At 43.1% G+C, this 57671-nt stretch carries 49 protein-coding genes and 1 pseudogene (1 of these 50 running past the window's edge); 6 read left to right on the top strand and 44 right to left on the bottom strand.

The genetic code is table 11. From position 1 onward, the window contains the following. The 6 genes from AB4114_RS23740 to AB4114_RS23715 all read right to left on the bottom strand — a co-directional run. On the bottom strand, positions 1 to 595 hold the 5' portion of the coding sequence (locus AB4114_RS23740; RefSeq protein WP_441990657.1) for an acyl-CoA dehydrogenase family protein. It extends 599 nt beyond the left edge of the window; the window shows 595 of its 1194 coding nt (coding positions 1-595); the start codon lies at positions 593 to 595; its stop codon lies beyond the left edge, outside the window. A 29-nt stretch (positions 596 to 624) separates the two neighbouring features. Continuing rightward, positions 625 to 2121, bottom strand: coding sequence for an FAD-dependent tricarballylate dehydrogenase TcuA (gene tcuA / locus AB4114_RS23735; protein ID WP_441990735.1), 1497 nt, complete (start codon positions 2119 to 2121; stop codon positions 625 to 627). 26 nt (positions 2122 to 2147) lie between these two features. Beyond that, positions 2148 to 3101 carry a VOC family protein gene (locus AB4114_RS23730; RefSeq protein WP_441990656.1) on the bottom strand — a complete coding sequence of 318 codons (954 nt, stop codon included), beginning with the start codon at positions 3099 to 3101 and terminating at the stop codon, positions 2148 to 2150. Between the two features lie 25 nt (positions 3102 to 3126). Next, the gene (locus AB4114_RS23725; RefSeq protein WP_441990655.1) at positions 3127 to 3966 is read right to left on the bottom strand and encodes an alpha/beta fold hydrolase; all 840 of its coding nucleotides are present in this window, start codon (positions 3964 to 3966) and stop codon (positions 3127 to 3129) included. Between the two features lie 122 nt (positions 3967 to 4088). Beyond that, complete coding sequence (locus tag AB4114_RS23720) at positions 4089 to 5894, bottom strand: V4R domain-containing protein (protein ID WP_441990734.1); 1806 nt, start codon at positions 5892 to 5894, stop codon at positions 4089 to 4091. Between the two features lie 155 nt (positions 5895 to 6049). Then, positions 6050 to 7237: an MFS transporter gene (locus AB4114_RS23715; protein WP_441990654.1), complete on the bottom strand. Its 1188-nt coding sequence runs from the start codon at positions 7235 to 7237 to the stop codon at positions 6050 to 6052. A 536-nt stretch (positions 7238 to 7773) separates the two neighbouring features. On the opposite strand from AB4114_RS23715, the gene AB4114_RS23710 reads away from it, so the two are divergent. Further along, positions 7774 to 8385 carry a TetR/AcrR family transcriptional regulator gene (locus AB4114_RS23710; protein WP_441990733.1) on the top strand — a complete coding sequence of 204 codons (612 nt, stop codon included), beginning with the start codon at positions 7774 to 7776 and terminating at the stop codon, positions 8383 to 8385. Positions 8386 to 8594: 209 nt separating this feature from the next. Here AB4114_RS23710 and AB4114_RS23705 read toward each other — a convergent pair whose 3' ends face one another. The 9 genes from AB4114_RS23705 to kynU form a co-directional block, all read right to left on the bottom strand. Beyond that, on the bottom strand, positions 8595 to 9497 hold the full coding sequence (locus AB4114_RS23705) for an ABC transporter ATP-binding protein (RefSeq protein WP_441990653.1): 903 nt from the start codon (positions 9495 to 9497) through the stop codon (positions 8595 to 8597). Between the two features lie 60 nt (positions 9498 to 9557). Continuing rightward, positions 9558 to 10577 (bottom strand): ABC transporter ATP-binding protein, encoded by a 1020-nt coding sequence (locus AB4114_RS23700; protein WP_441990652.1) that lies wholly within the window; start codon positions 10575 to 10577, stop codon positions 9558 to 9560. A gap of 59 nt (positions 10578 to 10636) precedes the next feature. Beyond that, positions 10637 to 11548: an ABC transporter permease gene (locus tag AB4114_RS23695; protein ID WP_441990651.1), complete on the bottom strand. Its 912-nt coding sequence runs from the start codon at positions 11546 to 11548 to the stop codon at positions 10637 to 10639. 14 nt (positions 11549 to 11562) lie between these two features. Further along, positions 11563 to 12513 carry an ABC transporter permease gene (locus AB4114_RS23690; protein WP_441990650.1) on the bottom strand — a complete coding sequence of 317 codons (951 nt, stop codon included), beginning with the start codon at positions 12511 to 12513 and terminating at the stop codon, positions 11563 to 11565. 102 nt (positions 12514 to 12615) lie between these two features. Continuing rightward, the gene (locus AB4114_RS23685; RefSeq protein WP_441990649.1) at positions 12616 to 14172 is read right to left on the bottom strand and encodes an ABC transporter substrate-binding protein; all 1557 of its coding nucleotides are present in this window, start codon (positions 14170 to 14172) and stop codon (positions 12616 to 12618) included. A gap of 192 nt (positions 14173 to 14364) precedes the next feature. Next, complete coding sequence (locus tag AB4114_RS23680) at positions 14365 to 15597, bottom strand: amidohydrolase (protein WP_441990732.1); 1233 nt, start codon at positions 15595 to 15597, stop codon at positions 14365 to 14367. Positions 15598 to 15791: 194 nt separating this feature from the next. After that, complete coding sequence (gene ald, locus AB4114_RS23675; protein WP_441990648.1) at positions 15792 to 16922, bottom strand: alanine dehydrogenase; 1131 nt, start codon at positions 16920 to 16922, stop codon at positions 15792 to 15794. A 30-nt stretch (positions 16923 to 16952) separates the two neighbouring features. After that, positions 16953 to 18314 carry an amino acid permease gene (locus tag AB4114_RS23670; RefSeq protein WP_441990647.1) on the bottom strand — a complete coding sequence of 454 codons (1362 nt, stop codon included), beginning with the start codon at positions 18312 to 18314 and terminating at the stop codon, positions 16953 to 16955. A 93-nt stretch (positions 18315 to 18407) separates the two neighbouring features. Then, complete coding sequence (gene kynU / locus AB4114_RS23665) at positions 18408 to 19694, bottom strand: kynureninase (protein WP_441990731.1); 1287 nt, start codon at positions 19692 to 19694, stop codon at positions 18408 to 18410. A gap of 208 nt (positions 19695 to 19902) precedes the next feature. Between kynU and AB4114_RS23660 the strand changes: the two genes are divergently transcribed. Beyond that, complete coding sequence (locus AB4114_RS23660) at positions 19903 to 20517, top strand: TetR/AcrR family transcriptional regulator (protein WP_441990646.1); 615 nt, start codon at positions 19903 to 19905, stop codon at positions 20515 to 20517. A 61-nt stretch (positions 20518 to 20578) separates the two neighbouring features. Here AB4114_RS23660 and AB4114_RS23655 read toward each other — a convergent pair whose 3' ends face one another. From AB4114_RS23655 to AB4114_RS23600, 12 genes are read right to left on the bottom strand one after another with little or no spacing between them, the layout of a single operon-like run. Next, a complete protein-coding gene (locus AB4114_RS23655) occupies positions 20579 to 21364 on the bottom strand; it encodes a 2-keto-4-pentenoate hydratase (protein WP_441990645.1) in 786 nt (261 codons plus the stop codon). Then, a complete protein-coding gene (gene dmpG / locus AB4114_RS23650; RefSeq protein WP_441990644.1) occupies positions 21354 to 22391 on the bottom strand; it encodes a 4-hydroxy-2-oxovalerate aldolase in 1038 nt (345 codons plus the stop codon). The genes AB4114_RS23655 and dmpG overlap by 11 nt, the downstream gene beginning before the upstream one ends. Before the next feature lie 21 nt (positions 22392 to 22412). Continuing rightward, complete coding sequence (locus tag AB4114_RS23645) at positions 22413 to 23297, bottom strand: acetaldehyde dehydrogenase (acetylating) (RefSeq protein ID WP_441990643.1); 885 nt, start codon at positions 23295 to 23297, stop codon at positions 22413 to 22415. A gap of 24 nt (positions 23298 to 23321) precedes the next feature. Further along, entirely contained in the window at positions 23322 to 24107 is a 786-nt protein-coding gene (locus AB4114_RS23640) for a 2-keto-4-pentenoate hydratase (protein ID WP_441990642.1), read from the bottom strand. A gap of 31 nt (positions 24108 to 24138) precedes the next feature. Next, positions 24139 to 25608, bottom strand: coding sequence for an aldehyde dehydrogenase (locus AB4114_RS23635; protein ID WP_441990641.1), 1470 nt, complete (start codon positions 25606 to 25608; stop codon positions 24139 to 24141). 10 nt (positions 25609 to 25618) lie between these two features. Continuing rightward, positions 25619 to 26080: a RidA family protein gene (locus tag AB4114_RS23630; protein ID WP_441990640.1), complete on the bottom strand. Its 462-nt coding sequence runs from the start codon at positions 26078 to 26080 to the stop codon at positions 25619 to 25621. A gap of 14 nt (positions 26081 to 26094) precedes the next feature. Beyond that, positions 26095 to 27090: an amidohydrolase family protein gene (locus AB4114_RS23625; RefSeq protein WP_441990639.1), complete on the bottom strand. Its 996-nt coding sequence runs from the start codon at positions 27088 to 27090 to the stop codon at positions 26095 to 26097. Continuing rightward, on the bottom strand, positions 27075 to 27605 hold the full coding sequence (locus AB4114_RS23620; protein WP_441990638.1) for a 3-hydroxyanthranilate 3,4-dioxygenase: 531 nt from the start codon (positions 27603 to 27605) through the stop codon (positions 27075 to 27077). The genes AB4114_RS23625 and AB4114_RS23620 overlap by 16 nt, the downstream gene beginning before the upstream one ends. A gap of 45 nt (positions 27606 to 27650) precedes the next feature. After that, positions 27651 to 27842: a tautomerase family protein gene (locus AB4114_RS23615; protein ID WP_441990637.1), complete on the bottom strand. Its 192-nt coding sequence runs from the start codon at positions 27840 to 27842 to the stop codon at positions 27651 to 27653. Further along, a complete protein-coding gene (locus tag AB4114_RS23610) occupies positions 27843 to 28391 on the bottom strand; it encodes an NADPH-dependent FMN reductase (RefSeq protein WP_441990636.1) in 549 nt (182 codons plus the stop codon). It lies immediately after the preceding gene. A 13-nt stretch (positions 28392 to 28404) separates the two neighbouring features. Further along, positions 28405 to 28953 (bottom strand): FAD synthetase, encoded by a 549-nt coding sequence (locus AB4114_RS23605; RefSeq protein ID WP_441990635.1) that lies wholly within the window; start codon positions 28951 to 28953, stop codon positions 28405 to 28407. A gap of 40 nt (positions 28954 to 28993) precedes the next feature. Further along, the gene (locus tag AB4114_RS23600) at positions 28994 to 30472 is read right to left on the bottom strand and encodes a 4-hydroxyphenylacetate 3-hydroxylase family protein (RefSeq protein ID WP_441990634.1); all 1479 of its coding nucleotides are present in this window, start codon (positions 30470 to 30472) and stop codon (positions 28994 to 28996) included. A 309-nt stretch (positions 30473 to 30781) separates the two neighbouring features. Here AB4114_RS23600 and AB4114_RS23595 point away from each other — a divergent pair, with 309 nt between their 5' ends. Together AB4114_RS23595 and AB4114_RS23590 are read left to right on the top strand one after the other, a co-directional pair. Continuing rightward, on the top strand, positions 30782 to 31414 hold the full coding sequence (locus tag AB4114_RS23595) for a Crp/Fnr family transcriptional regulator (RefSeq protein ID WP_441990730.1): 633 nt from the start codon (positions 30782 to 30784) through the stop codon (positions 31412 to 31414). 29 nt (positions 31415 to 31443) lie between these two features. Further along, on the top strand, positions 31444 to 32076 hold the full coding sequence (locus tag AB4114_RS23590; protein ID WP_441990633.1) for a Crp/Fnr family transcriptional regulator: 633 nt from the start codon (positions 31444 to 31446) through the stop codon (positions 32074 to 32076). A gap of 126 nt (positions 32077 to 32202) precedes the next feature. On the opposite strand, the gene AB4114_RS23585 is transcribed toward AB4114_RS23590, so the two are convergent. The 13 genes and pseudogenes from AB4114_RS23585 to AB4114_RS23525 all read right to left on the bottom strand — a co-directional run bounded on the left by AB4114_RS23585 (position 32203) and on the right by AB4114_RS23525 (position 51603). Beyond that, positions 32203 to 33528, bottom strand: coding sequence for a uracil/xanthine transporter (locus tag AB4114_RS23585; RefSeq protein WP_441990632.1), 1326 nt, complete (start codon positions 33526 to 33528; stop codon positions 32203 to 32205). Positions 33529 to 33730: 202 nt separating this feature from the next. Then, positions 33731 to 35068, bottom strand: coding sequence for an MFS transporter (locus AB4114_RS23580; protein ID WP_441990729.1), 1338 nt, complete (start codon positions 35066 to 35068; stop codon positions 33731 to 33733). A gap of 33 nt (positions 35069 to 35101) precedes the next feature. Next, on the bottom strand, positions 35102 to 36322 hold the full coding sequence (locus AB4114_RS23575) for an amidohydrolase (RefSeq protein WP_441990631.1): 1221 nt from the start codon (positions 36320 to 36322) through the stop codon (positions 35102 to 35104). 248 nt (positions 36323 to 36570) lie between these two features. After that, complete coding sequence (locus AB4114_RS23570; RefSeq protein ID WP_441990630.1) at positions 36571 to 37428, bottom strand: methyl-accepting chemotaxis protein; 858 nt, start codon at positions 37426 to 37428, stop codon at positions 36571 to 36573. Positions 37429 to 37557: 129 nt separating this feature from the next. Continuing rightward, positions 37558 to 38358 carry a pyruvate, water dikinase regulatory protein gene (locus AB4114_RS23565; protein WP_441990629.1) on the bottom strand — a complete coding sequence of 267 codons (801 nt, stop codon included), beginning with the start codon at positions 38356 to 38358 and terminating at the stop codon, positions 37558 to 37560. Between the two features lie 29 nt (positions 38359 to 38387). Then, positions 38388 to 41069: a pyruvate, phosphate dikinase gene (gene ppdK, locus AB4114_RS23560; protein ID WP_441990728.1), complete on the bottom strand. Its 2682-nt coding sequence runs from the start codon at positions 41067 to 41069 to the stop codon at positions 38388 to 38390. 110 nt (positions 41070 to 41179) lie between these two features. Then, positions 41180 to 42682, bottom strand: a complete 1503-nt coding sequence (locus AB4114_RS23555) for a 4-hydroxyphenylacetate 3-hydroxylase family protein (protein WP_441990628.1) — start codon at positions 42680 to 42682, stop codon at positions 41180 to 41182. Positions 42683 to 43420: 738 nt separating this feature from the next. Then, positions 43421 to 43573 (bottom strand): kinase/pyrophosphorylase, encoded by a 153-nt coding sequence (locus AB4114_RS23550; RefSeq protein ID WP_441990627.1) that lies wholly within the window; start codon positions 43571 to 43573, stop codon positions 43421 to 43423. Between the two features lie 13 nt (positions 43574 to 43586). Further along, positions 43587 to 46268: a pyruvate, phosphate dikinase gene (gene ppdK, locus AB4114_RS23545; RefSeq protein WP_441990626.1), complete on the bottom strand. Its 2682-nt coding sequence runs from the start codon at positions 46266 to 46268 to the stop codon at positions 43587 to 43589. Positions 46269 to 46422: 154 nt separating this feature from the next. Then, positions 46423 to 47472 carry a type I glyceraldehyde-3-phosphate dehydrogenase gene (gene gap / locus AB4114_RS23540; RefSeq protein ID WP_441990625.1) on the bottom strand — a complete coding sequence of 350 codons (1050 nt, stop codon included), beginning with the start codon at positions 47470 to 47472 and terminating at the stop codon, positions 46423 to 46425. A gap of 172 nt (positions 47473 to 47644) precedes the next feature. Further along, positions 47645 to 47934, bottom strand: a pseudogene (locus AB4114_RS23535) (phosphoenolpyruvate carboxykinase (ATP)); the annotation flags it as partial. A 293-nt stretch (positions 47935 to 48227) separates the two neighbouring features. Further along, positions 48228 to 49832: a helix-turn-helix domain-containing protein gene (locus tag AB4114_RS23530; RefSeq protein ID WP_441990624.1), complete on the bottom strand. Its 1605-nt coding sequence runs from the start codon at positions 49830 to 49832 to the stop codon at positions 48228 to 48230. A 1-nt stretch (position 49833) separates the two neighbouring features. Continuing rightward, complete coding sequence (locus tag AB4114_RS23525; RefSeq protein ID WP_441990623.1) at positions 49834 to 51603, bottom strand: sensor histidine kinase; 1770 nt, start codon at positions 51601 to 51603, stop codon at positions 49834 to 49836. 320 nt (positions 51604 to 51923) lie between these two features. Between AB4114_RS23525 and AB4114_RS23520 the strand changes: the two genes are divergently transcribed. Continuing rightward, positions 51924 to 52376, top strand: coding sequence for a MarR family winged helix-turn-helix transcriptional regulator (locus AB4114_RS23520; RefSeq protein WP_441990622.1), 453 nt, complete (start codon positions 51924 to 51926; stop codon positions 52374 to 52376). Positions 52377 to 52387: 11 nt separating this feature from the next. Next, positions 52388 to 53596 (top strand): MFS transporter, encoded by a 1209-nt coding sequence (locus AB4114_RS23515; RefSeq protein ID WP_441990621.1) that lies wholly within the window; start codon positions 52388 to 52390, stop codon positions 53594 to 53596. Between the two features lie 364 nt (positions 53597 to 53960). Here AB4114_RS23515 and AB4114_RS23510 read toward each other — a convergent pair whose 3' ends face one another. From AB4114_RS23510 to AB4114_RS23495, 4 genes are all read right to left on the bottom strand, one after another. After that, complete coding sequence (locus AB4114_RS23510; protein WP_441990620.1) at positions 53961 to 54791, bottom strand: carbohydrate ABC transporter permease; 831 nt, start codon at positions 54789 to 54791, stop codon at positions 53961 to 53963. Between the two features lie 11 nt (positions 54792 to 54802). Continuing rightward, a complete protein-coding gene (locus tag AB4114_RS23505; RefSeq protein ID WP_441990619.1) occupies positions 54803 to 55747 on the bottom strand; it encodes a carbohydrate ABC transporter permease in 945 nt (314 codons plus the stop codon). 247 nt (positions 55748 to 55994) lie between these two features. Continuing rightward, the gene (locus AB4114_RS23500) at positions 55995 to 56429 is read right to left on the bottom strand and encodes a hypothetical protein (RefSeq protein ID WP_441990618.1); all 435 of its coding nucleotides are present in this window, start codon (positions 56427 to 56429) and stop codon (positions 55995 to 55997) included. A 145-nt stretch (positions 56430 to 56574) separates the two neighbouring features. Next, positions 56575 to 57588, bottom strand: coding sequence for a transposase (locus AB4114_RS23495; protein WP_441990617.1), 1014 nt, complete (start codon positions 57586 to 57588; stop codon positions 56575 to 56577). Positions 57589 to 57671: the final 83 nt, after the last annotated feature.

Below are 57671 nucleotides of genomic sequence, written 5' to 3'. Positions count from 1 at the left end.
TAACACTGTTGCTCCCTGTCCCTCTTAACCCCATCGTATGCCAATCATCCATGATCTCCATCTGATTAAATGGCACCGTCATCAAGCATTGATCGATTAACTTCCCCTTTTCATCCATAACAGGCATACCAAAGTAACCCCAACTAGCATGAAGAGAGCCCGAGCAAAACATCCAGAACCCCTCCTCAATCATGTATCCCCCTTCTACACGTTTGGCGATGCACTTCCTTGGCTCATAAACCCCTGCAAAAACGACATCTTCGTTTTCCCCGAAAATTTCTTGATGGGTTTTTTCAGAAAATGACTCCGCTACCATAAGCTCTCGAATCGCACAAAGTGCTACGATCCACCCCGTTGAACCGCACCCTTGGGAAATCTCGACAATACAATCCGTATAGGTTCTCATGTTGCTTTGAAATCCTCCGTACATGTGAGGACGAAGAATCTTGAATAGACCTGCTTCCTTTAACTCTTCGATTGTCGCTTCCGGTATTCGCCGAATATTATCCGTTTCCGCTCCCCGCTCACGCAATCTTGGAATGAAAGAGCGGGCTTTATCAACAAGCATCGTGTCTATCTCTGCAACTCTAGCCATTAGTATCATCTCTCCCTGAGTAGGATATTTTATAATTCGAATGATTTCATGCCAGAACTAGCAATAAAGCTAGCAGCATTTTCACCTGCTATTTTTCCAAAAACAGAACCAGCCATTAAACCGGTACCACCTGGATAGTTAAAGTAGAATAATCCCCCTACCATTTCACCCGCTGCATAAAGTCCTGGAATGGATTTCGATAAAACATCTTGAACTTCCGTATTAGCGTTAACTCGCAAGCCGCCGAATGTAAAGGTAATGCTGCATGTGACTGCATAGGCTTCAAATGGACCTTCATCCAACGTATTCGCCCAATTTGATTTATCCACACTGAGCCCCTCGGTACAACGGCCGTCTTTCATGTTGGGATTAAATGGGATGTCTTGACGGATAGCCGCATTGTATTCCTTCACCATGTTTAGAAAGGCTGCGGAATCAACACCCTCAAGCTTTTTGGCTAATTCCTCAAGGCTATTCGCTTGTACTTTCGTAGCCTGCTTAAGGCGATATTCATCACGTAATAAATGCGTTACCTTTCGATCGAAAATTTGCCATGCGAATTGTCCTGGTTGTTCAAGGATCACCCTGCCATATTTTGCGTACGTGTAATTACGGAAATCTGCCCCTTCATCAACGAAACGCTTCCCTTCCGCGTTGACCATAATCCCGAAGGGATAGCTGAGCTTCTGGGAGCCTTCGCCATATTCAGGCGCATAGCGATCCCCACCCACTGCGTGAACGCCTGACCAGTTTCCGTAAGACATCGCGCCAATCCTTAAAGCCATTTGAATACCGTCTCCCGTGTTAAAGCGGCTCCCTCTTGCTTTGGCCAAGTCCCACTTGGGACCTAAGTAGCGTGTTCTCATTTCTGCGTTTGCATGAAAGCCACCGGAAGCCAAGATAACTGCTTTGGCATGAATTTCGGTCGTTTTCCCTTTATGCTTGAAAATGACGCCACGTACACCCTCATCATCATGAATGAGCTCTGTTGCCATCGCATCGAATAAAACTTGAACACCTAAACGCGAGGCTTCTTCATGCAGCGCCMCCACTAAACCCGGTCCGCCGCCTACGGATTCAACGATCATTCCGCCCCAGAATTTGAATTTCCCGTCAACCTTAAAGGCTTGACGACCATAAATAGGCACAAACCTTACCTTATGGGATTTCATCCAAAGCATCGTTTCAAAGCTTTGACTTGTCAGAAGCGAAGCTAATTCCGGATCCGTCCGATATTCCGTGACATTGCACATGTCCTCAAAAAAGGCTTCCTCACTATACTCGCCAAAGTCTGTATTCTCGATTTCTTCCGGAGTAAGATCAGGGATAATTTGTTTCAGATCTTCTACACCGTTATAGACAAACCGAATGGATCCATGGGTAAATGTGCTGTTTCCGCCTTTTTCAGCTTCAGGCGCTTTCTCAAGCACAATGACATTGGCTCCGTTTTCCCTAGCAGAAATAGCGGCACACATGGCAGCATTTCCTGCTCCTATGACAACTACATCCGTTTCATATTTCCGCATCTCATTCACAATATCCCCTTCTCTGCTTAAGCTTCGATTGTGGATTTATTCAATTCCTTATCGCTCACAGTTTCACCCCAATAGGTGTTGCCGATCGCGTGATCCTCTTCCGCCCACTCCACAGGCTCCCAATCCGGTTCAAAAATCAAATAAGATCCACTGAATAATTCAACTCTGCATCCGCTGCCTGGGTCTTTCACGTATAGATAGATCGCTTGCGATACGCCGTGCTTGCCAGGTCCAACGAACTTTATGCCTTCTTCGCTCAAAATATCTGCCGCCCGCAGCATATCCTGCGCATTGTCCAGCCAATAAGAAATGTGGTGAAGCTGGTTAGGTGTTTTGGCCTGCGGCCTGGAAATAACGGCGATATCGTGTACTAAAGACGTCACACTCATCCACCCGGCCACGATCGATTTTCTATCGTATTTCACATATTCACGTAGCTTAAAGCCTAATTGCTGACCCAAATAATCGATAATATCGCCAACATCCATCGAGGTGGCAATATTGACATGGTCAAACCTTCTTGGGGATATGCCGCGACTCCAAGCCTTATAGGTTTGGTTTTTCAGTACGGAACGTCTGCCTTCTTCTGCTTTTGGTTTTTCAATATCGTAGTAAATTTCAAATGAATGCTGACTTGGGAGCTTAAAACGAATCGCACGTCCTTGACCTGCCTCTACACCTGCATCAATCCACTTGACTTCTGTTCCCGCTTTTTCAAGCAACTCCGCAAACCCTTCAACATCTTCAGGACGCTTCGTTCTCCAAGCGATGTGGTCAACGTAACCCCGATCGCCGGCTGTTAATGAAAGGGAGTGATGCTCCCACTCTCCCCATGCCCGCAAATAAATCGTCCCATTTTTTTCTTCGGTTACTTCCAAACCGATGACATCGCGGAAAAACCAGAGTGATTTATCAAGGTCAGGTGTAACGAGTGCAACGTGTCCTAATTTTGCTATTTCAGGTAATTTCATCTATTTATACTCCTTGAATCGTATTTTATATTTCGCTGACAAAAAAAAGCTGAATTAAATGATTGAAGCTATCACGATTCTCGATTTGCGTCCAATGTCCGCATTTCGCATATACATGCATTTGTGCGTTTGGTAGATGTGAAAGAAAATAATAGCTGGATTCCACCGAGCAAACCTTGTCATCACGACCATGTACGAGTAAAACAGGCTGTTTTATTCGAGCAAGTGCCGTTTCAGGCACAGGCACAGCAGCAGTCGAGAAAATAGAATCATTGGAAAGACGTATTTCAGGTCGCATCGCCGTTTCGTATCTTTTTTCAGCGAGGATGTCGATCTCCGGCGCCAGCAGTTCCGCATCATACACAAACCAACTCATAATTTGCCGCAGTTTCTTGGGTGATGGATTTTCATAAAATCCCTTTGCGCGAGCTAGCTCCGGACTTAGCTTTGTATTCGGCGTCCCGCCAGGACCCATCAGGACTACACGATCAAAGCGTTCGGGATATTCTAATAATAATTCCAGAGCAATTGAGCAGCCTAACGAGTTCCCTACTAAGTGCGCCTTCTGAATACCCAGCTCATCCAGAAGCTCAATCAATTGATTCACCCAGTGAGTCATCCAGCCTTGTCTGTTTTTGGGGAGTATATCTGGGTGACCACTTTCTCCAAAGCCCAAAAGATCGGGAGCAATACAGTCATACGTTTCGCTGCAAGCATCTAACGCATACCGCCAGTTGGCCCAAGCGAAAACCCCTGGTCCGGATCCATGTAGAAACAAAATCGTTTCTGCATTACCCTCGCCTGCACGATTCACATACGTTTCAAAGTTACTGGTTTTTATTAATGCTTGACTCAGGTTCTTCATTGATAAACGCCCMTCTCTTGAAAGCCCTTTCTTATCTCTATTTTAGAAAATCCACTTTGCTCTTTCTAGAGAAAAAACCATCTGAATTCTTGTGAATTTCAGATGGTTTTTATTGTTTTTTGCTATATTTTAAACTCACCCAAAGCTAACAAAGAATCCAAAATCAATAAAAGCTGATAGCTCTGCGATGAATCCCGCAGCTCCTTATTCAGTAATTTTTCGATTTTGTTAATCCGATACATGAGACCACTCATCGACAGTGAAAGATCCTCCATCGTTTTTTGCAGTTTCCCGCCATTTGATAAAAATATGTACAATGTTTTTATCAATTCATTCATCTTGGCATCCTCTGATTTATATAAAGGCCCTAATTCCTGTTTCGCGATTTTTTGAATTCCACTCACATTTTTTGAATTAATTAACACGCCTACGATTCCCAAATCTTTAAAATGAATAATTTTCTTCTCAACCGACATTCGCAATGAAATAAAAGACTCCTCCAAGGATTCCATCACATTTTCGATAGCATTCGATTGATCGCTAATGCCAATTTTATACCGATAACTTGGATTCGCATTTTCCATGTGTTTCAGAATCCGATCCATATTAGGAACTAAATGGATCGTTGAAGGAATGAACATAACTATACGGCTCTCATACTGTCCGATTAGTGCTTTATAGCCTTGAATATCCAAATACTTCACAATGGTCTCTGAAACTTGCTCAAAGTGATCATTATTGTGGGGAGCTGTCCCCTTTTCACAATAATCTATAGCTGCAATATAAAAGGGAGATTCAAAATCAAAGCCCATATATCGTCMACGATTTATAATTTCTTCCTTTGAAGAATATTGCTTTTTTAGAATTTGTTCTAAAAAATATCCCTTCATCTTTTCCAGTGCTTCAAAACTGGTTTTTTCATTTAAAAGGTACAAAGATGCTGCACTGGCTACCCTTTCAATAAACATGGAATCATTCTCAGCAATTTTCACAATACCTTCCAAATAATGGAATGTACAATATCCGATTATTTTTTTCTGTACAATGATGGGAGTAATAAGTCGTTCATGCCGAGACGTTTGTAATTCCGTCGTTTCATGAAATGAAGGCAACAGATTATTATGACTATATTTTTGAATTAAAATTTCTTTCAAGTTCTTATTTAAAGTGACATATTCCTCTTTATTTAGTCCTGAATAAGCAATTTTCTGAAAACTCAGGTCCTCAAAGGATACGGGAATTCGCAATAATTCAAATGTGGCATCGGCAATATCCTGCAAATTACTTCCATTTGAAACACTTTCAATTAACTTTTTATGAAACATCGAGACCTTTTCAATATAATTCCGCTGTTCTAGCAACTGCTCATATGTATACTCAAGTTCTTCAATAATATTCATTTCATGATAGTCGTTCAGCTCAGCTTGAATATTATTTCCCCATTCTACCTTCACTTCAAATTGGCACTCGCTGTCACCCATTCCAATGCAGCTGGTTTCTTTGACAACTACATTTTGTTTGCAAATGGTTGACATGTAACCGCTCGCGTAGCCAGTTAACGTATGACATACCGGAGAATCGGATTTGCCATGATATTGAAGATGCTCTATGGCTTCAAATGAATCAATCCATTTCCCTCTTCCATTCAGCGATTTAATATTTTTCGGATCTTTCATTTCAATAAACCGCTCGGATTGAATGTCTCTGAAATGTCCCGTACTTAAATGGAGAATAGAAGCCTGCTTGATGAGAAATTCTATGGACGAACTTATTTTCATAGCCTCTTCCGCATCGCTAACACCTAAGCTCCATCCATAGCGAAGAAGAAAGCCTTTCGCTCTCTTGTTTCCGAGATTCTCAATTAATGCTTTGCGAAGAAGTCCAACAGCACCAGGGGTTGTTGAAATTTTCTTATTGAATAGATACATTTCCATTTGTTTCATCTTCCTCCTATGCTGCTGCTTATTCGCTTCTCATTGTTAGCTGTAACCTTCTCTTATCCAACATACACCTCTTCTGTTTCGTCGTGGTTTTGAAAAACACACAACAGAAGAGGTGTCCATTCAGATCCGTGTAACGCGTCTTACTGTCCTACTGAAACCGCAATATCCTTTTTAGTTCTCATAACAATAAGCGCCCAAATTACACACAACAGAAGAAGTCCTACTGCACTTATGGCCAATGGAAACCTGCCGATTTCTTGGTTGAATATGTTTTGTATAAGTTGATAAGCAAAAGGTCCTAGGATTCCCCCTAATCCTTGACCGACAACGACTAACCCCATGCCAGCCGAAACTGCGCCAGCAGGAGCAGTCTCCGATATTTTAGCGAATACCCCTGTAAGACCTAGCCCCATTCCAAATCCACCGATAATGCTTCCAACAAAAATTGTGCTCAAGCTTACACCTAAGTAACAAATCAACATTCCTACTCCTGTCACTAAAATAGCAACAGGCATGTTGTACATTGGGAGTGCACGTTTTATTTTTCCAAATAAAAATCCTGAGATCATCGTTCCAAAAGTAAATACAGATATTGCCAATCCAGCTTCGGTAGCACTGCCTAACTGATCGTTCTCTATGACAACAGATATGTTGGTCACATATCCATAAATCAACGCAGAAAATATGACTTGTGCCAAACAAATCCAATATACGACAGCCGGTAGTTTAGCCGGAGCAGCTGATGCAGAAGGCACTTGTTTCTTTTCAGGTTCAGGCAGCCAAAGGGCTGTTACAATGAGTATCCAAATGGGGAACATGTACGTCAGGAAACCGTAGTGCCAACCATAAGCATCGGCCAAGATTCCGCCAACTAGTTGAAAGAATATGGCTCCAATACATGAAATCGTTGCATTTCCTAATCCCATCAAGAAATCTCTTTCTTTTCCTTCGAAGAAGTCCATAACAAGATCCATTGACAGCGGTAAGGTTAGGCCGACTCCGAGTCCTAGAATACCTCTCATCATAATAATTAACGGGAGACTGTCCATAAAAGTAGGAAGTACTCCGCCGGCTATGAATAAGATCAATCCGATCATCAAAAGCGTTTTCTTTTTTATGAATTTGCACAGTTTTCCATAAAAGAGTGCTGTAAAAATGGACAAAAAACCTGGAAATGTAGCTACTAACATCACTATTGTGGGATTGAATTGAGGAAACGCATTAATAATATCTGCCATTATGGCACCTGCTACTCCTGCAGCTACATCTTGGAATGCAATAATGACAACACAAAACTTGAGCATTGTATTACTGATTTGACGAGTCATGATTATTTGTCCTCCTTATGATTAGGAAAAATCCATCTCTTGTCTTCCTTTTACAGCCATGCTCCTAAGAATTCGTGGTGAGATTCCATAAACAGGTATTTCGTGCCGTCTTCTCTAATAGAATACCTCCCTTTAGCTTTGAGTTTGCATCTTGCTCTTAGTGTACGAATTCCTTAACTAAAATTTTAGATAACCATAAAATAACCAATAAAATATAATGCAAACGCTTTCATTGCCTAACTATTATTTTAGTTTACTCCATTTTTGTTGTCAATACATTTTTATTCGTAGCTCCCACTGAAAAAATGCGCAAAAAAACCGCTAAGAGAATACCTCTTCACGGTTTGAAGACACAGGAAGGCCTGTAAGTATTTTATTGATAAAAATGTGAATATATAGATAATAGACTTCTTGTGTTTGCATGATAGATTTGGAAAAATAACAATCAGTTTTGTAGCTTTTTATATCACCTCATGCAATAATAAAATCATAAAAAGGATGATCTTTTAAAGGAAAGAAAGGAAATAAAAATGGATATGCCAAGTGATCATATGACTACAAGAAAGCTGCGCTCCCTTCAAACCAGAGAGAAATTGTTGGCTGCTGGCCGTGATATATTTATCGAATATGGGTTTCAAAAAACTACCATTTCCCAAATCATCAAAAAGGCAAATACAGGATACGGAACAGCTTATGTACATTTTAAAGGGAAAGATGAAATTTTGGTCCAACTAATGGAAGAAGTGATGGGCCGATTTTATGAGATAGCTGAACTGCCTTTTAGGCCAGAATCAAAACAAGAGGCTTATCAAATGATTGAACAGCAAGCTGGTCTGTTTCTGGAAATGGCAAATGAGGAACGGCCCATGATGCAGGTAATCGAAGAAGCCATTCGGTTATCAGAGGATGTTAACCGGAAATGGAAAGAAATCCGGGAACGCTTTATTAAGCAAATAGCACAGGATATAGCTTACTCTCAAAAAAATGGTCTGGCACGGACAGATGTAGATAATTATCTTGTAGCTAGAGGATGGTTTTTTGCCAACGAGATGTATCTTTGGGAAATCGTAAAGAATGAGTTTGGTTTTACAGTCCATCAAATTGCCCATAATCTTACAGCTATATATACGGGTGGGCTTTATCAGTAAAATCTCCATCCACGGGTTAAATGAACAATTAAACTCGAGGGGATGACCAGCCTGTCCCCTCAAGTTGCATCAGTTATGAGCTTCCGCCGTTAATCGCTTCATATCCAATATTTGACGGCTGCGGTACAAAACGGTTTCAGCTGAAATCATTTACAGCTTGATATCCGCACGCCTCGGGGATTTCCTGCGATTCTCCACTATCATATATATTAATATAAATGGCAAGAAACAAAATGATTTCGGGACATTTCTTTCTCTAAGGGAATTTCCTTCCTACAGATATCCAGTACAAACGGACATCTGGTATGAAAAATACATCCTGAAGGAGGATTTAACGGTGAAGGAATTTCTCCTTTTAGAATAATTCGTTCCTTTTTCACGTTTGGATTGGGAATGGGGACCGCCGATAACAATGCTTGGGTATACGGATGAAGCGGTGAGGAAAATAAACTGTCGGTCTGTGCTTGTTCCACCATTTGCCCCAAGTACATGACACCAATTCGGTCTGAAATATGGCGTACAACGCTTAGGTCATGGGCAACAAACAGATAGGTAAGCTTCAATTCGTCTTGCAATTGCTGAAATAAATTAATAATTTGCGACTGGATGGATACGTCAAGAGCAGATACAGGTTCATCGCAGATCACCAACTTCGGGTTAACCACCAGTGCTCTTGCCAGACCTATTCGTTGTCTTTGTCCACCGGAAAATTCATGTGGATACCGATAATAATGATCGGGCTGAAGTCCCACTTTATGAAGGATCTCCATCACCCGGTCCGTTCGTTCTTTTCTCAAGCAAATTTGGTGGATAGTCAAAGGTTCCTCTAAGATCGAGCCAACTCTTTTTCTTGGATTTAAGGAAGAATAGGGATCCTGAAACACCATTTGCATCTCTTGCCTGATATTTCGCAGTTCCTTGCCAGATAAATGAAAGATATTTTTATTTTGATAGATCACTTCCCCGTTTGTGGGCTCCGTCAATCTTAATATCGTTCGTCCTAGGGTACTTTTTCCGCACCCGGATTCACCAACTAAGCCAAAGGTTTCCCCTTCATACAATTGAAAGGATACGTTATTTACTGCCTTGACTTCCCCTGTTGACTGACCCAATGCTCCTTTTACAGGAAAGTATTTTTTTAATCCTTGACCTCGAGCATCGGGTCGATTTGTTCAGTCAATTTTTTTAACATCGTACCGATCCTCCAGTTGGGCTATCTTTAAATAATGCCAACACCTGACTTGTTGATTGCTTTGATGTTGGGTTAATTCAGGCATTTCTTCTCTGCAGAGCACGTCTGCATAAGGGCACCGGGAAGCAAATCGGCATCCCTTAGGAACGTTGTACAAGGATGGCACCATCCCCTCAATAACATGCAGTTTTTGTGAGCGGTCGCCATCTAATTGTGGAACTGACTTCATTAACCCCTGGGTATACGGATGAAGCGGATGAGCGAAAAGACTTTTCACATCCGATTCCTCTACGATTTGTCCCAGATACATGACCGCCACACGACTGCAAATTTCTGCTACCACGCCTAAGTCATGGGTGATTAAAATGATCCCCATATCCAGTTTTTTGTTTAACTCCATCATTAAATCCAAGATCTGGGATTGGATGGTGACATCCAATGCAGTCGTAGGTTCGTCAGCAATTAATAATTTTGGCTGACAAGCGAGTGCCATCGCGATCATCACACGTTGCCTCATTCCGCCGGACAACTCGTGAGGATATTCGTTCACTCTCTTTTCAGGTGCGGGTATCCCGGTCAGTCTTAACATCTCAACAGCCTTATCGTACGCTTCCTTCTTTGATACCTTCTGGTGAAGCATGATGGATTCAGCAATTTGATAACCAATCGTGAACACCGGATTGAGCGAACTCAATGGATCTTGAAATATCATCGAGATGTCGTTGCCTCTGACGTTTTGCATCTCCGAGGTGGATATCCGCAATAGATTTTTTCCTTTGAAGTTGATTTCCCCTTCGTATTTAACCGTTTGTTTTTCTTCAAACAACCGTAGAATGGACTGGGACGTGACACTTTTCCCGCATCCGGATTCCCCAACCAGCCCTAAAATTTCACCTTCCTCAACATGTAAGGTAATCCCATCTACTGCGGTTACTTGTCCTTTTTCCGTATAAAAGTGAGTCCTGAGTTCTTTAACTTCCAAAAGATGCTGTTTTGCCATAAAGTTCCCCCTTGATACTTCTATAATATTTTTAAAGGGTTATCCTTGTACGTTCCCAATTATTTTTTTGCTTGATTCGTGTGAGGATCCAATAAGTCGCGTAACCCGTCCCCAAACAGATTTAATCCAAGTACAGACAATATAATCGTAATACCTGGAAACAGCGTCAACCACCAAGCATTAAAGATGACCATTTTCCCATCGGAGAGAATATTGCCCCAACTTGGTGCCGGTGCCGGAACCCCTGCTCCTAAAAAGCTGAGAGCCGCTTCAATGATAATGGCATCGGCAAAAATAAACGTGGCTTGCACGATTAACGGGGATAACGTATTTGGTGCAATATGTAGCCAGATGATTCGCCAAGAAGGCGCTCCCAATGCCTTCATCGCTTCAATATAAGTCTGTTCTCTCACTACTAAAGCGGCTGACCGCACAGCACGAGCGATATGTGGCGTAAAAACGATACTTAGCGCAAGCACGACATTTTCCGTCTTAGCCCCAAAAGCGGCCATCAGGGCTATAGCTAACAAGATGCCAGGAATCGCCATTAATCCGTCACAGATTCTCATCAACACACTGTCTAGCGATCGGTAATAACTTGCATACAATCCAATCATCATTCCCAACAGAGAGGCAAGAAAGGCAACGAAAAAGCCAACTCCCATTGATACCTGTGCTCCATAAGCAATTCTACCCAACAAATCCCGACCGAAATTATCCGTTCCCAGCAGATGTGCCAAACTGGGAGCCTGCAGACGATTGGTAACTTCCATCGCATACGGACCTTTTGGAGCAATGAGAGGGGCAAAAAAAACAAGAATAACTAAAAGTATCATAATGATACTCCCAATCAGTACTGATTTATTGGAGAAAAAGCGGCGGATCAACAAATTCCGCTGCTGTTTTTTCAGGTCTCTCTTAATTCTAAGCAGCTTTGTATTCCCATCGAGGCTTCGTTGAATTGCTCCCATAACCACTCCCCCTTCTATTTTCGGTTTAATCTTACTCTCGGATCGATAATTCCGTATAACAAGTCTATGGCCAAGTTAATAAACATGTAAGAAAAGGTAACGAATAACACCGTTCCTTGGATCACGGAATAATCGCGTCGCAAAACCGAATTGATAATCAGTTGACCGATTCCCGGGATATTAAAAATCGTTTCAATCACGGCAGCGCCTGCAATCAACCCCCCGAATGTTTGGCCAATGACGGTCAGTATCGGAAGAAAAGCATTTCGCAACGCATGTTTATAAACGACATGGCGTTCCTTTACACCTTTTGACCGGGCTGTTTTAATAAAAGCAGAATTTAGTACCTCTAACATCGAAGACCTGGTCATGCGGGCAATTAATGCTGACTTCATCGTTCCTAATGCAAACGCAGGCATGATCAGATATTGCAGATGTGTCCACAATCCCCTGCTTAACGGTTGGTAACCGGCCACCGGCAGCCATTTCAAATAAACGGAGAATAGTAACATTAAGAATAAACTAAGCAAAAAACTCGGAATGGAAATCCCCAATAACGAGAGTCCCATGAATATTTGATCCGCTGCTGAACCTCTCTTTCTTGCTGCCAGGATCCCCATAGGAATGCCAATCATGATAGCTAAAATCTCTGCCAGAACGGCAAGGGAAATGGTTGGCCCCAAGTGATCAAATATAGCTTTCGTTACCGGTTCTTTCAGAAAGAAAGATAACCMTAAATCCCCTTGAAAGACACCGCCGATCCATTTAAAATACTGTTGGTATAAAGGAAGATTAAAGCCGAGCGACTGACGTAGTTCATCAATTTGCTGCTTGCTCGCATCTTGCCCCAGCATAACGGAAACCGGATCGCCGGGTGTTAAATGGATGATTAAAAACACGATAATCGATACGATAAATAATACAGGGATGAGAGAGAGTAAGCGCTTTAGTATATAAAATTCCAAAAAAACAACCCCTCCTTTTCGATGAAGCATTTCTCGGTGTTAGTGAATTCTCCACCCATGCTCCTAAGAGCAACAGGTGGAGAAGATAAAGTACGGTATAGGTTATTTTAAAACTTTCGTATTCCAAAAAATCATTCCGTCAAAAGGTTTATACCCTTGTACCTTATCAGTAGTAGCATCAAAGAAAGCAAAGTTGGCCAACTTAACACCTGGCAGGTAATCCCAGATATATCCATGCAATTCATCCCATAACTTTTTCATTTCTGCTGGGGAAGCGGCTGCATTGATGGCTTGAAGCGAAGAGGCGATTTTGGGATCATCTGTCCATCCGTAATTTTGGGGTTGAAGAATTCCCAGTTCACCAGGAGTCGCTCTGAAAAGATCACTTACAACCAGCATGTCCCATTTCGTTGGATCTTCCCGTTTTGTTGAGTATGAAGCAAAATCACTAACATCAAGTTTCACCTTCATTCCAACCTGTTCAAGCTGCTCCTTAATTACTACTGCTGCATTGTATACATACGGGTAATCTTGAGTTGTCGCGAGTCTGATCTCTTGACCATTATACCCGGCTTCTTGCAAAAAGCGTTTTGCTTTTTCCGGATCCTTCTGGTTATACTCTTGCTTTCCTGCCTCCGTAACCCAGAAATCATGAGGCATATACTGATAATTGAGCTTGTAGAGTTCTTTATTTGAGAAAGCAGCCATTAATATTTTATCCGCATCCAGCGCAGCATTAACTGCCTTTCTCTCTTTAACATCAGTGAATACACCCTGTTTTTTATTAAAATATATAGAAAGGGCTACATTGGTTTCAGTAATCACTTTCACATTAGAGGTTCCCTTTAACCGTTCATAACTGTCATGCGGCAGGGCCGCAGCGATGTCGTATTGTCCAGTTTGAAGCCCCGTCTCACGTGTAGAAGCATTCGTCACAATGTCAAAATATAAATCGGCAACCAAAGCTTCTTTTTTACCAGCCAACCCGTCAGCAGGAGCATTCACGGCCTTATACTCATTGTATTTAGTCAGATGAATATATTGATCCTTTTTCCACTCTACAAATTTAAAAGGTCCAGTACCGATAATCTCCGACACACCTGTCTCTTTTGCCGCTTCAATGACTTCTTTAGGCATAACCGCCGCAAATTGTGTCTGAGTTGCCAGTATCGTCAGGGCCGCTGCTGAGGGGGCTTTCAGTTGTAATAGAACGGTATCGTTACCTTTAGCTGCGAACGAAATTTCGCCTAAAGTTTTTGCTGTTCCGGATTTCTGTTTCCAGCGGTCCATGGAAGCCACTACATCTTCCGCTGTCATCTCTTTGCCGTTATGAAATTTTATTCCTTTTCTCAAATGAAATGTATACGTTTTTCCATCTTCACTCTTTTCGAAGGATTCAGCCAACATCGGTTCCGGTTGATATTTGGAATTTAAAGTCATAAGGGATTCAAAAATATGTCTGCCTGCATATTTCGTTGCTGCTGCTGTGGTCATGAGCGGATCCATCGTAGGCGGTTGCGCATTGAATGCTACTCTTAACTCGCCGCCGCTTTTGGAGTCACCAGCTTGTGGGTTGCTTTCTTTGGCATTGCTACAGCCTGCTATGGCTAACACTAACGCGATAATCGTGATTAGTTTCCCGATCTTATTAACCTTCATTTAATGAAACCTCCTCAATTTGCATAAACTTGCCAATTGACAGACATACATTAATAGGGTGTTCCGCTGCGCTGATGTCTCTGACTATTAAAAAGAAGCGTCTGCCTACTTTTTCAAAAAATGAGATCGCTTTTATCTGAACGTAGTAATGACCACACCATGTGCCAATATCAAGTCAATCTTACACTCTCCCTATGAGTCTAGTGAGCCTGAAACCAGTTGTCCTTTATACATCACTGCGCGACGTTTTGCTCTTCGCGCCACCGTCTCCGCAGTACAGCTTGCTTCTACAAACACCACGTTAGCCTCATCCCCAACCTGCGGCCATACTCTCGTGCCCGTTGAATCTAATGTCGTCTTTCCATCAGTGATATACCGGATGGACTGGGAAAGAGGATACTCACTATTCCAGCGATTGACTTGCGCCAAACGGCACAAACGCTCCAAAATATCCCCGTTCCCGAAAGGACTCCAGCTATCAAAAACGTTGTCATGCCCTACCGCTACGGTCACTCCTTTTTCCTCTAGAAGKGGGACGGGAGGAAGAGTCCACGGGCCTATATGGACAGCTGTGATGATGGTGATCCCAGCAGCGGCAAGCATCGCAGCTGCTTCCTCCGCTTCCCTCTGTGTAACACCGCCAAGTCCAAACGCGTGACTGATTGCCACTTTTCCCTGCCAACCTGCTTCCACTGTAAGGGCCGCCAGTCGCTTCATCGTAAATAATCCAAGATGACCGGGATCATGCAAATGCAGATCAATTCCTGCACCAGCCTCGACTGCCAACTCCATCATTTGCTGAAGGGAAGCTTCGATATCTCCATCAATATTTGCTGGATCTACACCACCCACTATGCTTGCACCATTTCGCAGTGCTTCCCGCATTAATGATTGTGATCCTGAGCGAAGCAAACCATGCTGCGGAAAAGCAACAATCTCATAGCTAAGCTTTTCTTCAAAGGAAGATAAGGCTGACTTTACTCCTTCCAAGTGTTTCAATCCAATCTCAGGATAGATATCAACATGAGTGCGAATATGAGTGGATCCAGCCTTAAGTATGGTCTCAATGAGATTCTTTGCCCTTTCCTCTGTCGTAGTCGGCAAGGTAGGAAAGAGTTTTTTATCAAGCTCGAATCTCTCAAACAAATTTTTGACCGGTACAGGAGCACGCCAAGGTTCGCCTAACAGGGTTTTATCCAAATGGCAATGCTTTTCGACAAAAGAAGGCAACAGAAGCAGTTTCCCAGCATCTTTCGTTGATATTCCGCCACTCTGCAGTTCTTCTTTTGCCGAAGCAATCTTACTGATTTTCCCATGTTCAATAAGCAAGTGAACCAATTCGGTTTCTGTTCCCACTACCTCGCCATTCTCATATGTATAACCACTCTCCAATCGAACATTCTTAAGCCAATATACAGCCTCCAAATTCCCCATCCCCATTCTTCCTCCTGTTAAATAAATAATGACTACATATTTCGGTAATTCTATATGTAAGCCCTTTCATTTAAAAGTATATTACGAATATGACATCATGTCAATGACATGATGTCTGTTAGATTGAATCATCCTTAAAAGTAAAAATACCACGACTAATTAGCCGTGGTACCTTGAACGATTACCTATAACTCAACCATTTCCCCAAAAGCATCTTCTACTTTTACATAATCGTAACCAAGATCTTTGGCAACCGCTTCAAATGTAATTTCACCATTTGCTGTGTTTACGCCAAGTCTTAAAGCTTCGTTTTCGGAGATTGCTTTATTTACACCTTTGTTTGCGATCTGTAATGCATACGGCAGAGTGACATTCGTTAAAGCGATGGTAGAAGTCCTCGGAACTGCACCAGGCATGTTGGCTACAGCGTAATGAACGACGCCATGCTTGACATAGGTCGGATTGTCATGTGTTGTGATGTGATCGATCGTCTCAACGATTCCACCTTGGTCGATAGCAACATCAACAATAACAGAACCAGGCTTCATCGTCTTTACAATTTCTTCCGATACCAGTTTTGGTGCTTTTGCACCAGGAATTAATACCGCGCCAATTAAAAGATCAGCTTCAGCGACTGACTGTGCGATATTGAAGGGGCTCGACATCAATGTTGTAATTTGATTGCCAAATATATCATCCAATTGACGCAGCCGATCAGCGCTTAAGTCGATGATTGTTACATCAGCACCGATTCCAATTGCCAATTTTGCTGCGTGCGTACCTACGACACCGCCGCCAATAATGGTCACTTTCCCACGGTTCACACCAGGGACGCCTGCAAGGAGAATACCTTTACCCCCATTTGATTTTTGTAAAAATTGCGCACCGATTTGTGTGGCCATCCGACCAGCTACCTCACTCATTGGCGTAAGCAATGGCAAAGTGCGGTTCACCGAAACAGTTTCATAGGCAATGGCAAGAACTCCTTTTTCTTTAAGTGCCTGAGCCAAAGCCGGTTCAGCGGCTAGATGTAGGTAAGTGAATAAAATCAAGCCTTTACGAAAATAGTTATACTCACTCGGAAGCGGCTCTTTCACTTTCATAATCATATCTGATTTTTCCCATAACTCTGCCGAATTATCAATAATTTCCGCACCGGTATTGATGTAATCTTCATTCGTAAAACCGCTGCCTGTACTAGCGTTATTCTCAACTAATACTTTATGCCCAGCACTTACGAATGAAACGACTCCAGCTGGCGTTAAAGCGACACGGTTTTCGTTATTCTTAATCTCCTTAGGGATACCAATTATCATATAAAGCCCTCTCCTTCTGTTTTCATAAAATTATTTTACATGTTGCTTTTTTTTCATAACCAAATACGCAATTGATAAAAATAGAAGCCAAGGAATACCGAATTGAAGCATGATTTTGAAATCGGTAAACCATGCTGTGATCATTAAACTCAATAAGAGAAGTCCCCCCAATATCGTCAAATATGGAAAACCCATCATTCTTACCGGCAATTTGCGTCCTCCCCGTTTGTCCCATTTCTTACGGAAAAATAAATGGGAGAGGAAGATGATTAACCAGGTAAAAAGTGAACCAAACATCGATATCCCCATCATAAATGCGTAGGAAGATCCAGGCAGCAGCGCATTTACAACAGCTGCAAAAATAATTCCAGTTGAGGAAACGATAAGTGCAGTTGTTGGAACCCCTTTTTTAGACAGCTTCCCCATTACGGCAGGCGCAAACTTTTCTTGCGATAGTGAAAACAACGTTCTTGAGGAAGCATACAGCATCCCGTTCATGGAAGATAACGCGGCTGTTAACACGATAAAATTCATGATGCCAGAAGCGCCAGGTATATTTAAGATTTCCATGACTCTAACAAATGGGCTTTTTTCAATTCCTGCCGATTGCCATGGAACAATCATCAACATGATCGCCAAAGTTACCACATAGAAAGCAGACAATCGGAAAACAGTTGACCTTAAGGCTTTCGGTACAGCTACATCCGGCTCTTTGGCTTCACCTGCAGTAACCGCGACCAATTCAGTACCTATGAAGCTAAAAAGAGAAATAAAGACGGCAATCCACATTCCTTTAAAACCAAATGGCAGGAAACCTTTATGATCTACCAGGTTATGAGCGCCCACATTTTCATAGCTGGAAGTCCCAAATAGAACGTACGCACCAAGAAGGATAAATCCAACAATTGCACTAACCTTGATCATGGAAAACCAATACTCAAATGATGCAAATGCATTAACACTGGTAGCGTTTACATATATGAGCACTGCGGTAAATATAATGATCCAAGTGATACCAGGGACTCCCGGATACCAGTATTTCATATAGACTGCAATTGCACTTATTTCAACCCCGATCGCAAGAACCTGAGCAATCCAATAAGAGTACCGAACAAGAAAGCCTACCATGGGATGTAGATAGAGATCCGCAATCGTTCCAAAAGATCCTGAAGTTGGATGGGCAACCGTCATTTCTGCCAAACAACCCATTAATAATAAAACGATAAACGCACCTATGGTATAGCTCAGCAATACACTTGGTCCTGCAGTGCCAATGGCTAGTCCGCTTCCAAGGAATAACCCCGTCCCAATGGCCATCCCCATTGCGATCATCGAGAGCCGACTTGATGATAACTCCCGTTTTAATCCCTCGCCGCTATTTTTATTTTCCATTTATTTCAACCCCTTCTTTAACCATCAGGCTTTGTCCAACCATATCTTGTTCAATGCCCTCAGAGGGAAAAGCCCCTCCCACTGCTTTTTGCTTTATGCCACTACTTCACGTTCATTTTTAAATTTCTCATATTGTTTTTCAGTCATAATCTTTTTAAGGGTTTGAACCACTTCCCAAACTTCCTCATAGGACGTATAAAGGGCAACAGGTGCAAGACGAATGATGTTAGGCGCTCGAAAATCCGGAATGATGCCGTTTTCCTTCAATGATTTACAAATTCGTGCCGCTTCGTTATGCTCAAGGCTTACATGCCCGCCGCGTCGTGCATCCTCTCTTGGCGTTCCTATGAAAAATCCCATATCCCCTAATTCACTCTCAATTAAATTCATTAAATATTGATTGATTTTAAGTGATTTTTGACGAATATTTTCTATTCCTGCTTCCGCAAAAATCTCCAATGACCCAATCAAAGGGGCAACGCTAAGCACATGAGGAGTTCCTATTTGGAAAGCTCCCGCAGAAAGAGCAGGGGTTAACGTGTGCTCCATATCGAATTGCTTCTCTTTAGCAGAACTAAACCATCCGGCGAGTCCGGGCATTTTTCCAAAATGCTTTCGATTCACAAACAAGCCTCCGACACCGCCAGGTCCTCCGTTCAAATGTTTATAATTACACCAAAACGCAAAATCTACACCCCATTCGCTAAATGAGTGTGGAATCGAACCTGCCGAGTGGCAAGCGTCAAACCCGATTAAAATCCCTCTACGGTGTGCTTCAGCGGTTAATCGTTTAATATCCAATATTTGACCGCTGCGATAAAGTACGGTGGGCAAAACGATCAAAGCGACTGTCTCGTCCATGGCTTCCATAATGTCATCTTCTTCTAAAAAGCGTCCGTCGCGGCTTTTTACACGAATCAGATGTGTATCGGGGTTATATCCACGTATCTGTAACTGGCTTTGTAGTGCATAAATATCGGATGGAAATGTGAGTTCATCCGCTAAAATTTTTGTGCGTATTCCTTCTGGATTATAGAACGTAGATACAAGCTGATGTAGGTTTACGGTTGTAGAACCTGTTACAATGACTTCTTCTGCTGAGCCTCCTACTAACGGAGCAAGCTTCTTGCCTAGATTCTCTGCCATAAAGAACCATGGATGTTTTCCCTCTGTCCAGCCGTCGATTCCATATTCTTTCCAATCCTCTAAAGATTCCAAGAGAGTCCTTTCCGCTCTTTTCGATAGTAGTCCTAATGAGTTCCCATCCATATAAATGGAGCCTGGCTTTAAATAAAACTCTTCTCGAAACCGTACCAGAGAATCTTCCTTATCCAATTCTTTTGCATATTTTAAAGTTCCTTCAAAGTTTTTCAAATGCATCAAGATAATCCTCTCCTTTACAAAATGAATGTGATAAAGCGCTTTCTTGATTGAATATGACGTAATGTCAATATTATTATCGCTCTAAATATGACACGGTGTCAATATTATTTTTATGCTAATTTTTTACATGAAAACCTTATGGCTTCCCTTCCTTTTAAATGAAAAAACATATATGCTAGAGATATTGAATAATGGGGGAATAAGAATGGATCACCGCAATATAGAGGATAAAAGACATTTACGATCGATGAAAACACGGATGAAGCTTTTAGAAGCCGCTAGGGAAGTCTTTCTTCAAGAAGGTTTTCAAAAAGCAACGATCTCGCAGATGATTAACAAAGCGAGTATCGGATACGGAACGGCCTATGTTCATTTTGGAGGAAAAGAAGATCTTTTGAYCGTATTGTTGGAGGATGTTATGGAGCGATTTTTTGACATTGCGGAAATCTCCTTCCTGCCCAAATCGAAACAAGAAGCCGTAGAAATTATTAACAAACAAGCCTACGCTTTTCTAAAAACTGCGGAAGCCGAGCGGGATATGATGCAAGTCTTTGAACAAGCAATCGGGGTTTCTTCGTTAGTCTCGGATAAATGGAAAGCTATTCGGGAAAAATTTATTGGGCGTATTTCCACGGACGTTGCCTATTCCCAACAAAATGGGTTAGCTAGATCGGAATTAAATCATGAGATTGTGGCACGAGGCTGGTATTTTACGAATGAAATGTACCTATGGGAAATTGTCCGGAACGAACATCATGGTTCTGTTGAAGAGGTCGCAAGAACGATTACTTCTGTCTACGTCACAGGACTTTATATATAGTCGGACCAATAGCCCAGACACCGTATGACCGGTTCTGGGCTTGTTACATTCAAACAAATAATTAAGCTTTAACAGTAAAGTCAATCGAACCAAGACCATCCCATTTTGCAGAGACAACATCGCCCTCAAACAGCTGGTGTGCTCCGGTAATTCCACCAGTTAAAATGATCTGGCCTGCTTTCAGCTTACGGCCTCTGCGGGCAAGCATATTAGCCAGCATGGCGACCGAATTAGCCGGATGTCGGAGAACGGCAGCGCCTGCACCCAAATCTTTCATTTCTCCGTTAATAGAAAGGGTGACCCCGACCAAATCCAGATCATATTCAAGCGGATTTCTCATCGTGGAACCAATGAATACTCGTGAGGAAGAAGTGTTATCTGCAATAACATCCGGCAAAGTGAATTGGAAATTTTGATATCTACTATCAATGATTTCTAATGCAGGAACGACATAATCTGTAGCGGCCAACACTTGTGCTCCTGTAATTCCAGGTCCCTCGATATCCTTGCCAAGAATAAAAGCAATTTCCGCTTCTACTTTCGGATGTATCAATTCGCTTAGCGAAAGCTCTCCGCGATCAAGAGCCATATAATCAAAAATGTAGCCGTAAATCGGCTCGTCTACATTCATTTGCTTCATTTTGGCCATGCTGGTAAAACCCATCTTCAATGCAAAAATTTGATGCCCTTGCTCAGCCTTAATAGCAACGATTTCATCTTGGATACGGTATCCATCATTTACAGATAGCTCAGGATATTCGGCCGTCAGCTTAATGACTTCATGCTTGTTCAATTCAGCATCCACAAGCTTTTCAGCTAGAGTTCTGTTAATTTGATCAGAAAGCAAATTGGTTCCCCCCTCTAGAGTTACGCTTAGCGATTTCTGCAGCTATGTCAATGATCATATCCTCTTGCCCACCAACAACTTTACGCTTTCCAAGTTCCATTAGGATATCGCGGGAATCAATTTCAAACTTCTTCGCTGCACGCTCCGCATGCAAACGGAAGCTGGAGTATACGCCGGCATAGCCGAGAACCAGGCTGTTTTTAGTGATTTCCTGAGGCACCTCAAGAATAGGCGCTACGATATCTTCTGCCAAATCCATCATTTTGTACAGATCCACACCCGTGTTAATGCCCATACGCTCCAACACGGCGATTAACACTTCGGTTTGCGTGTTGCCAGCGCCTGCGCCTAAACAGCGTACACTGCCGTCAATACGTGTGGCGCCTTCCTCAATTGCCGCAAGCGTATTGGCCATAGCCAAGGATAAATTGTTATGACCATGAAATCCTACATCAATACCAACGCTTTGCTTCAGAGCCCGAATTCGCTCCGCAACTTCTTTGGGCAGCATCGCTCCAGCTGAATCAAAGATATACACGGCATCTGCCCCATAGCTCTCCATCAATTTCGCTTGCTCCACAATTTTACTCGGTGATGCCATGTGAGACATCATCAAGAATCCGATCGTCTCAAGCCCTAGTTCCTTTGAGCGAGCAATGTGCTGAGCAGAAACGTCTGCCTCCGTTACATGGGTTCCTATGCGCGCCATGCCTACACCTAACTTTGCAGCGGCATTTAAATGTTTAGTCGTACCAATTCCCGGCAGAAGCAATACAGCAATTTTGGCTTGTTTGCAAACGGAAACAGCTGCTTCAATCAGTTCCATTTCATCCGTTCGGGACAATCCATATTGCAAGGATGAACCGGCAAGTCCGTCCCCGTGCGTCACTTCAATGTAAGGAACGTTTGCTTCGTCAAGTGAGCGGGCTACATTGACCACTTGCTCCACTGTGTATTGATGATTGATCGCATGGCTGCCGTCACGAAGGGCCACTTCCGTGATGAGAATATCGCGGTTAACACTCATCGTCTCCTTCTCCTTTCTTATTTAGGCTGTTTCTGCAGTGAGGGATTTGGCAAGTTCCTCAGCCACTTTCACTGCTGTAGCTGTCATAATATCCAAATTACCCGAGTATTTTGGGAGGTAATCGCCAGCTCCTTCTACTTCAAGGAACACGGTTACTTTGTTTTTATCAAAAATAGGTTCCGTGCGAAGTCGATACCCAGGCACATACGATTGGATGTAGGCAACTGTCTGTTCGATTGACTTCACAATGTCCTCTTCATCGAGTTGATCCGGGTCTACCAATGCATATACCGTATCTCTCATCAAAATCGGTGGTTCAGCAGGATTCATGATAATAATCGCTTTTCCTTTTTTCGCTCCGCCAATGCTTTCAATACCGTGGGAAGTCGTTTCCGTAAACTCGTCAATATTGGCGCGAGTTCCCGGACCAGCGCTTTTACTTGAAATGGTGGCGACAATTTCGGCGTAGCTCACTGGGCTGACCTTATTAATCGCATGAATAATCGGAATTGTCGCTTGTCCACCACAAGTAATCAAGTTAATATTTGACGCATTCAGATGAGCGCCAAGATTAGCGCTCGGAACGACATAAGGTCCAACTGCGGCCGGTGTTAGATCAATCGCTATTTTCCCTGCTTCCCGGAGAGCCTTGGCATGTCGAATATGAGCCTTTGCAGACGTAGCGTCAAACACGATATCAGCAAGCTCTGGGCTTTGCTCCAAAAATTGCTTCAGTCCTCCAGCGAACACTTTATATCCGTGATCTTTCGCACGGCGAAGTCCATCCGATTCGGCGTCAATCCCGATCATTGAAGTTAATTCAAGTACATCCGATCTGCTTAACTTCATCATTAAATCAGTGCCGATGTTCCCAGAGCCCAGAATAGCTACCTTTATTTTAGACATTCTACTCTCCTCCAAATCATTCAGTTAAGATGTGAACCTGACGCCAACTTCCCCTAGATGAGCAATACGTGCGCTGAAATAATCACCAGGAGCCGCATTGGCAGCTGCAGACAGCGCTCCGGAAAGGATAACCTCTCCGGCTTTTAACGTAATGCCGAATTCAAACAATTTATTAGCAAGCCACGCTACACAAGTTGCCGGATTGCCTAGCGCCGCGGCGCCAACGCCGGTATTAATCAACTCTCCGTTTTTATAGAAAGCCATACCCGCCATGACAAGATCAATTTGATCCGGCTTGACTGGACGTCCACCGAGAACATATAAACCGGAAGATGCGTTATCGGCTACGGTATCCTCTAGCTTGATTTTCCAATCCGCAATGCGGCTGTCAACAATTTCCAATGCTGGCAGCACATAATCGGTTGCCATAAGGACATCATGCGCAGTAACCCGCGGACTTACCAAGTCGCGCTTCAGGACAAAAGCGATTTCAGCCTCCGCTTTCGGCTGAAGAACGCGTGCAAACGAAATTTCTCCGTTATTTTCCACTGCCATATCATCTAACAAATGACCATAATCCGGTTGATCTACGCCCAATAACTTTTGCATAGCCAGTGAAGTAAGCCCAATTTTCTTGCCTACAATTTTAGCGCCGTCCGCAACTTTGCGTTCGATTGTTTTCAATTGAACGTGGTATGCTTCTTCGACGGTAATGTTGGAGTCCAAGGACGTCAACGGTGATACCMCGTGTCCTATTTTTACAGCCTTTTCCAAGTAATCAGCAAATCGTGTAATCTTCACCAAATCCAAATTCTCTTCCTCCTCCAAGTTGAAGCTCTTTCTATAGTTTCATGGTAACTGTCTTTGCTTCCGTATAAAATTCGAAGCTGTGACGACCGCCTTCACGACCGATTCCGCTTTCTTTCGCTCCCCCAAACGGAGTGCGCAAATCGCGAACATACCAGCAGTTAATCCACAATAGACCGGATTTCACTTGATCGGCAACGCGGTGAGCGCGTCTCAAGTCATTCGTCCATACGACTCCGGCTAACCCATAGATAGAATCATTGGCAATTTGAATCGCTTCTTCTTCTGTTTTAAAAGGAATAATGACAATGACCGGACCGAATATTTCTTCTTGAGCCACTCTCATTTTGTTGTCTACATCGTAAAATACGGTTGGCTCGTAGAAATTGCCCTCTCCGAGGGTTGTGATTTTCTTACCGCCATAAGCCAGTTTAGCACCTTCGCTGAGGCCGATCTGCACATACTCATCAACCGTATTCAAGTGACTACTTGATACGAGCGCGCCCATATCCGTCTCTTCATCAAGCGGATTACCCACTTTAATCTGTTTAACAGCCGCAACGAATTTTTCCAGAAACTTGTCGTAAACACTCTCTTGAACCAATAGTCTGGAGCCCGCTAAACAAATTTCCCCTTGATTACGGAATATGGCTTCAATGGATCCTTTAACCGCCTCATCCAAATCCGCGTCCTCAAACACAATATTAGCTGACTTCCCTCCGAGTTCGAGTGATACTGGGATAAGCTGAGAAGCTGCATTTTTCATTACTGTCTTTCCAGTCGTTGTTTCACCCACAAATGAAATGCGGCGCACATTAGGATGAGTGGTCATTGCAGTCCCAACAGTTCCGCCAGGACCTGTAAGAATATTTAGAACGCCGGGCGGCAACCCTGCTTCATTCGCTATTTCGCCAAGCATAACAGCGCTGAGCGGCGTGTAAGAAGCCGGTTTCACGATCACGGTATTGCCTGAGGCGAGCGCCGCGGAAGCTTTCCATGTCATTTGCATAAACGGCAGGTTCCAAGGAATAATGAGGCTTGTTACACCTGCGGGCGCATATTTGGAATAAGACATGAACTTATTCATATCGTAGTTTTCGTGCACCATGTATTTGGCCATTTCGGCAAAGAAACGCATGTTCCAAGCCGCTCGCGGGATGTCAAAGCCGCGGCTTTCTTTAATCGGCTTACCGACGTCAAGCGTCTCCACCATCGCCAATTCATCCACCCTTTCCAGGATGATATCGGACATTCTGCACAAAATTTTCGCTCTATCTTCGACCGCCATTTTGCTCCAAACACCGCTTTCGAACGTGCGATGAGCCACGTCAATCGCTTTGTTCACATCCTGCTCGTTTGCATTCGCCACTGTCGTTAGCTTTCGATTCGTCGCAGGATCAATCGTATCGAATGTCTCACCTGAGATTGCGTCTACATATTCACCATTAATAAACAACTTTGCGGCTCTTATTTTTACCTGGTTGCCTTGTATCGTCTGACTCATTGGAAACCTCCTATTCTTCGACTTCTAGAATCATTTCAACTTCAACTGCATTATTGAGCGGCAGCTGCGCCATTCCTACAGCCGATCGTCCGTGCTTTCCTTTTTCCCCGAATACGTCTACAAGCAAATCAGATGCGCCGTTCATCACCTTCGGTTGATCTGTAAAATCAGGAGAGCTGTTTACAAAGCCCAGGATTTTGACGATCCGCTTTACTTTGCTCAGGTCCCCAACTTCTTGCTTAACGACTGTGAGCAGATTGAGCATACACTGTTTTGCTGCCGCGTAGCCTACCTCAATGGTCACATCTTCGCCGAGCTTTCCGCGATATTCATTCGTTCCTTGACCAGCCGTAAAAATCAAGTTTCCTGTGCGTACGCAGCCTACATAATTCCCAACCGCTTTACGCGGGTCAGGCAGTTTAAGACCCAGTTCTTGCAATCTTTGTTCCGGCGTAACATTTGAATTTGTCATAGCTCTCACCTTGTTTATTTAATGTTTAAAAATCGTAATGCGTTTGCCCCGAGCATAGCTAATCTTTGCTCTTCCGGAACATCCAGCGTGCGGTCAATGACTTCCCCAGGCGGCACTTCTCGTAACAAAAACGGATAATCTGATCCCATCAAGATGCGATCGTAGCCAAACTTGTCAACCAAATATTTGACATTCCCCGGATCGTTGACGAGCGAGTCAAAGTAAAAATTATCTGTGTAATGGCTTGGCGGATTCGAAATGAGTCTCAAATGCGGCCATACATGCCAACCCTTATCAAGACGAGGCAGAATGTATGGAAACGAACCCCCGCCGTGTGCAAAACAAATTTTGAGTTTCGGGAACTTCTCAATGACCCCGCCTAAGATTAAACTTGCGGCAGCCAGAGCCGTTTCGCTCGGCATCCCGACGGTGTACATGAGATTGTGACGGGGCATCCGCTCTTTGCCCATTGTCTCCCATGGGTGGACAAACAATGGCACATTCCATTGCTCACACATTTGGAAAAATTCAATCAGTGAAGGATCATCTAAGTTGTTGCCGTTGACATTTGTGCCGATTTCGATTCCTTTTAAACCAAGTACGTTTATGCAGCGATCCATTTCACGTATAGCCACTTCCGGATTTTGCAGCGGAACCGCTCCCAGTCCGATAAAACGATCCGGATATTGGCTAACTGTTTCTGCGATGAAATCGTTCTGAATTCGGGCCATCGCCTCTGCTTCTGCTGCAGGAGCCCAATAGGAGAACGTAACAGGAATAGGAGACAGCACTTGCATATCTACATGTTCCCGCTCCATATCGTGTATTCTCTTAACGGGGTCCCAACACTGATCCGTGATTTCACGGAACACTTTACCTGCAACCATAATGTTGGCGCCGCATGTGCATGTTCGCTGAATCGTGGGCCAACGCCCACCCCCATATTTTTCATTAAAGTCAGGAAAATCTTCTGGAATAATATGCGTATGGAAATCTACTCGCATATCCATTCACTCGCTTCGGGAGCCATCTCATGTCCGCATTTATCGCACTTTCTCAGATCGACGTCCCCATTAAAAGCCTGGATCGCTTCTTTGACTTGAATTTCAATATTCGTCAATTGAACGGTAGTACGGTGCATCAGATGATCGCATTTTTCGCAGAACCAAACGAAACTTTCCAGTTCGCCTTCAGGTCTGCTGCGTTCAATAACGAGACCAATCGTGTCCGCGATCCGGTGCGGAGAGTGGGGAACGTTAGGCGGAAGCAGGAACATCTCTCCCTCTTTCACAGTAATAACCTCGCGCTTGCCATCCTTATTAATGATTTCGACGTAGCAATCTCCCTTTAGCTGATAAAACACTTCTTCCGAAGGATCAACGTGAAAGTCGCGACGTTTGTTAGGACCTCCAAGAAGCATAACCATCAACTCTGTGTCTTTCCATATGACTTTGTTGTTCACCGGAGGTTTAAGCTGATCTTTGTTTTCCTCGATAAATTTCATCAAATTAATAGGTTTAAGCATTTCGAATCACTCCTCTAATTAATGGTTTGGGTAAGTCTTCCCTGCTCAAGATCGTATCTTTTCCACCGTTTTTCCTGCAATTCCCCAGTGCGTTAACGGAATATCATATAGTAAAACCCTTACGCTTTCAGGTGAAACCCGCAGCGTTTCGGACACCGTTTGAGTGACACGTGCAATCAGCTCGTCTTTTACTTCTTGATCTCTACCTTCTAGGATCTTCAACTCAATTATCGGCATTTAAACAGTCCCTTCTGTTTTCAACGCCTTTTGCATAAAGACAACCTCTTGAGCCAAATTTGCGATTCTTTCCAATACGTCAGCGTCAACAATTTCGTTCTGTTTATTGAAATGATCGTTATTCGCATAGACATAACCTGGAGCAACATAAGCTCGGAAATAACCGGCGATCGGCTTCAAGTGATTTTCAATCACTAGAAAATGCTGATAAGTCCCTCCTGTAGCGGCAAATCCCATTACTTTGTTACGAAGAACCTGCGGAGGAATATGATCAAACAGATTTTTCAGAACCCCTGTGATAGACCCCTGAAATATTGGCGTACCGATGATATAAAAGTCAGCTGACGTGATCATGTCGATGACCTTTTGAGTATCATCCTCATAGGCGGAGAGAGCACGTCCGTCAACGAACGAAACTTTGTAATCTCTCATATCCAACAGTTCAACTTCAATATCAGGGTTTTGTCTTTTAACCTCATCAAGTGCTTTTTGCACGACGATGCTTGTTTTTGCGCCAATGATTGTTCCAGATATACCCAATAGTTTCATTCTGACTCACTCCTCAGCAGGAAATTGTGTGCGCATGCAGCCAACCTAGTAAATTAAATGATTGCTGAATCTCACCATCCGAAATCAATTGGCGTATTCGCGTAGACGATATATGTTTTCCTTCCGAACAGCAAATAGGCTGCATCATTCGAACCTTGAAATACCGTTCAAGTAGAGTTATATCCCCTTCGCGGTTTTTTCCGAACCGAAAATCTTGGCCAACGATAATTTCCAGTGGATTCAGCTTACTTAAATTTTCAATGAAATCAGATGAACTTCGGGAGGCATACTGTTCGTCAAATTGGGCAACTACCGTATGCTCGATGCCCAGTCGGGCAATCCGATCCAGCTTTTCTTCCATTGTCGTTAACATACGAGCCCCTGAAAAGAAAGTGCGAGGTGGGAGATCAAAGGTATAGACGACACTAGGTGCACCCAATATCTCGCTTCTTAGCAGCACTTGTTGTATGACGGCTTGATGCCCCTGATGCACGCCGTCAAAAGCACCGATTGCAATAACCGAGCCCGGTAAAGTTAAAATTCCATCTGCATGTGATTGCACGCCTCCACCTCATTCCCTAAAAATATCAATCATTTATTAACTAGTTCTGCCCATAGGCCCCTGGAATCTGCGACACGTCTAACGCTTCTTCTACCATTGCAAATGAATGAGTTTTTTTGTAGTTGTTGTAGAAAATGGCTTTTTTGCGAATCGGATCGCCTGTGTAATAACGTTCGTATTGGAGCAGCCGTTGGCCGAACGCCTCGCCGCATAGATCCCATGCCAGCTTAAACAGATGGATACGATCCGTACCGGAAATTCCTTCACGACCGCCATAATAGCGTTCCATATCTTCCGCTAATTCAGGATTTGTCAAATCTCCTTCCGTCGGAGACATGAGCAATCCACCTGCACCAATGATTTGCATCACCTCAATCGCGCGCGGATAGAACGTCGGCAGCAGCCCGCGAATCGTTTCAATTGGATTATATCCAGGAACCAAATCACCGGATGGTAAAGTTTCATACTCTAACTCCGCAACTCTTAGCAAAGCTCTAATCGATTCCACAGACTGAGCTAATTCGCCCAAATCATTTTGAACGTTCAAGTAAGCATCTACACCGATGGAGTCGGCCACTCGCATTGCCACTTCAGTAGCGAACTGAAGCTTAATCAAGCCTCTTACGCCGGTTTGGTGCGACGGTTGCTGTCCAAGCCCTGCTTTTGGATACAACAAGTTCGCCGCTTCCACGTTGTTATACAAAAATATGCGATCCCAAGGAACCAATACGTCGTTAAAAACGAGCAGTGCATCCATCTCTTCGAATCGTGACGCCAGCGGATGATCGGCTAAGCAGCGCGTTCCATCTTGCATAGGCTCGCGGCATAGAATGCGAAGCCCCGGCGTATCGATTGGGAGCGCAAATGCTAGCGCATAACGCTCATCGCCAGGTTTAAATCCAGGGAACGAATACACGATGACTTCATCCGTAATCGGCGAAAGAGTGGCCAACATCTTGGCTCCTCTGACGATCAACCCCTCAGGTGTTTCTCTAACAGCGCCCAAGTGAGTGAAGGTGTCCTGCTGTTCATGCGATGTCTTACTGCGGTCATTTTGCGGGTTGATAATCGCGTGTGTTAAAAATAAGTCGTTATCCCGTACATGACGGTAGTAATTTTTGGCATTTTCCGCCCAATCCGGGTTATATTTCGCCAAAAAGTCTGCATTGCTATACAGCGAAGTGACCACGACATTGAGAAAATCCGGCGTTCTTCCCATCAAACCAAATGTTACTTTTGCAAACTCCTCAAATACTTGTCTCCGCGCTTGTAAATGTTCCGGTTTTTTCGGGACTAAGAATGCGTTGTTCACTCGTTCCCCGGTTTCTTCACAGATGTGTGTAATGCTGTCTTGGCGTGCTGGGTCATGCTGCATGTCATACAGCTTTGCTATTTCATGAATAGGTTGCTTGAATACAACATCTTCATACAAATTAGTCACTCTTCTTCCCGATAGCCATACCTCCGGCTGTCGAGCTTTCAATGCCTCAATATACTGAGTGCCAGTACGAATTCCCATTCGCTGTTCCTCCCTTATCGTTGTAAGCTTGATGCTTATGCCTGAATTATAATACCCGCCAGATAAAAGGACTGTAAGGCAATTAACGTTTTTTACGCTCTTTTTGAAAACGGATTCATCGAATAAGAAAAGAAAGACTTCGACAATGATCGACACCTCTTTGCATAAATATGATCCTTTTCCCTCTTGTTTCCGGGAGCTGTTAAGCATTTAACGTTTTTTCGGTTATTTTTTACCACGTTGTTGTAAACACTATTATTCATCCCTTATAATTGAACTGAAAACGGTTGAGCCAGAGGAGTGATGAATTTGGTAAGCCAGTTTGAACTGATGGATCAGTGGAAGCAGGTTTTAAAGTACGGTAATAGACAGTTTTTTAAAAAGAAAACCGTCATCTATCGCCAAGGTACTGTCGGAGATGGTTTTTATTATCTGCACAGCGGCATCGTTAAAATTGCTGCATCCGGCTCAACAGGGAAAGAACGCATGCTAAATATTGTCGTTCCCGGACAGTTGGTTGGTGTTCATGCGATTGATCAGCAAACCCATTTTACAACGGCAATAACGGCCAAAGACTCCGTGCTATATCATTTTTCCAGTGAACAGTTTAAAGAACTGTTGACAGAGCAGCCTGAGTTAATCCATCTTGTTACTCAAACGATCATACAAAAAATGAGCATACTTTTATTTACCATTAATATGAAAGCGCTTTCTGCTGAAGGGCAAATGGCCATCATTCTATTAAATCTGTTTAATGATTTCAAAAATTACGAAATCCCACTGTCACAACAAGAGCTTGCCAATTGCACGGGCTTAACCAGAATCACTATTTACAAAATCCTTCGGCAATGGAAAGAAGGAGGAATCATCGAAATCAAGGAACGTAAATTTATGATCAAACGACCCGATCTACTAAAAGGCATCATCGAGGATCGTTCATGACACATTGATCCTCGGGAAAAGGTGGCCAAATGATAAACCTTCGTTATAAATTAGAGCCCTATTTATCGTATGCTCAAGTCCTTCATTTCAAAAAAAAGGACATCATTTACCGTCAAGGTGAAAGCGGAAAAGGCTTTTATTACTTGGAGCAGGGCGGAGTAAAAATCGTTCTCCTGTCGGATAGCGGTCATGAACGTATTCTGGACTACATTCCAATAGGAACAATACTCGGGGAGCACGGCGCGAGCAAGTCCCCTTATCTAACGTCTGCTTTTGCTACTTCTCCCTCTATTTTGTATTATTTTTCCGATGAAGCATTAACCAAGATGTGCAAGGATCATCCAGAAGCAGCAATGATATTCACAAATTCTCTTATTTACAAGGTCAGATTGCTCGCTGAGCTTATCGCCTTTCATGATAGTCCTGTTGAGCAGCAAATGGCACATTATTTGCTTAAACTCATTCAGATCCACGAGAATGAAAATATTCCAATTGATCAAACTTCACTCGCCCGCTACGTCGACACGTCCCGAATTACAGTGAACAAAATTGTTAATAATTGGAAAAATTCAGGAATTATTAATTTCTCTCACCCCGGCACGATCCACATTACGAATATTAACAGGCTTAAAGAAATCACGAATAATTCGGAGCACATGTAATTACTTTCACATTAACCTCGTAATAGACAAATGCAGCCCGCCTCTTCACAGAGGTCGGGCTGCATTTTTATTTGTTATCATCTACGCCGTTTCAAACTCCAGATCCCGTTTCTACCATTACTATTATCATTCATTGACCTTGACTCCTAGCCCTTCCGCCTCTGGCGTATCATATCGTGACCAATCAACCGTTAATTCAAGAAAGATTGCCAGCAGGACACCCATCAACAGTCCGTTGCCGACAATCGGGCGTATGATCCCAGGAAAAACTGAAAAAGCTTCAGGCGGCACGTTCAGGATTGAAATTCCAAGCAGCGCAGGTGCCGAAATCCGGTAAACGGTTATTGCATTAAACGTGAACCCTTGCAAATTTCGAAACGCAGAGCCGAACAACTGAAAATAAATGACGAAGAGTACTGCATTTCCGACGCTAACCGGCATCGTCACAAAAAAAGTATCAAATCCCGGGACAAACCCGATTATGGCAAATAGTACTCCTCCTAATACGAGAACCGATCTGTCCAATATTTTGGTGCTTTCTAGAAACCCAATAGACGATGTAAAAGGACCGTAAGGCACCAGCCCAAACAACCCGGATAGAACCGTGTGAAATCCTGTAAAATGGAATGATCTCTTATACTGCGAGTCCGAACTAACAGTCCTATAAAGCTTTTCTGCTGCCTTAAGAGACGCAATTGTATTGGTCATATTAATAAGCCCCGCAAGCATAGCTGCAATCAAAACACCAACTTCCAAATGCGGATTTCCCCATGGGAACAGAACAAAATCGAAATTGTTGCCTCCGATTTCGACTCCGGTTGTAGTGTTGGGAAACAAAACGCGGTAAGCCACCCAACCAGCAAGCATACCGATCAAAACTGAAAAGCTTCTTACCTTCCCCCTACCCTTCACTCCTATCCAGCTAACTAAAAATATTACCGCAATGGAGAGTGCGGCAACCGGCATATCGATTCGGCCTCCGCTCAATCCGATCATGCTTTTAAAAAAAACGATAATCAATTGGCAGGAAAGAAGAAACAAGTACACGAACATGACGATTTGTGTAAACACTTTTTTCAGCACTTTGCCGAAGCCGATCGCCCCCAGTATCGAAGTGACCACTCCGGAGGCGATAATCCCTACTGTAAGCGCTCCCCCCATTTGTTCTAAGGTCATTCCCATGGACGGAGCTGCAGCAGCAAGACTCAAAATAAGTCCCCACCAAAGGCCGGAAGGCCCCTCCATCAAGGCGTACCGGTGTCCGAAGGCTGCTTGTAGCATGCTCGCAATACCGGTAACGACGAAAGTGACTTTCACCACGGAAGCAGTAAGTTCCGGGGAAAAACCGAATGCGGTACTGACTGATAAGGGCACCACAATCGTATTGGCAAACAAAAAGAAAAACCATTGCACACCCGCCAGCCAAAACGATGCCGAGGTCAATTTGTACACGTTGCTACCTCCTTTTACAAGCACCACATTTCCCACCTTCATTATAATTTGGATTCCAGAAGGATCATGTAAACTAATTAACGTTATAGGCTATTAATGAAAGCGCAATTATTCCCTGTAAAAAACCAACGAAAAAAAACAAGCTGACACCTGTTGTATACAGTTGGCAGCTTGCAGTTTATATAGAAAATGAAATAACGAGTTAAATTAATCTATCCTTTTCAACGGGTACAAGTAGGATAGAAATTGAAGCGATTAACGCTGCGAGAGAAAAAATATAAAAATTTACACTGAAATCCACTTTCCATGCCAATAGAAGTCCCCCTAGAATAGGCCCACAGGAGGCACCGATTCTGCCAACACCGGATGCCCAACCCAAAGCGGTTGAACGTGCGTGTGTAGGGAAGTATTTTGTAAGGTAGGCATTCAAAATAATAAGTATTCCAGTTGAACCTATTCCCGCGATCCCGATGAGTGGATAGAGCAAGAACGTAGGGGGCTTTAGACTTAATAAAGCGATACTTATCGCCGCTGCAAAATAGGCTATGCTAATGACCCGTTTTGAGCCCCATCGGTCTGCTGCTGCACCAGCCCCGAGTGCGCCGAAAATGGCTGTAAAGTTTAACATTAATAAAAGTGACAAACTGGAGCCAAGAGGGTAACCAGCCTGGACCATCATTTTAGGCAGCCACGCACTTAATCCGTAAACTAAGAGTAAGCCCATGAAAAAAGTAACCCAAAAAAACGTGGTTGTTCGTAAATACGGTTTGGAAAATAAGAAACCAATAGCACCCAATTTATTTTTTGAATCTTTTGTGTTTTCTACTTGATGTATCGTAGGTAGATCGATCTGATATTTCTTACAAATGGCTTCTGCTTCTTGTTTACGATTACGTGCGACCAGAAAATTGAGTGATTCAGGTAGCTTCCAAATGAGGAAAGGCACCAGGACGATAGGGGACAATCCCAGCCAGAACAAAAATCTCCAGCCGTAGTCATTTAGGAAAAATAAGGAAGCTAATGCTCCTAGTACGCCTCCAAGAGGATAACCGGAAAACATAATGGCATTCATCAGCGAACGACGACGAACAGGCGCGTATTCAATCGTAAGTGTGGTTGCAATCGGCATAGCCCCGCCTAATGCAATCCCTCCTGCAAAACGGATGAATCCTAACATTTCCGGTGAAGCAGCCATGGCTGATAAACCCATAGTAATAGAAAAAATACCAATACAAGTGATGAGAGTCCATTTGCGGCCGATGAGGTCCGACAACGACCCAACGACAACGTTCCCAATGATCATTCCGATCAGCGCGTAACTGCCAATGAGCCCGGCTTGAACAGGTGATAACCCCAATGACTTATCCGTTAATAAGCTTGACATGACCGCACCGTAAATACCTAGATCATATCCTTCAGCCATAATCGTTAGAAAGCAGCAGAAAACGACTAAAGCAGTTAATGATTTTGCAGTTCGCGTTGGCTTTTGCAGAGTATCAGCGGTCTCTGATTTTCCGTTTAGAGAGAGATTTTCATTCATGTTCAATATAAAACCCTCTTTCAAATTTTTTTTTTAAATCGAACTGCGAATCATGTTTCCTTTAAACATGACAGCTACACGCGTGGATCTTCTCGCAACGGTTTCCGCCGAACAGGTCGCATCCACCAAGACGAGATTTGCGTCATCTCCAACGGCTGGCCAAATCCGTTTGCCATTTGGGTCCAGAGTGGTTTTTCCACCTGTAATGAATGCAAGTGCTTTCGTAAGTGAACCTTCATCAATCCAACTGTATCGTTCAACAAACCTGTTTACTTTATCAACAATATCGCCGTTTCTAAAAGGGAACCATGAATCATAAAATCCATCGCATCCCAGTTCAACCTTCACCCCATTTTCATGTAAAAAAGGTAGCGGCGGGATCTGTCTGTTGATTAATACAGTTGATATGATGGAGACGCCTAATTCGGCAAAAAAATCGATTGTTTCAGCTGCTTCTTCGACGGGGACATCACCCAAGGCAAAAGCATGGCTAATTGCCACACGGTTATGATAACCTGCCTCTTTCGTCATGGCGGCCAACCGTTTCATCGTAGTCATACCTAACTGGGATGGATCGTGCAAATGGATATCGATGTCGGCATTAGCCTGTACAGCAATTTCCATCATTTGTGCAAGCGACTGCTCCATATTCCCATCCACTCCGGCCGGATCAAGGCCGCCAACAATTGTTGCTCCTTCCTTCATAGCCTGCTTCATCAAATCAACCGATTGCGAGCGTAGCAGACCATGCTGCGGAAAAGCAACAATTTCATACGTCATTTTGTCGCTAAATGTCTCCAGTGCTTTACGTACTTCCTCCAAATGCTTCAACCCGACATAAGGATCAATATTAACGTGAGTACGGATATGAGTGACACCAGTCGAAGAAATAAACTCCAACATGCCTTCTGCCCGCTGTTTAACTGTATCCAACATAACAAGGTTCTCTTTCGCTTCAAAATCCAATCGTTCAATCAGATTTTTCACGGGTTTGCATGATTTCCATCCGTATCCCATGTAGGTTTTGTCCAAATGAATGTGTTTTTCAACAAAGGAAGGAAGGGCAAGTAGTCCCTTTGCATCTTTTCTCGGAAGATCGGTTACAAGCGGCAGATCGGCCGACATCATATTGGCGATTTTGCCGTTTTCAATCAAAAGATGACACACTTGCGAACGTGTATGAATAATACCGTCTTCATCCTGCTCAAAACCACTGTCCAAGCGTACATGTGTCAACCAGTAAGCAGAAATCATTTTCTATCTGTCATCCCTTTCTGTTTGAGGCATTCGTGTACTTATTCCCCCATAAAATTGAAAAGTTGTTAAAACAGCAGCGCATAACCCAATTTAGTTAAACATATCCCCTTCCTCCTTTCTTATATTTCCTCTCCTTCTAATTGGGATACTTATAATTTATTATAGGTTGTATTTTTAACGGTACGTGTTAACTAGTTAACGTTTTAATATTAAATGTAAGCGCTATTATTTTTTGTCGTTTTTGATTACCTCTTTTGCGAAATTTCAGAAACAGTTACTAAATGCTGCGCTTCAGTACTAATTGTTTCGATCGCTAGCGATATCTCTGAAATTTGTTCAAATTGATTGTGAAATAAGTGTTTCGATCCCTCAAAAAGTTTCCTTAAGTTCACAGTTTCATTTGTTAAATCATTAAGAATGCTTTCGATATGTCTGGATGACTCTTTGGAATCATCAGCCAACTTTTGTATTTCTTTAGCCACGACGGAGAAGCCTCGGCCCTGTTGGCCTATATGGGCTGCTTCAATAAGTGCGTTCAGACCTAGTATTTTGGTTTGGGTTGAAATCCCTGCTATCGTGGAAACGATTGAAGAAGTCCGGTTAATTTGCTCTTGTAAATTATTCATATATTCAAAAATGACTTCATTTTTTTCGAACAGAACTTTTGATGTTCTCATAATCGCAGTTGAGTTTGCATTCGTTTGCTGCACAAGGGCAAACAGATGCTCTGCAATATTCATTAGCCTTTTTTGTTTGTTCAAGCTGACTCCGAATACGATGGAACCGACGATGTATCCATTCTCAAAGATTGGTATTCCACCACCACAATACACTACTCCATAAACAGATTGATCAACAATGTTGAATTTTTCCTTCTTATTCTCTATTATTTCTTTAGCCACACTGCCTTGTTTAAAAGCTTCGTTCACTACGATGGGGAATTTTAGTGAATGACCAGGGAAATAAGCAACAAATTTCTCCATATCTGTAATGCCCATCGTAACATCTTCCTCAAACAAACAAATCATTTGAAACCAAATAGGTGCTGTAGCAAGTAGATGAGAAATGATATCTGATTTTTGATGAGAATTCATTTGGTCCATTGTCATGTCCTTTCATCAGTAGATGTCCATCGATAACGTATTTGAAATAGGTATTTCTTAGCAATAAAAACAAACCGAACCCCCTATTTCACGTAGGGTTCCGGTTCTATGTTTACCAACCAAAATGTATTACATGGCATCCAATATGATGGCGGCCGTTTCCTCAATTGCCTTCTCCGTGACATCGATTACTGTACATCCAAGCTGCTTATACAAGTCGAAGGCGTATTCCAACTCTTCCGCTACTCTTTCTATGGCAGAATATTTAGCGCCGAATGGCAAACCTACCGCTTTCAACCGTTCCGTTCGGATCTTAACGAGCTGGTCCGCGCTCATCGTCAAGCCGATTAATTTGTTTTTGTTAAGTGTAAACAAGCCTTCGGGCGGTTTCACTTCCGGTACTAGTGGATAATTGGCTACTTTGTACCCTTTATGCGCCAGAAAAATACTAAGCGGCGTTTTCGATGTTCTTGAAACCCCCAGAAGAACAATATGTGCTTGTCTCAAAGCACTAGTATCCTTACCATCATCGCAATTGACTGCAAATTCAATGGCTTCGACCCGCTTCTGATAGTTTTCGTCCATTTGGTGAAGCAATCCCGCTTGCCTTTTAGGAGAATCCTTGAAAGTATCAATGAAAGCTTGCATGACAGGCCCAAGGATATCGATACTTGTTACGTTTAAGCGAATCGCTTCTTGACGCATCATCTCTCTTAATTCCGGAAGAACAAGCGTGTAAACTACAAAACTCCCCAACCTGGAAGCTTCCTCCATCATACTTCGGATCTCTTCCTCCGTTCGCATTGTTCCAAAACGTCTTACATGAACTTTGCTAGCGTTAAACTGACGAATTGTCGCTTGAACGACGGTATTTGCCGTTTCCCCAACCGAGTCAGAACAAATGAAAATGGTATGGACTATCTCCCCCACCCGTGACACCTCCAAGCATCTCTGCCGCATCAAATGGCATTAGCTACCTTACATTCGCTGGGAACACCATGTTCGATGAACGCTTGTGCTGCGGCGATTCGAGCTAAAGGAATTCGGTAAGGGGAACAGCTAACATAATCCAATCCGATCGAGTGACAAAAGAAAATTGACTCTTTATCTCCGCCATGTTCCCCGCAAATCCCCGTTTTAAGCGATGGCTTAACAACACGGCCCACGTTTACGGCTAAGTCAATCAATTGGCCGACTCCTTCCGTGTCGAGCACCTGAAACGGATTATGCGGCAAAAGCTTTTGATCGACATAATGGGTTAAAAACTTTCCTTCCGCATCGTCACGGCTGTATCCAAACGTCATTTGCGTTAAGTCATTGGTGCCAAAAGAGAAGAAATCCGCGTGTGCCGCAATTTGGCGCGCAGTAAGAGCAGCGCGTGGTACTTCTATCATTGTCCCGACCTTATACGGACATTCTCGAAGCTTTTCTTTCCCCAGCACCTGCATCGCAACGAACTCAACAAGTTCTCTGAAAATTTTCAGTTCACTTGCATGACTAACGAGTGGAATCATGATTTCCGGATGTACGCTGATGCCATTGTCGATACAACCAGATGCTGCACGGAAGATGGCCTCAATCTGCATCTCATAAATCTCCGGATAAACAATTCCCAATCTGCAGCCTCGTTGCCCTAGCATGGGGTTTGCCTCGTGCAGAGCTTGCACTTTCCGAAGAAGGTGAGCCACCTCATCTCTTTCCTCGTCAGAGCCCTCTTTATCATACATCAGCTGGGCTTGTCTTCTCTGAAGATCTGCGAGGTTTGGGAGAAACTCATGTAGTGGCGGATCGAGCAATCGAATCGTCACCGGGAGGCCGTCCATTTCATTAAAAATGCCTTCAAAATCCGACTGCTGCATCGGAAGCAGTTGGGCAAGAGCCTTCAAACGCTCCTCCTTATCTTCCGCAAGAATCATTTGTTGAACGACTGGTAATCGCGCTGATGAGAAAAACATATGTTCCGTCCGGCATAGCCCGATCCCTTCTGCCCCTAATTCTCTCGCAATTCCCGCATCGTGCGGATTATCCGCATTCGCAAACACTTTCAGTGTGCGAATCTCATCCGCCCACTTCAGCATAACGAGAAGTTCATTTGTCATCCTAGCTTCATGTAAAGGCATGTTACCGCTAATGACGCGTCCCGTTCCGCCGTCCAGTGTAATCCAATCGCCTTCTTTTACGATCTTGCCTCCAACCATCATCTGTTTCTCATCAAGTACGATTCGGATGTCTTCGCAGCCGCAAACGCATGGCTTGCCCATTCCCCTTGCCACTACAGCAGCATGGCTCGTCATCCCTCCACGGCTCGTGAGCACCCCTTCTGAAGCGATCACGCCATGAATATCTTCCGGCGTCGTTTCCATTCTAGCAAGAATAACTGCTTTGCCCGCACGGCTCCATTCTGCTGCCGTGTCGGCGCTAAACACCAGCTGTCCCACCGCTGCACCCGGCGAAGCAGGAAGTCCTTTTGCCAAGACATCCTTTACTGCATCTTCATCAATACCTCTGTGCAGAAGCTGATCCAAATGGGACACTTCGATACGGCCAACGGCCTCCTGCTTGGATAATACACCTTCATGGACCAAATCGACGGCAATTTTTAATGCGGCTTGGGCATTTCGTTTCCCGTTTCTTGTTTGTAATAGGTAAAGCTTATTATTTTCAACCGTAAATTCGATGTCCTGCATATCTTTGTACTGCTTCTCAAGCTGCTTGGATGCCTGGAATAACTGCTCATAAATTAGAGGCATCTCGTTTTTCAGCGCAGTAATGGCCAGCGGTGTTCTTATACCTGCTACGACATCTTCACCCTGAGCATTGATCAGGTATTCTCCAAAAAATGTATTCTCACCCGTAGAAGGATTTCTCGTAAAGACGACGCCGGTGCCGCAATTACCGCCCATATTGCCAAAGACCATGCTCTGCACGTTGACGGCTGTCCCTTGCTCATCTGGAATCCGATTTATTTTACGGTAAATTTGAGCTCTTTGATTGTTCCAAGACTTGAATACGGCTTCAATGGCCATTCGTAACTGCTCGTACACGTGCTGAGGAAAAGACTGGCCGGTTTTAGCTAGAATGCACTTTTTATAATCTTCAATCAGATCCTTCCACCCCGCAGCAGTAACATCATGATCTTGGAGGGCGCCCTCCTTCTCTTTCAAACAGTGGAGCAGCTGCTCAAAATGGTAGGATTCAATGCCGAGCACCACGTTTCCAAACATCTGCATCAAGCGGCGGTAGCAGTCGTAAGCGAACTTTTCATTGTTTGTAAGCGTCGCCAATCCAAGGACAGTTATATCGTTAAGTCCGAGATTCAAAATGGTATCCATCATCCCCGGCATTGAGCTTACCGAACCAGAACGTATCGAAACAAGAAGCGGATTGTTTGCATCACCGAATATTTGTCCTTTCTGACTCTCTAACTGCTTGAGAGCTGTTTCGATTTGTTCAAACTGTTCCTCCGAGATCCGATTGCCTACCTTAAAAAAAGCTAAGCAGGCTTCAGTCGTAATGGTGAATCCTGGCGGTACGGGAAAACCGGCACGCGTCATCTCAGCAAGATTAGCTCCCTTTCCTCCCAGCAAAGCTTTCATTGAGGCACTTCCCTCTTGAAAAKGTACCACTTGTTTTTGTGTCATCATTTGTTTGCCTCCTTATTTTTATCCATACAACAAAACCCATAATATAGTCCTATCGGTTGCCATCCGAACAACATACGGATTGCGTTACTCAACCTTTATCTTTAAACTTAAAAAATCAATTGCTTATTGTTGATGAGTTTCTTCGACGCTTGGGGTATAGCAGGAATATCCAATGCATCATCTACCAACGCGAAGGAATGAGTCTTTTTATAATTATTGTAAAAAATGGCTTTTTTACGTATCGGATCACCTGTGTAGTAGCGCTCGTATTGAAGTAACCGTTGTCCGAACGCCTCGCCGCACAGATCCCACGCAAGCTTGAAGAGGTGGATACGATCTGGACCAGAAACTCCTTCTCGACCGCCATAATAACGCTCCATATCTCCTGCTAATTCAACATTAGTCAGATCAGCTTCCGTCGGAGACATCAGTAATCCACCTGCGCCGATAATTTGCATTACCTCAATCGCGCGCGGATAGAACGTCGGCAGCAATCCGCGAATCGTTTCAATTGGATCATATCCAGGTACCAAATCACCGGAAGGCAGCGTTTCATACTCTAATTCCGCAACCTTCAGCAGCGCTCTTAGCGTTTCCACCGACTGGATCAATTCGCCCAAATCGTTTTGCACGTTCAAGTAAACATCCACACCGATGGAATCAGCCAATCGACAAGCTACTTCTGTAGCAAACTGAAGCTTTATCAAACCTCTTACACCAGTTTGGTGCGAGGGCTGCTGTCCCAAACCTGCTTTTGGATACAGCAGGTTCGCCGCTTCCACATTGTTATACAGGAATATGCGATTCCAAGGCACCAATACATCGTTAAATACAAGTAATGCATCCATCTCTTCAAAGCGTGATGCCAACGGATGATCCGCAACCGGACGAGTTCCATCTTGCATAGCCTCACGGCAAAGAATGCGAATGCCCGGCGTGTCGATAGGAAGAGCAAATGCAAGCGCATAACGCTCATCGCCTGATTTAAACCCTGGGAAAGAGTACACAATGACTTCATCCGTGATCGGCGATAGCGTTGCCAGCATTTTAGCTCCACGAACGATTAGACCTTCCGGTGTTTCTTCCACAGCACCCAAATGCGTGAATGTATCCTGCTGTTCGTGCGACGATTTGCTGCGGTCATTTTGCGGATTTATAATCGCATGTGTCAAGAATAAGTCATTATCCCGAACATGACGGTAATAAGTCTTGGCGTTTTCCGCCCATTCCGGATTGTATTTTGCCAAAAAATCCGAATTGCTGTATAGCGAAGTGACGACAACATTAAGGAAATCCGGCGTTCTTCCCATCAATCCGAATGTTGCTTTGGCAAAGGCTTCAAACGTCGCTCTGCGTGCCTTCAAATCCTCAGGTTTTCTAGGAACCAGGAAAGCGTTGTTCACCCGTTCTCCAGTTTCTTCACAGATGTGCGTTATTTTATCTTGATAATCCAGATCATGCTGCATATCATATAACTTCGCAATTTCGTGAATCGGTTGTCTGAATACAGCTTCATCGTACAAATTGGTCACTTTTCTCCCCGAGAGCCATACCTCCGGCTGGCGAGATTTGAGCGCCTCAATATACTGAGCGCCAGTACGAATTCCCATTGTAATTCCCCCTTAAATGTATCTTCTTTACACTTCTTGCAAGGTGATTCAAGAGCTTATGTTTAGAGTATAAGAGCAACAAGATAATTGAACTGTAAGGCAATTAACATTTTCTGCGTTTATTGAAACCGGATTCATTTGGTGTAAAAAAAGATCGCCGAATCCAAACAAATGCAGCCTGCCTTCAGAATCAATTTGGATTCCGAATCTCAGCCAGCTGAGCATCCTTCATCTGATTGATTGCCTTCCCATCGAGTACATAATCTCCGTCATCTGCAATATCCAAGCTGCAAGGACACATCCTTACGTGTTTTCTTCAGCGAGCGAAGATTTCGACACTTTATCAGCCATTGACTTGTGTTCGTCTCCATAACACTCACCTGACAGTGGCACTGTTTGGTAAATACAAATATCAATATCGTCATGAACCCTCGTTACTTTACCTTAAAAGCAATGTCAATTACCCAACCACCTGATATAAACCAAGGTTTCTGGAAATTTTTCATTTCAGACATGATAAAATCTAAATCAGGATGAATAAATACTCCCCCAAAAAATTGCTGAATAATAATTCTAACAGGGAAGACACTAATCGTTGCATATCCACAAACAAAGGAGCTAAGCACGTATTTCAGCGCTTAGCTCCTTTGTCATTCAAGTATTCGTTTTTTGACAATTAATACATTCATTCCAAGATAATACCTGCTGTTTCTTCAATGGCTGCAGCTTCCTCCATCATCAATTGGATTTCATGCTCCGTACGCATGGTCCCAAGCGTTTTACATGAACTTGGCTGGCGTTAAACTGACGAATTGTCGCTTGAACGACGGAATTTGCCGTTTCACCAACGGAATCCGAACATACGAAAATTCTACGGACTTTCTCCTCCACCTGTGAATTCCTCCTAATTTACAATAGCTACATCACTAAATATTGCTACGCTGTGTAGAATAAATGCTTGTGCTGCAGCAATTCGTGCCAAAGGAATTCGGTAAGGCGAACAACTTACATAATCCAAACCGGTCATGTGGCAAAAGAAAATCGACTCTTTATCTCCGCCATGTTCTCCGCATATGCCTGTTTTTAAAGATGGTTTAACTAACCGACCCGAATTCACGGCCAACTCAATTAATTGTCCGACTCCTTCAGTGTCGAGGACCTGAAACGGATTATGGGGTAGCAGCTTCTGATCGACATAATGGGTAAGGAATTTCCCTTCAGCGTCATCACGGCTGTACCCGAACGTCATTTGTGTTAAGTCATTGGTGCCAAAAGAGAAGAAATCAGCATGAGCTACGATCTGGCGCGCTGTAAGTGCTGCACGTGGTACCTCGATCATGGTGCCAACTTTGTATGGACAATCTCGAAGGTTGTCTTTCCCCAATACCTGATGCGCAACGAAATCAACAAGCTCTCTCAATATTTTCAACTCATTGGCATGACCCACGAGTGGAATCATGATTTCAGGAAGCACCTTGATCCCCCTGTCGATACAGCGTGAAGCTGCGCGGAATATTGCTTCAATCTGCATATCGTATATTTCCGGAAATACGATCCCTAGTCTACATCCCCGTTGACCTAGCATTGGGTTCGTTTCGTGGAGCGATTGCACTTTGCATAGAAGGTTCGCAAGTTCATCTCTCTCCTTATCTGAGCCCTCTTTCTCATACGTCAGTTGAGCATGTCTTTTTTGCAGCTCTTCGAGGTTGGGCAGAAACTCATGCAGTGGAGGATCAAGCAATCGAATCGTTACCGGGAGGCCAGCCATCTCCTCAAACATACCTTCAAAATCAGACTGCTGCATAGGAAGCAACTGAGCAAGAGCCTTCAATCGTTCCTCTTTATTTTCTGCCAAGATCATCCTTTGTACAACAGGAAGACGGGTCGGCGAGAAAAACATATGCTCTGTTCTACATAACCCGATGCCTTCTGCTCCAAGTTGTCTTGCGATTTTCGCATCGTGCGGATTATCCGCATTCGCGAACACCTTCAGTGTACGAATTTCATCTGCCCACTTTAGCATAACGAGAAGCTCATCCGTCATCTTGGCTTCAAGCAATGGCATAGCACCGATAATAACGCGACCCGTTGCTCCGTCCAATGTAATCCAATCGCCTTCCTTCACGCTCCTGGTTCCAGCCGTCATCCGCTTCTCGTGCAACTCGATACGAACTTCTTCACAGCCGCATACACACGGTTTGCCCATTCCCCTTGCGACAACTGCAGCATGACTCGTCATTCCACCACGACTAGTGAGCACGCCTTCTGAAGCGATCACGCCATGAATATCTTCAGGTGTCGTCTCATTTCTAGCCAGTATCACCGTCTTACCGGCACGACTCCATTCTGCTGCCGTATCAGCGTCAAATACTAGCTGACCAACAGCTGCGCCTGGTGAAGCAGGAAGTCCCTTTGCCATCACTACCTTGATCGCTTCTTCATTTATACCTCTATGCAAAAGCTGATCAAGATGCGACACTTCGATGCGACCAACGGCCTCCTGCTTCGTCAATACACCTTCGCGAACCAAATCGACCGCAATCTTAAGCGCAGCTTGCGCATTTCGTTTACCATTTCGTGTTTGTAGCAGATACAGCTTATTATTTTCCACTGTAAACTCGATGTCCTGCATGTCTTTATAATGCTGCTCAAGCAGTTTGGAGGCCCCGAACAACTGCTCATAAATAGCTGGCATCTCGTTTTGCAGCGCTGCAATCGCCAGTGGTGTTCTAATTCCTGCTACGACATCTTCCCCTTGCGCATTGATTAAGTATTCACCAAAAAATGTATTCTCCCCAGTGGACGGATTTCTCGTAAAGACAACGCCTGTACCGCAATTGCCGCCCATATTACCAAATACCATACTCTGTATGTTAACCGCTGTCCCCTGCTCATCTGGAATTCGATTAAGCTTGCGGTAAATCTGTGCTCTTTGGTTATTCCACGACTTGAATACAGCTTCAACGGCCATACGCAACTGCTCGTATACATGCTGCGGGAAATCCTGACCTGTTTTCAATCGAATGCACTTTTTGTACGCTTCAATGAGTGATTTCCAACCTTCAGACGTAACATCTTGATCGTGTTCTACGCCTGTTTCCTCTTTCAAACGGTGTAACAGTTGCTCGAAATGGTAGGACTCAACGCCMAGAACGACATTCCCAAACATTTGCATTAACCTGCGGTAGCAGTCGTAAGCGAACTTTTCATTGTTCGTGAGCGAAGCTAATCCTTGGACCGTTATATCATTGAGGCCGAGATTCAGAATCGTATCCATCATCCCCGGCATTGAGCTTACGGAACCTGAACGAACGGAAACAAGCAGTGGATTACTTGCATTTCCGAATGTTTGTCCTTTCTGTTTCTCTAATTGCAGGAGTGCTGTTTCGATCTGTTCAAACAGTTCTTCTGAGATGCGATTGCCAATTTCAAAAAAATGTAAGCAAGCCTCGGTTGTAATCGTAAAGCCAGGAGGCACGGGTAGGCCGGCGCGTGTCATCTCAGCGAGATTGGCTCCTTTTCCACCGAGTAAAGCTTTCATTGAAGCATTTCCATCTTGGAAAGGTACGACTTGTTTCTTTGTCATCTTTTAATTGCCCCCCTGTTTTTTTCGTTACAGTTAATTGAATCACACAAAATATAGAATTTTTTATAACCGTCCGTTGGTAAGGTTGCAATCACTTCATTACATGATTTACAAATGATTACGCCTAGATCATATCGATGAATGGCTGCCAATGTTACATGGTTTGTGTTAGACATTTTGCTTCCCCCTTTAGTTGTGTGCTCTCCGCACGTGACATATAAGATACTAAATCAATGACTCGATTTGCATAACCCCACTCATTGTCATACCATGCAAGCAGCTTGATTTGGTTATCCTGTGTCATTATGCTAAGACCGTCAATAATGGCTGACTTCTCATTGCCAATATAGTCCACAGAAACAAGTGGCAATTCATTGTAGTCAACAAATGCTCCCATTTGTCCGGCTATCGCCTGTTTGATGGAAAATTTCACTTCATCGACACTTACTTCACGGCCGACTTTGACTTGCAGATCCAGCAGTGAAACATCTTGTGTCGGCACACGTACGGAGATGCCTTGTACATGGGATGCGAGATGAGGAATAACATCGATAAGTGCCTTTCCTACCCCAGTCGAAGTCGGAATAATAGAATTCGTACATGCCCTAGCACGACGAAGGTCTTTATGCGGGTTATCCATATGATTTTGATCATTCGTATACGCATGGACCGATGTCATCCACCCCATCTCAACACGAAAAGCCTCATCCAGAATATGCAGAATAGGTGCGATACAGTTAGTCGTACAAGAAGCTGCAGAAAGTAAACGATGCTGCTTGGGATCATACCGATCTTCATTCACTCCCATGACAACAGTCAGATCCATGTTCGTACCCGGTGCAGTAATCAGAACCTTCTTTGCTCCACCAAATAAGTGGCGTTCAGCGCCATGCCGATGATTGAACTTTCCAGTTGCATCTACGACTAACTCAACGCCATAATCTTCCCAGGGCAGTAAATCGGGTTCTCTTTCACAGATGACAGTAATTCGCTGACCGTTAATACTAATTAAGTTGTCATGTAACACTTCGATTTTCGCGTCCCAAGTGCCATGAACCGAATCATATTTCAACAAATGGGCCAACACATGAATGGGGCTTGTTGAGTTGATCAATTTCACTTCGAAATCCTGCATATTATTGGAAAATGCTTTTCTCAAACACAGCCTACCGATTCTACCTGTACCACTTATGCCAACTCGCATCTTCAACCACCTAACCTTCAATTAGTATGTCATAAATGTATCATATCAGTAAATAATGTACAATATATAATTCTATTTTGTAATAAAATCAACATTTTCTCTATTATTAATCTTACATATATGACGTCATATATAAAAGATATCGTATTCTACCCGAATGAATATCCCTGCCACCAAAGATCGGATCAGCAGTAAACATCGCTTGCTCGATACTTCCATTCAAAGCAGCAGTTATCATCGCACGAGTGAAAGTTAAATTCATCCGATACCTACACCATAGGGACCTCCGGACCATCCCGTGTTAACCAAATATACTTTAACTTGGTGATTCTCGATTTTATCTCCCAATAGCCTTGCGTACACAGTTGGATGGAGCGGAAGGAAAGGCGCCCCAAAGCAAGTGGAAAATGTCGCCTCTGGTTCCGTTACACCTCTTTCGGTACCTGCCAACTTGGAATCGGAAATTGAATTAGTTCGAACAATCGGAGTTTCTTTCGCTAAAGAACCTCTCGTTCCAATGATTTCCTCGGTTTCCGTTCCCATCCTGAACTTTTCCAACCATTTCCAAAACCTTTGGACACAAATCATAATAGAGCTGCGAAAAAGCCTGCTCCATTCAAAAAAACGCCAGATAGCGGTTTCTTCCGCTATACTGGCATTTTTACTAATCACTTGTGTGCGACCCCTTTGGGAATCAGGCCTAATTATTGATTATCATTTAAGCTGCGTCAATCTAATAAAACGGGCGCTAATCGCTATACTTTTTTACGGTATTCAGCAGGTGACATGCCAGAGAAGGCGCGAAATAATTTAAAGAAATAGCTGCTATTATCAAAACCAAGCTCTTCTGAAATTTGTTCAACGCTTTGAGCCGATGTATCAAGCAATTCACGAGCCCTTTCCATCTTACTTCTCGTGACAAATTCTATAAATGTTTCTCCAGTCTCCTTTTTGAAAATACGGCTAAAGTGCGACGAATTAAGATCTAATCGTTTAGCCATTTCCTCCATACTGATTTTTTCATTCAAATGCATCATCACATAACGTTGCGCCGCGACAATTTCCTTTCGGCTAGATTGATCTTGGTGCAATCTCACGTTTTCCATTTTTTCAACCAAAAATTCAATTAGCCACTCACTAAGATGATTAATCGTATCGATTGCATATACCGTTTGTTGCAACACCTCTGCACTATAATTCGTTAGAAAATGCTGCATGACAGTGAACTTCAGTTCTATGTCAGTAACTATTTTTAACACCCAACTACGAACGGAATCCATAGGATACTTATTTGCATCAATTTGAGCAATCCACCTTGCAATTGTTTCTTTTACATATTCAACATCGCAATTAAAAATACAATTTTTAAAGCCTTCCAGAGCCGCTGTATAATTTACAAATATATCGTCCTTAGTTGTCTCAATTTGCTGCAATTTTAAAATTCGATTTTCCCMTGAATAAAAGTGGAAAGTTTTTGAATTTAGTAATAGTGTGGTCTGTTTCTTTAATTCTAACATCGTATTGCAAACTTCACCGAAATAAAAAGAAGTTCCAATTTTCATATAAAGATTTATTGAATTTTGAATTTTTTGTAATTCCTTATTTATTTCTTCCGATATATTCCTTTTAATTGACTTAGGAAAAGGATATAGGACAAAGTAATGTTTCTCAGTGAGTGTTATGACAACATTCCCCTCGAATTTGACAGATTCGTTCAGTGCATTATCAATTACAAATTGAAGTTGGTGCCCTCCTCCAAACCTCGTTGCTACATCCGAAAACCGTTCTAGCAAGCAAAGTACAGGTAAATAAGGAGTTCCTTTCAATGATTGAATGCCGATATTTTCTGCTTTCTCTACCCACTCAGTCTCATTCCAAATAGGTTGATCTATCAAAGAACGCAAAAATTTTGTTCTTACCGATGAGAGGGTTTGAAAAACTACATCCTGCAGTTTTTGCCGGTCACGCAGCATCGCTTCTTCTTCGTTCAACTGTTTAATAAGTTGGCGTAGAATATCTACCAACTGTTCAATACGTAGAGTTTCTTTTAAAATATAATCATTTACTTTCAACTTTACTGCCCTTTGAGCAAATTGAAAGTCTTCATGGCAGGACAAAATGACAGTCTTCAAGCTAGGATTGATTTTTCTTGTTTCTTCAATTAAATCCAATCCATTCATGATCGGCATACCGATATCGGTAATTAGAATATCAGGTTGAGAACTTTTGCAAGCGTTTACCGCTTCCTCTCCATCAGAACAAGCTTCAATAAGCTCCAAACCGAGTTCTTGCCAAGGGATTTTTGCCGTCAAGTATTCAATAACAGGCATATGATCGTCAGCGATAATTACTTTATACATATCATTTATTCTCCATTTTTGAAATCGGGAGGATAAGTACGATGCTGGTACCAAGATTATTTTCACTTTGTATAGTCATTTGAAACCGCTCCCCGTAAATTAACTTTAGACGTTCATAGACATTAGATAGCCCTATACCGGATATCTGCTTGCTGCCGTTATCAGCAGATCCTTCGATAATCTGTCTTTTGTTAAGTATTAATCGTTCCTGTAACGAACTCACCGTTTTTGTATCCATACCAAGCCCATTATCCTTAACCGAAATCTGCAAGGTTTCTTCCACTTTGTCTACATTTATCGTAATACATCCGCTTTTCCCAGTAAAACCGTGCTTATACGCATTTTCAATAATTGGCTGTAGTATAAATCTTGGCACAGTCTCCGGAAACAGCTCAGGATTCACATGGATACGAGGAACGACTGGATGCCGCATAGTAAAGTTCATCAATTCCATATATTGCTTGGACATTTCAACCTCAACAAGCAATGATACAAACTCCTGATGTGTGGAAATGGTAGAACGCAATAGAGTTGATAAAGATCCGATTAGCTCGGCGTTCTGCTCGTCGTCTTTCATTAGAAGCTTCAAACGAATCGAGCTTAGTACATTGAACAAAAAATGAGGATGAATTTGCGCATGCAGCATCTCTATCTCTGCCTGCCGCTTAAGCTCTTGCTCAAGTTTGACTTGTTCGAGCATCTGAAGTATGCGGTCAAGCATAAGATCAAAAGCACGCCCTAGACGTCCAACTTCATCCCCTCCTCTTACATTAGATCGCACCTCTATATCCCCAGCTTCAACTTTAAGCGCAACTTCACCAAGTACTTGAATTGGTTTTGTAAATTTCCGAAGCAAATAGGCGAGAATGATGATAAATCCAACTAGAAAAAGCACCTGTAAAACCAAACCAGACCTAGAAATGTTGTTTAATTTATCGGTTAATTGTTCGTATGGAGACAGACTGACCAGGGTCCAACCCGCATGACGCAGAGGTTTAGACACATAGAGGTGAGATTTCCCATCTAAACTAATAATCTCAGATGATTCAACGACATTTTTTTGAATTAGGTTTAAAAAATTATCCCCAATGTAATCCTTATCTCCGTGGGACAGTATATGGTTATTCGTATCCAACAGAAAAATGTCCTCGGAGAATTTGTCAAAAATATTACTGAATGCATTCTCCGAGCGGCTTACGATTAAATAAGCAATCGGATTCGCAGAATTATCCATTAAAACTCGAGCTGTCATGATCACGTAAGGATTCTCTTCTGCCTGGGATTTCAAATAATTTGGTTGGACGCCTAAAAAAAGCGTGTCTAAAGCTGACAAGCGAGACAAATCTTCAAACCAGGCTTGTTTTCTAAAATTTGAAGGATCAAACTCATAATACGAATAACTGGAAAAATAGCGTCCATCTCTTGTTAGTAAGGTGAGCTGTACATCCGGTTTATCGCTAACCAATTGTTCTAATTTTTCCGTTACCGACTTCGTTAATAATGGACCATACTTACTCTGAATCAAGCTCTTGAGCTCCGAATCAAATTGAATCATGTTTGATACGGCAACCATTTCATCCATTACTTTATTGATTTRACCCTGCACATTTTGTAAAATCTGGTTTGAACTTTCTAACGTATGTTCTCGAATGATTCGCTGTGTAAAAACGTTTGTAATAAATAGCATGATAATGGTTGGCAATATCAAACAAGCGATTGATGTAATAATTAATTTTTTCCTGAGAGACAGATTTCGGAAGAATAATAACATGATAAGCTCCTTTTTAGAGTAACGGACCATTATTGATGAAGGAATTTTTTAGATCATATTACTTGAGAAAACATGTACCRTCTCTCTTGGTTAAAGCAGCCTTTTAGTTTTAACGAAATGATTTCCAATTATTCTGAATCATACGATACGCCAAACTACTATACCATCAATTATTTTGACATTTTAAGAAATATTTTTTCTGAAGCAGTGGTTATGAGTCAATAGGCGTTCACGACTATATCTTTACATCGTTAGTTGTTTGGTATATAGTTGTCGTAACAACTAATATATAAAAGCAGGGAATGGGGGCACAAATATACATGACGAATCAGATCAATGAACTGAACCGATCAATCGGATTTATGATGGGTACGACCTATCACAAGTTGTCTGCCTTATTACAGGGCAGGCTGAAGGAGTATGGAATTACACCCGAGCAGTGGTCCGTCCTCTATCAGGTTAACCGAGATGACGGCCTGATTCAGAAGGAAATTGCTGAGCTCACTAGCAAGGACAAGCCGACGACCACTCGAATTCTCGATCATCTAGAGCAAAAAAGGCTGATCAGCAAGCGGATTGGGGAGAACGACCGCCGTTCCTTCGCGGTCTATATCACAGATAAAGGACGAAAGCTGATCCAAGAGACAATCCCAATTGAGAAGCAAGTTACGGTGGAGATCAAGCAGTGCATTTCCGAGGAGGAATACGAGGGGCTTATTTCACTGCTCTTAAGAATTAATAATCATGTGAATAAATTAGCGGATAGAGAGTAGGGGTATACACCATGCAGCAGCTTGAACAGTCATCCAGACTATGGACGAAATCCTTTATTTGCTTAACGATTGGCGCGTTATTGTTATTCCTTAATCTGCAGATGTTGCTGTCTTCCTTCCCTGCCTATGTGAAGAACGAATTTCAAGCGGGGGATCTTACAGTTAGTCTAGTCACAAGTGTCTTCGCGATTTCCGCGATAGCAGCCCGTTTCATGACGGCATGGTTAATGAAGAAAATGAATCGTAATGTTATCCTATATATCGGTTTAGCCATTGCAGCACTTATAACCGGTTTGTATGTCATAGCGGATTCCATTGGAGTATTGCTAGTTATGCGTGTTGCTTACGGAATTGGGTTCGGGATGGCGAGTACGATAATCCCGACCTTGGTGTCGCAGATTATTCCAGGCAAGCGAATGGGTGAAGGGATTGGTTATTTCGGTTTGTCTACGAGCTTAGCGATGTCTATCGGACCGATGATTGGCTTAAACGTGATGCAGCAATCCGGTTTCGTAACCTTGTCCATGATCGGCATGTGGACCGTGCTAGCGGCTATCCCGCTTCTGCTCTTCTCTCGCTCAGTACCGCCGGAAGCTCGTAAATCGACTGAAGCGCACAAAGGTGCAGCGGTAAAGATCCCTTTTAACAAGCAATTATTGTTTCCCGCGTTCCTTAATGTGATTACTGCAGTCACTTATAGCGGTCTGCTAAGCTTCATCGCCCTGTTTGGACAATTTAGGCATCTAGAGCAGGTCGGCTTGTTCTTCTTGTTCAATGCGGTTACCATTATTATCGTTCGTCCGATCTCCGGTAGAATATTCGACAGCCGGGGCCATGCCGCGGTTCTTATACCCGCAGCGATCTGTCTTGTGGCAAGCTTAACCGTGCTCTCCTATGCGACATCGATGAGAATGCTCATTATAGCCGCGTTATTGTACGGACTTGGCTTTGGAGCAATTCAGCCTACTCTTCAAGCTTGGATGCTGCGTTCCTCTAAGCCAGAGCAATACGGGATGGCCAACAGCATGTTCTACAACTCCACGGACTTTGGCGTAGCGGCAGGAGCTTTAATTCTGGGTGCAATTTCAAGCATATCGAACTATGCGATCATGTATCGTTACTCCGCGGGATTCATGGTCCTATTCCTGATTGTGTATGTCGCTGTTCGAGTGGTTTCGGCTAATCGTAAAGATGGTATAGTAGAAAGCAGTCAGGAATGAGATGGATCAATCGGAACAAATGTTATACCGTAATGAATGGTTTGACTGGCAATTGGAACATGATGCACAATGGCTGCGACCCGAGAGGCTATGTTATTCATGCGAACATACAAATATGAAATAAAGAAAAGGAACATATCATCTATGTTCCTTTCAATGTTATTAATAGGAAGATATAACATTAAATACGCGTATTCCATAACTCGCAGAATGCATCAACTTCGCTTTTTCCTTTACATAGCGATTCCCTTATTATCTTTTAATCGTTTCTTGGATGATGGTATGACGTTTTGAACCCCTGCTTCTTCAATCACCATAGTTCGCAGACTCCATATTTTCTGATATCTGACAATTGACTTGTTTATCATCCCTTCACACTACCCATGGCAACGCCCTCAATAACATGTTTCTGTCCAATGATGAAAATGATCAACAACGGTAAAATGGCGGATACGGCTCCAGCCATCATGAGCGAATAAAACTCGCCATTCGCATCAGCAAACTTACGCATACCGAGCTGTAATGTAAACAATTGCTCAGACCGGATAAAAATCAACGGATTCTGGTAATCATTCCAAGTCCAGATAAATCGCAATATCATATAAGTCGCCATTGCCGGCTTGACAAGCGGAATTGTAATACGGGAAAAGATGGTCCAGTGATTCGCACCGTCGATCCTCGCTGATTCAATAATTTCATTATGAATACCCATGAAAAACTGCCGTAGCAGGAATGTCCCAAGAACCCCGGAAGCACCGATTAGGATTAGACCAATGTGACTATCGAATAATCCCAACCAACGTATCATAATAAATTGCGGCACCAGAATCGCCTGACTTGGAATCATGAAGGTTACTAGTACTAGAACGAAGAGAATATCACGCCCTTTGAAGCTCACCTTTGAGAAGCCATAGGCTGCCATACAAGAAATCAGTAATGAGAACAGAGTTGTTAGTACGGATACTTTCAAGCTGTTCCAATAATACATTGTAAAAGGCAGCGCCCCAGCCCAAACCTCTGTATAATTTTCAGTTGCTCTCCATGTCTTCGGAATCCATTGAATGGGATAAGCCAGTACTTCCAGTTCAGGTTTAAATGAAGCTGAGAGCATCCATAAGAAAGGCAAAGCGAAAAATATTCCACATATTGCCATAAATATAGTAACTATTGTACGATCAAAACGAATTGATTTCATTGGAACACCCCTTAGTAGTTTACCCATTTCTTTTGACCTACCCATTGAATAAGAGTAATCACTAGAATGAAGAGAAGTAGTACGATACCCATCGCAGAAGCGTAACCGGACTTCAAATTAATAAATGCAGTTTCATATAAGTAAAATACGATAACGGATGTGGATCCCGCCGGTCCTCCGTTCGTCAAGATCATGATTAAATCAAATGCCTTGAAGGAAGCAACCAAACCCGTTATTAACAGAAAGAAAGTCGTTGGTGAAAGCATTGGTAGAGTGATGGAGAAAAATTGACGAATTGGTGAGGCCCCATCTATATCAGCTGCCTCATACAAATCCTTGGGTATGTTTTGCAGTCCAGCCATAAAAATAATCATATTGAAACCCAAAGACGACCATACCAAGATAATCATTACGGAAAGAAGCGCATAATTCGTGTCCGCGAGCCACAATGGAGGATGAGCAATTCCAATTGACTTTAAGAAACCGTTAATCGGACCATTCGTTGGGTGGAATAACACTCTCCATAACACGGCGACAGCAACAAAGCTGGAAATAAACGGCATAAAGTAGATTACCTTGAAAAAGGTCTTGAAGTACGTTACTTTATTAATAAGCACAGCCAATATTAACGAAAGAAAAAGTGACACGGGTACAACGGCCATCAACGCAATGTTATTTTTCATGGAGTGAATGAACTCCACATCTTGGAACAGTTTTTGGTAATTGGCGAACCCGACTGATTTGATGCTTCCTAGACCCGATATAAAATTCCAATCGGTGAAACTAATGATACCGGAAAGAAGAATGGGTATAATCGTAAGCACTGTAGTCGTAATGAGCATTGGTCCAGTAAAAAATAAACCAGCCCATACATCATTGAGAGAACGCTTTCGGGAATAGCGTAGAACCTTGTTAGATTCGGTTCCAGTGGAGTTTTTTATCAAGCCTTGTTTCAAATCGATCACCTCATGTTGTTTGGTTATGCTTTCATTATAGGGAGCAGAAAGAGCAAATACATCCAAGTATTTTTTCTTTTCAGGAAAATATTTGCGTGCTTTATGTGACAGCCAACACAAATAATCGCAGATCGAGTGATCGGCGATTCATACTTGACTCCCAAGTAACTTTTTTATGATTCCTAGAACCCATCCGGCACATAAAAATGCTATATAAGCAATTTTCACATTTTTGGAAGATGCCCTCCTACGACTGACCAATTAACGCACAAGCCCTCGATTCAATATCTTTGAGGTATTGGATAGGGTTTCTTCTAAAGCGTTGACGCTTAATTCCTTCATGAAGACGCTCGTTCCACCTGTCACGTTCTTGAGCAAAAGTGCTGTAATCAACAAGTTGGAGACGTTCTAATACATTCTCCTGTTTAAGAGCATCGTCAACCAACACAACAAACTCTCCACTTCGAAGGATGTAATCATTCCAACTTCGGCGTCCAGTCATCCGGCGATGACGGGTTTTAGTTTGACGAAAAAAACGTTCATGATCGTTATTCGTTCTGGGGACATGAGGTGCATCGTAACAAGTAAAGAGGCCTCTCCAAAATCCTTTTGAATAGCTCTTTACATTGTTTACGAGCACTTCATCACCTTTCTCCGTATATGTCTGTTGCATCCAATTCAATAGATTCTCTAGGTGAAAACGAACGGATTCACTTGTCTGGTCAAGCGCGGGTTCAAATATTTTTGCCACATGTGTAATAACAAGCTGCCAGCGGCTGACTGCTTTGTAGGCTTCCTGAAAATCGTTGATTTTACTGAATATTCTGTTAACCTTTTTCAGGAGAGGAAGCTCTTTTTTTACTCAAGCAGTTCTCCAGCGATTTCTGAACGGCTTGTGCGTTTTCATATATTCGAATACCAGGCAAATCCAAAGGTGGATTGCCATCTTCAAGCAAAATGGAACGAACAGCCGCTAGATAGTCTTTTGCAATCTCGGCTTCATCGGATGTGTCTTTCTCTACTACCTTCTCGATTTCACGGATTCCGCGTAGCGTTTTCTTAATACCGGTTTTAAGCTTACGATCGATGTCAACAACCGGCTTAGCGATATCTTTTAGGTAGTGATATTGGCAGTACTGGTAGGGTGAATTCGGCCACATGGTTTCCATAGCTATGCGAATGGATTGCTGGCCGTCACTGACCAGCCCAATTACAGGAAAGTTCATGTCTTTTACAGGTTGCAAAAGGGCCATGAGCTCGCTCGCTGATCCGCTTTTGAGATTTTTTGCCGCTAGAATTGTACCGCTAAAAACTTCACGTACAACATAGAGCGTCTCGTTTCCCTTCTCGGGTTGGACGCCATCCATGGACAACATAATACCTTTGTTCTCTTGAACAACTTTTTCTAACTGAATGCGGGTATGATCCGTCACAGAAGCACGTAGCAACACTAAATACCGCTCATACAGTCTCATGGAATTTCTCTCCGATGTTGCGACTCCGCGTTCGTTTAGCGCTTCAGTAATCTCTCCAATGGTCTTATGTTGTTTGAACCGTAGGTCTCCGACTAAGGCAAGAACATCAAAACCGTAGGAAGTGTGCTTCATGCATAAGGCATCGGCCTGCGCAGACCGAAAGTACCGTCTAAGAGGACCACAAGCTTCACTTGGACAGAAATAGGCCATATTCCAAACTTGAATAACGCCTTGAAGAGTAGAAATATTCTTTTTCCAAGCGGTATGATGCCTCTTTAGTTTTATTCCGCAATCTGGACAATGAAGAATTTCAGGGTGAAAGTAAACTTTCTTTTCAGGAATGATTCGGTTTTTTGGTAATGGCATAGAGCAAGACCTCCGTCAAATTAGCTATTAACTAATTCGACAGAGGATTTGGAATTACCTGTTAGTCAATTGGTCAGTCGTAG

The sequence above is a fragment of the Paenibacillus sp. 2RAB27 genome, assembly GCF_052115445.1.
Lineage (GTDB): Bacteria > Bacillota > Bacilli > Paenibacillales > NBRC-103111 > Paenibacillus_E.
The sequence above is the reverse complement of the archived record's forward strand: the minus strand, read 5'-3'. Positions and strand labels throughout refer to the sequence as shown.

Coding starts and splice junctions, on each gene's coding strand:
- AB4114_RS23730 (WP_441990656.1), bottom strand. CDS start 3,101: ATGAAATTACCTGAAATAGCAAAATTAGGACACGTTGCACTCGTTACA.
- AB4114_RS23725 (WP_441990655.1), bottom strand. CDS start 3,966: ATGAAGAACCTGAGTCAAGCATTAATAAAAACCAGTAACTTTGAAACG.
- AB4114_RS23715 (WP_441990654.1), bottom strand. CDS start 7,237: ATGACTCGTCAAATCAGTAATACAATGCTCAAGTTTTGTGTTGTCATT.
- AB4114_RS23710 (WP_441990733.1), top strand. CDS start 7,774: ATGCCAAGTGATCATATGACTACAAGAAAGCTGCGCTCCCTTCAAACC.
- AB4114_RS23700 (WP_441990652.1), bottom strand. CDS start 10,577: ATGGCAAAACAGCATCTTTTGGAAGTTAAAGAACTCAGGACTCACTTT.
- AB4114_RS23695 (WP_441990651.1), bottom strand. CDS start 11,548: ATGGGAGCAATTCAACGAAGCCTCGATGGGAATACAAAGCTGCTTAGA.
- AB4114_RS23685 (WP_441990649.1), bottom strand. CDS start 14,172: ATGAAGGTTAATAAGATCGGGAAACTAATCACGATTATCGCGTTAGTG.
- ald (WP_441990648.1), bottom strand. CDS start 16,922: ATGATAATTGGTATCCCTAAGGAGATTAAGAATAACGAAAACCGTGTC.
- AB4114_RS23670 (WP_441990647.1), bottom strand. CDS start 18,314: ATGGAAAATAAAAATAGCGGCGAGGGATTAAAACGGGAGTTATCATCA.
- kynU (WP_441990731.1), bottom strand. CDS start 19,694: ATGCATTTGAAAAACTTTGAAGGAACTTTAAAATATGCAAAAGAATTG.
- dmpG (WP_441990644.1), bottom strand. CDS start 22,391: ATGAGTGTTAACCGCGATATTCTCATCACGGAAGTGGCCCTTCGTGAC.
- AB4114_RS23645 (WP_441990643.1), bottom strand. CDS start 23,297: ATGTCTAAAATAAAGGTAGCTATTCTGGGCTCTGGGAACATCGGCACT.
- AB4114_RS23635 (WP_441990641.1), bottom strand. CDS start 25,608: ATGAGTCAGACGATACAAGGCAACCAGGTAAAAATAAGAGCCGCAAAG.
- AB4114_RS23630 (WP_441990640.1), bottom strand. CDS start 26,080: ATGACAAATTCAAATGTTACGCCGGAACAAAGATTGCAAGAACTGGGT.
- AB4114_RS23625 (WP_441990639.1), bottom strand. CDS start 27,090: ATGGATATGCGAGTAGATTTCCATACGCATATTATTCCAGAAGATTTT.
- AB4114_RS23620 (WP_441990638.1), bottom strand. CDS start 27,605: ATGCTTAAACCTATTAATTTGATGAAATTTATCGAGGAAAACAAAGAT.
- AB4114_RS23615 (WP_441990637.1), bottom strand. CDS start 27,842: ATGCCGATAATTGAGTTGAAGATCCTAGAAGGTAGAGATCAAGAAGTA.
- AB4114_RS23610 (WP_441990636.1), bottom strand. CDS start 28,391: ATGAAACTATTGGGTATATCTGGAACAATCATTGGCGCAAAAACAAGC.
- AB4114_RS23600 (WP_441990634.1), bottom strand. CDS start 30,472: ATGGGAATTCGTACTGGCACTCAGTATATTGAGGCATTGAAAGCTCGA.
- AB4114_RS23590 (WP_441990633.1), top strand. CDS start 31,444: ATGATAAACCTTCGTTATAAATTAGAGCCCTATTTATCGTATGCTCAA.
- AB4114_RS23580 (WP_441990729.1), bottom strand. CDS start 35,068: ATGAATGAAAATCTCTCTCTAAACGGAAAATCAGAGACCGCTGATACT.
- AB4114_RS23575 (WP_441990631.1), bottom strand. CDS start 36,322: ATGATTTCTGCTTACTGGTTGACACATGTACGCTTGGACAGTGGTTTT.
- AB4114_RS23570 (WP_441990630.1), bottom strand. CDS start 37,428: ATGGACCAAATGAATTCTCATCAAAAATCAGATATCATTTCTCATCTA.
- AB4114_RS23555 (WP_441990628.1), bottom strand. CDS start 42,682: ATGGGAATTCGTACTGGCGCTCAGTATATTGAGGCGCTCAAATCTCGC.
- gap (WP_441990625.1), bottom strand. CDS start 47,472: ATGCGAGTTGGCATAAGTGGTACAGGTAGAATCGGTAGGCTGTGTTTG.
- AB4114_RS23520 (WP_441990622.1), top strand. CDS start 51,924: ATGACGAATCAGATCAATGAACTGAACCGATCAATCGGATTTATGATG.
- AB4114_RS23515 (WP_441990621.1), top strand. CDS start 52,388: ATGCAGCAGCTTGAACAGTCATCCAGACTATGGACGAAATCCTTTATT.
- AB4114_RS23510 (WP_441990620.1), bottom strand. CDS start 54,791: ATGAAATCAATTCGTTTTGATCGTACAATAGTTACTATATTTATGGCA.
- AB4114_RS23495 (WP_441990617.1), bottom strand. CDS start 57,588: ATGCCATTACCAAAAAACCGAATCATTCCTGAAAAGAAAGTTTACTTT.